Annotated in this window: 50 protein-coding genes and 2 pseudogenes (1 of these 52 only partly in view); 40 read left to right on the top strand and 12 right to left on the bottom strand. The window is 71.7% G+C overall.

Annotated features, from left to right (window positions below):
- The 3 genes in view from ACFTXQ_RS24455 to ACFTXQ_RS24445 are tightly spaced (at most 37 nt apart) and all read left to right on the top strand, a layout consistent with a single transcriptional unit that may run on beyond the window.
- Positions 1-388, top strand: partial view of a TauD/TfdA family dioxygenase gene (locus ACFTXQ_RS24455; protein WP_382644154.1) — the 3' portion only. 551 nt of this gene lie to the left of the window's left edge; the window shows 388 of its 939 coding nt (coding positions 552-939); its start codon lies off the left edge, out of view; the stop codon is at positions 386-388.
- A 37-nt stretch (positions 389-425) separates the two neighbouring features.
- The gene (locus ACFTXQ_RS24450; protein WP_382644152.1) at positions 426-1,217 is read left to right on the top strand and encodes a 4'-phosphopantetheinyl transferase family protein; all 792 of its coding nucleotides are present in this window, start codon (positions 426-428) and stop codon (positions 1,215-1,217) included.
- An 11-nt stretch (positions 1,218-1,228) separates the two neighbouring features.
- Complete coding sequence (locus ACFTXQ_RS24445; RefSeq protein WP_382644150.1) at positions 1,229-1,996, top strand: thioesterase II family protein; 768 nt, start codon at positions 1,229-1,231, stop codon at positions 1,994-1,996.
- Between the two features lie 106 nt (positions 1,997-2,102).
- On the opposite strand, the gene ACFTXQ_RS24440 is transcribed toward ACFTXQ_RS24445, so the two are convergent.
- The 3 genes and pseudogenes from ACFTXQ_RS24440 to ACFTXQ_RS24430 form a co-directional block, all read right to left on the bottom strand.
- A complete protein-coding gene (locus ACFTXQ_RS24440; RefSeq protein WP_382644148.1) occupies positions 2,103-3,932 on the bottom strand; it encodes a BTAD domain-containing putative transcriptional regulator in 1,830 nt (609 codons plus the stop codon).
- A gap of 222 nt (positions 3,933-4,154) precedes the next feature.
- On the bottom strand, positions 4,155-4,508 hold the full coding sequence (locus ACFTXQ_RS24435) for a chorismate mutase (RefSeq protein ID WP_382644146.1): 354 nt from the start codon (positions 4,506-4,508) through the stop codon (positions 4,155-4,157).
- Between the two features lie 2 nt (positions 4,509-4,510).
- Positions 4,511-5,488, bottom strand: a pseudogene (locus ACFTXQ_RS24430) (hydroxyacid dehydrogenase); the annotation flags it as partial.
- Positions 5,489-5,788: 300 nt separating this feature from the next.
- Here ACFTXQ_RS24430 and ACFTXQ_RS24425 point away from each other — a divergent pair.
- Positions 5,789-6,610: a BTAD domain-containing putative transcriptional regulator gene (locus ACFTXQ_RS24425; RefSeq protein ID WP_382644145.1), complete on the top strand. Its 822-nt coding sequence runs from the start codon at positions 5,789-5,791 to the stop codon at positions 6,608-6,610.
- Between the two features lie 134 nt (positions 6,611-6,744).
- Here the strand turns inward: ACFTXQ_RS24425 and ACFTXQ_RS24420 are convergent, their stop codons facing one another.
- From ACFTXQ_RS24420 to ACFTXQ_RS24405, 4 genes are all read right to left on the bottom strand, one after another.
- A complete protein-coding gene (locus ACFTXQ_RS24420) occupies positions 6,745-7,977 on the bottom strand; it encodes a class I adenylate-forming enzyme family protein (protein WP_382644143.1) in 1,233 nt (410 codons plus the stop codon).
- Positions 7,978-8,130: 153 nt separating this feature from the next.
- Positions 8,131-8,703, bottom strand: a complete 573-nt coding sequence (locus ACFTXQ_RS24415) for a methylated-DNA--[protein]-cysteine S-methyltransferase (RefSeq protein ID WP_382644141.1) — start codon at positions 8,701-8,703, stop codon at positions 8,131-8,133.
- 38 nt (positions 8,704-8,741) lie between these two features.
- Positions 8,742-9,563, bottom strand: coding sequence for an MGMT family protein (locus ACFTXQ_RS24410; protein WP_382644139.1), 822 nt, complete (start codon positions 9,561-9,563; stop codon positions 8,742-8,744).
- The gene (locus ACFTXQ_RS24405; protein WP_382644137.1) at positions 9,560-10,147 is read right to left on the bottom strand and encodes an RNA polymerase sigma factor; all 588 of its coding nucleotides are present in this window, start codon (positions 10,145-10,147) and stop codon (positions 9,560-9,562) included. Before ACFTXQ_RS24405 ends, ACFTXQ_RS24410 begins: the two co-directional genes overlap by 4 nt.
- 169 nt (positions 10,148-10,316) lie before the next feature.
- On the opposite strand from ACFTXQ_RS24405, the gene ACFTXQ_RS24400 reads away from it, so the two are divergent.
- From ACFTXQ_RS24400 to ACFTXQ_RS24275, 26 genes are all read left to right on the top strand, one after another.
- Positions 10,317-11,786 carry an MFS transporter gene (locus ACFTXQ_RS24400; protein ID WP_382644135.1) on the top strand — a complete coding sequence of 490 codons (1,470 nt, stop codon included), beginning with the start codon at positions 10,317-10,319 and terminating at the stop codon, positions 11,784-11,786.
- Positions 11,786-12,553 carry an SDR family oxidoreductase gene (locus ACFTXQ_RS24395; protein WP_382644133.1) on the top strand — a complete coding sequence of 256 codons (768 nt, stop codon included), beginning with the start codon at positions 11,786-11,788 and terminating at the stop codon, positions 12,551-12,553. The genes ACFTXQ_RS24400 and ACFTXQ_RS24395 overlap by 1 nt, the downstream gene beginning before the upstream one ends.
- 45 nt (positions 12,554-12,598) lie before the next feature.
- Complete coding sequence (locus ACFTXQ_RS24390; protein WP_382644131.1) at positions 12,599-13,225, top strand: cupin domain-containing protein; 627 nt, start codon at positions 12,599-12,601, stop codon at positions 13,223-13,225.
- Between the two features lie 155 nt (positions 13,226-13,380).
- The gene (locus tag ACFTXQ_RS24385) at positions 13,381-14,049 is read left to right on the top strand and encodes an O-methyltransferase (protein WP_382644129.1); all 669 of its coding nucleotides are present in this window, start codon (positions 13,381-13,383) and stop codon (positions 14,047-14,049) included.
- A 257-nt stretch (positions 14,050-14,306) separates the two neighbouring features.
- Positions 14,307-15,137, top strand: coding sequence for a 2-amino-3,7-dideoxy-D-threo-hept-6-ulosonate synthase (locus tag ACFTXQ_RS24380; RefSeq protein ID WP_382644173.1), 831 nt, complete (start codon positions 14,307-14,309; stop codon positions 15,135-15,137).
- Complete coding sequence (locus tag ACFTXQ_RS24375) at positions 15,134-16,237, top strand: 3-dehydroquinate synthase II family protein (RefSeq protein ID WP_382644127.1); 1,104 nt, start codon at positions 15,134-15,136, stop codon at positions 16,235-16,237. The genes ACFTXQ_RS24380 and ACFTXQ_RS24375 overlap by 4 nt, the downstream gene beginning before the upstream one ends.
- A gap of 85 nt (positions 16,238-16,322) precedes the next feature.
- Entirely contained in the window at positions 16,323-18,071 is a 1,749-nt protein-coding gene (locus ACFTXQ_RS24370) for a class I adenylate-forming enzyme family protein (RefSeq protein ID WP_382644126.1), read from the top strand.
- A gap of 100 nt (positions 18,072-18,171) precedes the next feature.
- A complete protein-coding gene (locus ACFTXQ_RS24365) occupies positions 18,172-19,188 on the top strand; it encodes a methyltransferase (protein WP_382644124.1) in 1,017 nt (338 codons plus the stop codon).
- On the top strand, positions 19,185-21,068 hold the full coding sequence (locus tag ACFTXQ_RS24360) for an FAD-dependent monooxygenase (RefSeq protein WP_382644122.1): 1,884 nt from the start codon (positions 19,185-19,187) through the stop codon (positions 21,066-21,068). The genes ACFTXQ_RS24365 and ACFTXQ_RS24360 overlap by 4 nt, the downstream gene beginning before the upstream one ends.
- A complete protein-coding gene (locus ACFTXQ_RS24355) occupies positions 21,069-22,754 on the top strand; it encodes an FAD-dependent monooxygenase (RefSeq protein WP_382644120.1) in 1,686 nt (561 codons plus the stop codon).
- On the top strand, positions 22,751-24,709 hold the full coding sequence (locus ACFTXQ_RS24350) for an FAD/NAD(P)-binding protein (RefSeq protein WP_382644119.1): 1,959 nt from the start codon (positions 22,751-22,753) through the stop codon (positions 24,707-24,709). The genes ACFTXQ_RS24355 and ACFTXQ_RS24350 overlap by 4 nt, the downstream gene beginning before the upstream one ends.
- A gap of 151 nt (positions 24,710-24,860) precedes the next feature.
- Positions 24,861-26,486, top strand: a complete 1,626-nt coding sequence (locus ACFTXQ_RS24345) for a lyase family protein (protein WP_382644117.1) — start codon at positions 24,861-24,863, stop codon at positions 26,484-26,486.
- A complete protein-coding gene (metK, locus tag ACFTXQ_RS24340) occupies positions 26,486-27,694 on the top strand; it encodes a methionine adenosyltransferase (protein WP_382644115.1) in 1,209 nt (402 codons plus the stop codon). Before ACFTXQ_RS24345 ends, metK begins: the two co-directional genes overlap by 1 nt.
- Positions 27,695-27,747: 53 nt before the next feature.
- Complete coding sequence (locus ACFTXQ_RS24335; RefSeq protein ID WP_382644113.1) at positions 27,748-28,743, top strand: carbohydrate kinase family protein; 996 nt, start codon at positions 27,748-27,750, stop codon at positions 28,741-28,743.
- A 35-nt stretch (positions 28,744-28,778) separates the two neighbouring features.
- Positions 28,779-29,648, top strand: coding sequence for a methylenetetrahydrofolate reductase [NAD(P)H] (metF, locus tag ACFTXQ_RS24330; RefSeq protein ID WP_382644171.1), 870 nt, complete (start codon positions 28,779-28,781; stop codon positions 29,646-29,648).
- Positions 29,649-29,678: 30 nt separating this feature from the next.
- Entirely contained in the window at positions 29,679-30,113 is a 435-nt protein-coding gene (locus ACFTXQ_RS24325; RefSeq protein WP_382644111.1) for a nuclear transport factor 2 family protein, read from the top strand.
- A gap of 91 nt (positions 30,114-30,204) precedes the next feature.
- A complete protein-coding gene (locus tag ACFTXQ_RS24320; RefSeq protein ID WP_382644109.1) occupies positions 30,205-30,912 on the top strand; it encodes a 2OG-Fe(II) oxygenase in 708 nt (235 codons plus the stop codon).
- A 15-nt stretch (positions 30,913-30,927) separates the two neighbouring features.
- Positions 30,928-31,434, top strand: coding sequence for a methylated-DNA--[protein]-cysteine S-methyltransferase (locus ACFTXQ_RS24315; protein ID WP_382644107.1), 507 nt, complete (start codon positions 30,928-30,930; stop codon positions 31,432-31,434).
- A 15-nt stretch (positions 31,435-31,449) separates the two neighbouring features.
- The gene (locus ACFTXQ_RS24310) at positions 31,450-32,157 is read left to right on the top strand and encodes a 2OG-Fe(II) oxygenase (protein WP_382644105.1); all 708 of its coding nucleotides are present in this window, start codon (positions 31,450-31,452) and stop codon (positions 32,155-32,157) included.
- A gap of 4 nt (positions 32,158-32,161) precedes the next feature.
- Positions 32,162-32,497: an Ada metal-binding domain-containing protein gene (locus ACFTXQ_RS24305; protein WP_382644103.1), complete on the top strand. Its 336-nt coding sequence runs from the start codon at positions 32,162-32,164 to the stop codon at positions 32,495-32,497.
- Positions 32,392-32,802: a hypothetical protein gene (locus ACFTXQ_RS24300; RefSeq protein WP_382644177.1), complete on the top strand. Its 411-nt coding sequence runs from the start codon at positions 32,392-32,394 to the stop codon at positions 32,800-32,802. The genes ACFTXQ_RS24305 and ACFTXQ_RS24300 overlap by 106 nt, the downstream gene beginning before the upstream one ends.
- 197 nt (positions 32,803-32,999) lie before the next feature.
- On the top strand, positions 33,000-33,668 hold the full coding sequence (locus tag ACFTXQ_RS24295) for a DUF4097 family beta strand repeat-containing protein (protein ID WP_382644101.1): 669 nt from the start codon (positions 33,000-33,002) through the stop codon (positions 33,666-33,668).
- A 37-nt stretch (positions 33,669-33,705) separates the two neighbouring features.
- Entirely contained in the window at positions 33,706-34,488 is a 783-nt protein-coding gene (locus ACFTXQ_RS24290) for an alpha/beta fold hydrolase (RefSeq protein ID WP_382644099.1), read from the top strand.
- Between the two features lie 105 nt (positions 34,489-34,593).
- A complete protein-coding gene (locus ACFTXQ_RS24285; protein WP_382644097.1) occupies positions 34,594-37,179 on the top strand; it encodes a PEP/pyruvate-binding domain-containing protein in 2,586 nt (861 codons plus the stop codon).
- Between the two features lie 8 nt (positions 37,180-37,187).
- A complete protein-coding gene (zapE, locus tag ACFTXQ_RS24280; protein WP_382644095.1) occupies positions 37,188-38,234 on the top strand; it encodes a cell division protein ZapE in 1,047 nt (348 codons plus the stop codon).
- Between the two features lie 183 nt (positions 38,235-38,417).
- A complete protein-coding gene (locus ACFTXQ_RS24275; protein WP_382644093.1) occupies positions 38,418-39,602 on the top strand; it encodes a lipase family protein in 1,185 nt (394 codons plus the stop codon).
- 234 nt (positions 39,603-39,836) lie between these two features.
- On the opposite strand, the gene ACFTXQ_RS24270 is transcribed toward ACFTXQ_RS24275, so the two are convergent.
- From ACFTXQ_RS24270 to ACFTXQ_RS24260, 3 genes are all read right to left on the bottom strand, one after another.
- On the bottom strand, positions 39,837-41,249 hold the full coding sequence (locus ACFTXQ_RS24270; RefSeq protein WP_382644091.1) for a GDSL-type esterase/lipase family protein: 1,413 nt from the start codon (positions 41,247-41,249) through the stop codon (positions 39,837-39,839).
- An 83-nt stretch (positions 41,250-41,332) separates the two neighbouring features.
- Positions 41,333-42,808: a CHAP domain-containing protein gene (locus ACFTXQ_RS24265; protein WP_382644089.1), complete on the bottom strand. Its 1,476-nt coding sequence runs from the start codon at positions 42,806-42,808 to the stop codon at positions 41,333-41,335.
- A gap of 147 nt (positions 42,809-42,955) precedes the next feature.
- Positions 42,956-43,954 carry a LuxR C-terminal-related transcriptional regulator gene (locus ACFTXQ_RS24260; protein ID WP_382644087.1) on the bottom strand — a complete coding sequence of 333 codons (999 nt, stop codon included), beginning with the start codon at positions 43,952-43,954 and terminating at the stop codon, positions 42,956-42,958.
- 248 nt (positions 43,955-44,202) lie between these two features.
- On the opposite strand from ACFTXQ_RS24260, the gene ACFTXQ_RS24255 reads away from it, so the two are divergent.
- The 3 genes from ACFTXQ_RS24255 to ACFTXQ_RS24245 all read left to right on the top strand — a co-directional run bounded on the left by ACFTXQ_RS24255 (position 44,203) and on the right by ACFTXQ_RS24245 (position 47,845).
- Complete coding sequence (locus tag ACFTXQ_RS24255) at positions 44,203-44,538, top strand: hypothetical protein (protein ID WP_382644085.1); 336 nt, start codon at positions 44,203-44,205, stop codon at positions 44,536-44,538.
- A 328-nt stretch (positions 44,539-44,866) separates the two neighbouring features.
- On the top strand, positions 44,867-46,120 hold the full coding sequence (locus ACFTXQ_RS24250; protein WP_382644083.1) for a transglycosylase family protein: 1,254 nt from the start codon (positions 44,867-44,869) through the stop codon (positions 46,118-46,120).
- 159 nt (positions 46,121-46,279) lie between these two features.
- On the top strand, positions 46,280-47,845 hold the full coding sequence (locus tag ACFTXQ_RS24245; protein WP_382644081.1) for an oleate hydratase: 1,566 nt from the start codon (positions 46,280-46,282) through the stop codon (positions 47,843-47,845).
- A gap of 177 nt (positions 47,846-48,022) precedes the next feature.
- Here the strand turns inward: ACFTXQ_RS24245 and ACFTXQ_RS24240 are convergent, their stop codons facing one another.
- Positions 48,023-48,259, bottom strand: a complete 237-nt coding sequence (locus tag ACFTXQ_RS24240; protein WP_382644175.1) for a hypothetical protein — start codon at positions 48,257-48,259, stop codon at positions 48,023-48,025.
- A gap of 329 nt (positions 48,260-48,588) precedes the next feature.
- Here ACFTXQ_RS24240 and ACFTXQ_RS24235 point away from each other — a divergent pair, with 329 nt between their 5' ends.
- From ACFTXQ_RS24235 to ACFTXQ_RS24205, 7 genes and pseudogenes are all read left to right on the top strand, one after another.
- Positions 48,589-49,047, top strand: coding sequence for an ester cyclase (locus ACFTXQ_RS24235; protein ID WP_382644079.1), 459 nt, complete (start codon positions 48,589-48,591; stop codon positions 49,045-49,047).
- Entirely contained in the window at positions 49,044-49,649 is a 606-nt protein-coding gene (locus ACFTXQ_RS24230; protein WP_382644078.1) for a TetR/AcrR family transcriptional regulator, read from the top strand. The genes ACFTXQ_RS24235 and ACFTXQ_RS24230 overlap by 4 nt, the downstream gene beginning before the upstream one ends.
- Positions 49,646-50,626 (top strand): oxidoreductase, encoded by a 981-nt coding sequence (locus tag ACFTXQ_RS24225; protein WP_382644076.1) that lies wholly within the window; start codon positions 49,646-49,648, stop codon positions 50,624-50,626. Before ACFTXQ_RS24230 ends, ACFTXQ_RS24225 begins: the two co-directional genes overlap by 4 nt.
- Positions 50,627-51,044: 418 nt before the next feature.
- Positions 51,045-51,659: an APC family permease gene (locus tag ACFTXQ_RS24220; protein ID WP_382644074.1), complete on the top strand. Its 615-nt coding sequence runs from the start codon at positions 51,045-51,047 to the stop codon at positions 51,657-51,659.
- Complete coding sequence (locus ACFTXQ_RS24215) at positions 51,638-51,925, top strand: hypothetical protein (protein ID WP_382644072.1); 288 nt, start codon at positions 51,638-51,640, stop codon at positions 51,923-51,925. The genes ACFTXQ_RS24220 and ACFTXQ_RS24215 overlap by 22 nt, the downstream gene beginning before the upstream one ends.
- Positions 51,926-52,975: 1,050 nt before the next feature.
- Complete coding sequence (locus tag ACFTXQ_RS24210) at positions 52,976-53,497, top strand: hypothetical protein (protein WP_382644070.1); 522 nt, start codon at positions 52,976-52,978, stop codon at positions 53,495-53,497.
- Positions 53,498-53,647: 150 nt separating this feature from the next.
- Positions 53,648-55,112 (top strand): annotated as a pseudogene (locus ACFTXQ_RS24205) (NF041680 family putative transposase).
- Between the two features lie 516 nt (positions 55,113-55,628).
- On the opposite strand, the gene ACFTXQ_RS24200 reads toward ACFTXQ_RS24205, so the two are convergent.
- Positions 55,629-56,021, bottom strand: a complete 393-nt coding sequence (locus ACFTXQ_RS24200) for a hypothetical protein (RefSeq protein WP_382644068.1) — start codon at positions 56,019-56,021, stop codon at positions 55,629-55,631.
- Between the last annotated feature and the right edge of the window lie 634 nt (positions 56,022-56,655).

The following is a 56,655-nucleotide window of genomic DNA, read 5'->3' as shown; positions in this document are numbered from 1 at the left end:
CGGCACCGGCGCCGAGTGGGAGTGGAAGGCCGACGGCGGCATCCACGTCACCATGACCCGCCCCGCCACCCTCAAGCACCCCGACACCGGCACCGAGGTCTGGTTCAACCAGGCCGACCAGTGGCACCCCGCCGGCCTCGGCGACGACACCGCGGCGGCCCTCGCCCAGATCCTCCCCGCCGACGAGCTCCCGCAGAACGTCACCTTCGCCGACGGCAGCCCCATCCCCGAGGAGTACGTCACCCAGATCCGCGACCGCGGCCTCCAGGAGGCCGTCGACGTCGACTGGGACCGGGGCGACCTGCTGCTCATCGACAACGTCCTGCTGGCCCACGGCCGCCGCCCCTTCACGGGCGACCGCCGCATCCTCGTGGCCATGTCGGACTGATGCCCCACCCCACCACCGACCCGTCAGGAAGTGGCCCATGAACGGTGCCTCCTACCGCACGCTCCGCGAGACGGACGCCGTGCACGTCTGGCAGGGCGAAGCCTCCGACCTGCCAGAACCCGGCGCCATGGAACTGCTCTCCGAGGACGAACGCGCCCTCGCCGCCCGCCGCTCCCAGCGCGCGGGCACCCGCTACGCCAACATCCACGCCGAGGTGCGCCGCATCCTCGCCCGGTACCTGGAGACAGAACCCCGCGAGATCCGGCTCGGACGCCAGCACTGCCCGCGCTGCCCCGACCCCAGCCACGGCCGCCCCCAGGTGGTCTGGCCGCCGACCGGCCTCGACTTCAACCTGTCCCGCTCCGGCCGGCACTGGCTCCTCGCCGTCGCCGCCGACCGGCAGATCGGCGTCGACATCGAGGACCCCAGGCTCCTCGACGACTTCACCGGCACCTCCCTCTTCGTCATGTCGGAGGAGGAACTGCGCTACCTGAGCGGCCTGCCCGGCGAGGAAGCCCGTACGGAGGCCTTCTTCCGCGGCTGGACCCGCAAGGAAGCCGTCGTCAAGGCCAGCGGCGTCGGCATCGTCGCCGACCTCAGCACCGTCGACGTACAGCCCCAGCGGACCTCGCCCGTCGTCGTCCGCCACGCCGAACCCCGCGGCCCCGACACCTGGGTCGTCCAGGACCTGCCCCTGGGCCCCGACCGGTACGCGGCCCTCGCCCGCGAGGCGGACAGCACCGGCCCGGTCATCCTCATCGGCACCGCCGCCCACCCCGGCAACTACCTCCGCCTCCCCTCCCCGCCCGCCCTCGAAGCCGCCCTGTAAGGAGGAGACCCATGGCACACGACGACAGCGCCGGAGCCCGCTGGCTCCGGCTCACACCCGTGGGGTACCGGCCCCGGCTACGCCTCGTCTGCTTCCCGCACGCGGGCGGCGCGGCGGGCTTCTACCGCGACTGGCCCGCCCTGCTGCCCGCCGGCGTCGAACTCGTGGCGGTCCAGTACCCCGGCCGCCAGGACCGGCTCGCCGAACCCCGCATCGAGTCCATGGAGGAGATGACAGCCGGGATCACCGGCGCCCTGCTCCCCCTCCTCGACACTCCGGTGGCCTTCTTCGGCCACAGCATGGGCTCGGCGATCGCCTACGAGACCGCCCTGCGCCTCGAACGCCGCCACGGCGTCGTCCCCGTCCGCCTCTTCGTCTCCGGCCGCGGCGCCCCGCACGCCGAACCCGCCGGAGTCACCCACCTCGGCACCGACGACCACCTCGTCGAGTCCGTACGGGCCCTCGGCGACCTGGACGCCGGCATCTACGACGAACCGGAACTGCGCGACCTGCTGCTGCCCGCGCTGCGCAGCGACTACAAGCTCATCGAGACGCACAGCCCGGACCGCCCCGTACCCGTGTCGGCGCCCGTCAGCGCCCTCGGCGGGGACGACGACCCGGGCTGCGCTCCCGATGAACTGCTCTCCTGGAAGGAGGTCACGACGGCCCGCTACGACCGCCGCGTCTTCCCGGGCGACCACTTCTACCTGGCCGCCCACCGGGCCGACGTGGTCGCCCACGTGACGTCCGTCCTGCGGCTCCATCCGCAACCGGTCTGATCTCACGGCCCCTCCTCCCGCACCATCCGAACAACCGGACATCTCTTCCGCTCCACCGACTCCGCCCTCCGCCGTACCGCCGGCGCGAGGGCGGTTCGGTGCGTCCTCACCCCATGACCAGCTCCGCGGCCGCCCGCGCCCGCGCCCGGGCGAACAGCCCGACCAGCTCGTGCAGTTCGTAGGTGGGCGGCACACCCGGCTCCCCGTCGTCCGACACGACGAGCAGCCCGTGGTCGACCAGGCCCTCCAGCCCGCGCTCCGCGACGGCCTCCGCGAGCCCCAGCTCGTCCGCGACCCGCGCGGCCGAGAACGACCGCGTACCGCCCGCGATCTCCGGCAGCCGGTGCAGCAGTTCCCGCCGCTCCGGCCGCAGCTGCCGCAGCGACAGCGCCAGGCTCTGCGGTACGGACAGCCCGCGCGCCTGGAGCTCCGCGAGCCGGCCCGCGGGATCGGCCAGCCGGTTCGCGAGCTGCGCCAGGGACCACTGGGGCCGGGCCGCGAGCCGGTTGCCGGCGATCCGTACGGCCAGCGGCAGCCCGGCGCAGAACCGGGCGATCTCCCGTGCGGCGGCCGGCTCGGCCGCGATCCGCGCCGGATCCACGGCGGCGCACAGCATCCGCAGCCCCTCCTCCGGGCCGAGCGGCGACAGCACGAGGGTGTGCACCCCGCCCACCGGGCCCAGCGCGGTCCGGCTGGTGATCAGCACGGCCGGCTCCGGCGCCCCCGGCAGCAGCGGCCCGAGCTGCAGCTCGCTGACCACGTTGTCCAGCAGGATCAGCAGCCGCTTGCGGGAGGTCCGGGTCCGGTAGAGCCGGATCAGCTCGTCCAGATCGGTTTCCCCCACGTCCGCCGACAGCGAGTCGCCGAGCGCCCGCAGCAGCCGTACGAGCACCTCGCGGGGGTCCCTCGGCGAGCCGTCGGAGTGGCTGAGGTTGACGTACAGCTGCCCGTCCGGGAACTGCTCCAGGCAGTCGTTGGCGGCCCGCACGGCGAGCGCCGTCTTCCCGCTGCCGGCCATGCCGGTGATGAGGAAGCGCCGCGCGTGCCAGGAACGGGCGCCCTCGGCCGCGGGCAGCAGCCGCCGCAGCTCGGCGAGCTCGGCCTCCCGCCCGGTGAAGTCGGCGATGTCGGGCGGCAGCATGGCCGGCGGCGCGCTGTGCACCGCCACCGCCCGCCCGGAGACGCGCGCCCCCTCCCCGGCGCCCTCCAGCTCGCCGGTCAGCACGCCCTGGTAGGTGGCGGAGAGGGCCTCGCCCGGGTCGACCCCCAGCTCCTCGGCCAGCGCCTTGCGCCCGTCGTGGTAGGTCGTCAGGGCGTCGGCCTGCCGCCCGCACCGGTACAGCGCGGTCATCAGCTGGGCCCGCATCCGCTCCCGTACGGGGAACCGGGACACCAGCCCGGTCAGTTCGGGAACGATCTGCTGGTGCCGGCCGAGGGCCAGGTCCGCCTCGATCCGGTTCTCGGTGGCGGCGGCCCGCGCCTCCTCGAGCTGCGGCAGTTCGGCGTCGGTCAGGAACTCGGTGACGTTCGACAGGGCGGGCCCCCGCCACAGCTCCAGGGCCCCGCGCAGGAAGCCGTCGGCCTCCTCGTGCCGCCCGAGCTCCAGGGCTTCGCGCCCGAGCCGCGCGAGGCGCTCGAACTCCACGAAGTCGATGGTCGCGTCCCCGGTGTACATGGCGTAGCCGGGCTGCTGCCGCACGATGCTGATGCCGTCGCCGAGCTGCATCCGCAGCCGCGAGACGTACGTGTAGATCTGCGCGTTCATGGTGGCGGGCGGATTCCACCCCCACAGCAGATAACTCAGCCGTGCGTCGGAAACCACCCGGCCGCGGGCCAGGAGCAGGGTCGCCAGGACGGTATTGACCTTCGTTCCGGAAAGGGCGACCCGTTTCCCGTCCCGCCGGGCTTCCACCGGACCAAGAATCTGGAGTTCCATGCTTTTCCCCGTTCGGTATTCCTTCCGACAGGGACAAGTCTTGGCCCAGGAGAACCCCCTTGGCAGCATCCGCGACTGTCAGGACATTGCGGTGGCAACACCCTGCCAGCTCTTGATGAGGAATATAGAATTCACATGCGATACGGGTGGGGCTGAACAGCACGGAGCCCGGGGGCGCGCGGTGTTCGCGCACCCCCGGGCTCCGGGCGGACGGTCCGTGGGTCAGGCGGCCGCGCCGCCGGAGCGCACCGCCGTCGAGCCCCGGCAGAACTCCAGCAGCGCCAGGGCCATGGTCCCGCCGGGCCGCCCCAGGCGGTCGGCGTAGCGCTTGATGATCACGTTCTCGCGGCCGAGCTCGGTCCGGCGCCCGCCCGAGGAGATCCGGGCGTGCTGGACGGACTCCGAGAGCCCCTGGCGCCGTTCGAGGAGCTCCAGGATCTGCGCGTCGAGCACGTCGATGGAGCTCCGCAGGCCGGCGATGACGCTCTCGGCGTCCGTCGGCGCGGCGGGGGACAGCCTCCGCTGGGTCATGTGCATCTCCTTGTCGGGGGGAGGGGGATCGTCGTCCGTCGTCATCCGTTGACGGCGTCGGGGACCGGTTCGCCCGCCAGGGCCAGCAGGACCGAGGCGGCCACCGAAGTGCCCGCCTTCTCCTGCGCCTCGGCGGTACCGGCCCCCAGGTGCGGGGTGGCCACCACGTTCTCCAGCGCGAACAGCGGGGAGTCGGTGCAGGGTTCGGTGGCGAAGACGTCCAGACCGGCTCCGGCGACCCGGCCCTCGACGAGCGCCTCGTACAGCGCCTGCTCGTCGACGATGCCGCCGCGCGCGGCGTTGACCAGCCGCACCTGCGGCTTCATCCGCGCGATGGCCCGGGCGTCGATCAGGCCGAGGGTCTCGGGGGTCCTGGGCAGGTGCACGGTGATGAAGTCGCCGAGCGCGAGCAGCTCGTCGAGGGGCAGGAGCCGTACCCCGGCGAGGGCCGCCGACTCACGGTCCGCGTAGGGGTCGTACGCGACCACCTCCATGCCGAAGGCGGCCATCCGGGTGGCCACCAGCGACCCGATCCGGCCCAGGCCGACGATGCCGAGGACCTTGCCCGACAGCTCCACGCCGGTGAACCGGGCCCGCTGCCAACGGCCCGCGCGCAGCGCGGCGTCGGCGGGGGCCACGTTGCGGGCGACCGCGAGGAGCAGGGCGATGGCGTGCTCGGCGGCGCTGACGATGTTGGAGGTGGGCGCGTTGACGACCAGCACGCCCGCGGCGGTGGCCGCGGCCACGTCCACGTTGTCCAGGCCGATGCCGGCCCGGGCGATCACCTTCAGCCGCGGGGCGGCGGCGACGGCCTCGGCGTCCATCGTGGTGGCGGAGCGGACGATCACCGCGTCGGCGTCGGCGAGCGCGGCCAGCAGCGCGCGCCGGTCGGTGCCGTCGCACCGGCGTACGTCGACCTCCGTCCCGAGGGCCGCGACCGTGGCCGGGGAGAGCTCCTCGGCCAGCAGGACGGTCGCTCGGCGCACGGCGGGATCACGGAAGGGGGCAAGCGTGGCGGAGCTCATCGTCGGTCCCTCTCTCGTCTCGAGTGGCGCCGCCACCTTCGCCGCCGGACCTATAGCGGTCCTGTAGCTCCGCCCCGTGCGAATGTTCCGGGTGCATCCGGTGAAGAAAAAATAAGTGTTTCTTTTACGCATGGACGCTTATTGGCCAATGGTTGACAGTGTGCACTTGGCCTGATGTAGGATGTTTTGGCGTGCCGCAAGTCGCACATGCGCAACTTTGTCCGCACATTCATCCACCTCCCCCCACAAATGGCCCTGGCTCATATTCGGCGACTTGCGACGGCCTATTTTGGAGTCTGAATGGACATCGGAATATTAGGTCCTCTTCACATATCGAACCACGAGCCGCCGAGATACATCGAACTCGCCCCCAAGCCTCGCACCGTACTCGCCCTTCTGCTGGCAAATTCAGGTGGGATAATCCCCGTCTCCTCCCTGGTGCGCGAGGTGTGGGGCGACGCCCCGCCGGCGAGCGCGCTGCGCAACATCCAGACGTACGTGCTCCAGTCGCGCAAGGTGTTGTCCAAGGTCACAGCGGTGCCGGTGCGCGTGGTGGCCGGCGAGCTGCTCCTCACGCGGCCGGGCGGCTACACCTTCAGCGACGCCGCCGGGCAATTCGACTACCGGCGTTATACGGAGCTCGCCGAAGCCGGTCGCAGAGTCATACGCGAGGGTGATCTGGCCGAGGGGATCGACTTACTGTCGCGGGCCCTCGCAACCTGGCGCGGGCCCGCATTCGTGGACACCCTGACCGGGCCCGCACTCGAATCCCAGAGGCTCCAGCTGGAGGAATCCAGGCTGGGCGTCATAGAGATCCTCTCGGAGGCCAGAATCCGTGTGGGCCACTATCACGAGGCCCTGTCCGACCTGGCGGTCTCGGTCTCCGAATACCCTCTGCACGAGGGGTTGCATTACCAGTACATGCGTGTTCTGGACATCGTCGGATCCAGAGCGCGAGCCCTGGAGGTCTTCAGCCGGCTGCGGCTGAACCTGGTCTCCGAACTGGGCATCGAGCCCGGCGCCCCGGTGCAGCAGCTCCAGCACCGGATCCTCAACGCCTGGGACCTCGACGACGCCGCCCCGTACGCGGCGTCGGCGGGCCGGGTGATCCCGGCGGTCTAGGCGGCCCCGGAACCCCCGCCAGAAGAAACACCGTCCGCAGCGCACCGGTTGCGCCGGTGCTGGCGCAGCCGTCCGGGCCGGTTTGGACAACGGTGTAGTCAACCGCGCCGCGCCGGGCCCGCCCACGGCCCGGCTCACGCCCGGGGCCGCCCTCCGCGGGTCAGGACCCGCTCGGCGGTCCGGTCCAGCAGCAGGGCGCGGTCCGGCCCGCGGGTCAGACTGCCCCGGTCCGCGAAGGGGTCGATCCTGCCGAGGATCCGCAGCGCCCCGCCCGCCGGGTCGAACACCGCCCGGTCGCGGGTGCTGAGCCAGCCGGGCCCGCCGTGCGGCCCGTCGGCGAGGAAGCGCGCGGGCGGCTCCTCCTCGCCGAGATAGGGGGTACGAGCCAGCCGCACCTGCAACTCGCCGCCCTCCAGCCGTACGCGCGCCCCCGGCACGACCAGCCCCACCGTGCCCGGGCCGTACCAGCCCGTCGGGTCGGCGGCCACGATGCCGGTCTCGGTCGTCCCGTACGCCTGCCCGATGCGGACGCCGTAGCGCTCGGTGAACCGCGCGTGCACCCGGTCGTCGAGCCGGTCGCCGCCGGAGATCGCGCGCCGCAGCCCCGGCACCCGTACGGGCCGCGCGGCCAGCGCCAGTTCCGTGAAGTGCCCGGTCGTGCCCAGGACGGTGTCGGTGCGCGAGCGGATCGCGGCGCGCAGCGCGGCCGGGCGGCCCGCACGGGTCGGGAAGACGGTGGTGGCGCCGACGTCCATGTTGTGCAGCAGACCGCCGACCAGGTTGAAGGAGTGCGCGACCGAGCCCAGGACGAGCACGCGCGAGCCGGCCTCCGGCATGCCGCCGACCCGGCGGAAGACGTCGAGTTCGGCGAGCAGCGACGAGGCGGTGCGCCCGACGGCCTTGGCGAAACCGGTGCTGCCGGAGGTGAAGTGGACCAGGCAGTGGTCGGTGGCGGCCCGGGCGCCCCCGCGCATCCGGCGCACGAGGATCTCGCACTCGTCGTGGAAGGCGAGCAGGGGGTGCCCGGCCGCGTCGAAGGAGACGTGGAACTGGGGCCGGCAGCGGTCGAGGAGCCGGCCGAGCTCGCGGCCGCGGATCTCCTGCCCCATCAGCATGACCTGGGCGCCGATCGACCACAGCGCGAACACCGACCACAGCTGGGAGAAGCTGGGGGTGCCCTGGAGGGCGACGGTCGTGCCGGGCCGGATCCCGTGCGCCCGGAACAGCCCTTCGAGGCGGCCCGCCTGGGCGCGCAGCTCCCCGTAGGTCACCTCCCGGCCGGCCCGCGCCCAGACACCGTCCGCGGGGTGCCGCGCGAGCAGCTCCTCCCCCCACCAGCCGGGCGTGCCCTCGGGTAAGTCGCGCATGCGCAATGCTCACTCCCCACTCGTGTCAGGACCGTGTCACACAGAACCGAACACCGGAGCGGGGCAGCGGGTTGCACAGGCGGGGAATTGGAGGGGCCGGCGGCGCGGGGGAATTGGCCGCCGGCCCCCCGTTCAGGGGTGGCCGTCAGGCCGTCAGGCCGCCGGCGCCGCGGGCCGGCCGGCCTCCAGGCCCAGGAGGTACTCCTTGGCGGCGGCGCCGCCCGCGTACCCGGTGAACCGGCCGGAGACACCGACGATCCGGTGGCAGGGGAGCACCACGCACAGCGGGTTGGCGCCGAGCGCCGTCCCCACCGCCCTGGCCGCCCGGGGCCGCCCGAGGTGCTCGGCGAGGGCGCCGTAGGTGCCGGTCGTGCCGTACGGGACGAAGCCGGGCAGCGCCGAGACCGTCTCGCGGGAGAAGGGCGTGGCCAGGCGCAGGTCCAGCGGCAGCGAGAACCCGCGCAGCCGGCCGCCGAGGTACGCGTCGAGCTGGGCGCGCGCCTCGTCGAGGACGGCCTCGTCGGACCGGCCCGTCCCGCCGCCCGGCCCCGCCGCGGAGGCAGGCCCCGCCGGGAGCGCGGCCAGGCGCCGGCGGACCTCCCCGGGCGCGCCGAAGGCGCAGTACACGAGCGCGCCGCCGGTCGCCGCCAGGGTCAGCGTGCCGAGCGGTGTCGGATGCTCGGCGAAGGCGGCGCCGTCCGTACGGGGCGAGTCGGCGGTGGGCATGGCAGTGGTCCTTCCGGTGGTGCAGGGCACGTGCGGGGTCAGACGGTCAGGGGCCGGCAGCTGCGGCAGGCGCGGTAGCCCGCCCGCCGGGCCTCGGAGGCGTTGCGGAACGGCCGCTGGTGGGGCGGGGTGATGCGGCGGGCGTGGGCGCAGGTCGGATGGCAGTAGATGTTGGTGGTGTCGCTGCCCAGCAGGACCATGCCCCGTCCCGCCAGCGCGGCCACCCGTTCCATGTCGATGCCCTCGGCGGCGCGCAGCGCCCGGCCCGTGCCGGGCAGGTACGCGGCGTCGCAGGGCGAGCCGTCCTCGTAGGTGACCCGGTGGCAGGGCACCAGCAGGGTCACCGGGTTGGCGGCGAGGGCGGCGACCACGGCGGCCTCCGCGGCGGACGGGACCCCGGCCTCCCGGGCGATCCAGCCGACGGGCCGCAGCTGGCCGCGCGGAACGGTCCGTACGGCCTCCAGCACGGCGCGCTGCAGCCCGTCCAGGGCGCCCAGGTCGATCGGCAGGGTTTTCGCCCGGCCGGTGCGCAGCGCGGGGCGCAGGCCCGGGAAGGGGGTGGTGGCGCGGATCGCGGTGCGCCGGGTGCGGGACCAGTGGACCTCCTCGAACATCTCGGCGCTGACGACCATCGCCTCCAGCGTCGCGCCGGTGACGGCGAGGGGGCTGAAGGCCACGTAGAGGCCGCCGGCGTCCGTCGGCAGGTGCACGTACCGGTCGTAGCGGTTCCGGGAGATGCCCACGTGCTGCAGCACCCGCAGCCCGAAGTCCACCGGGGCGGGGGTGGTGAGACCGGCCAGCGCGCTCTCCAGATCGGGCTGCGGGGAGGCGGGGGCGGTGCCCTCGTCGTCCGTACTCACTTCAACACCTCCCTCGTCGGCGGGTCCTTGGCCTCCATCAGCTGACGAAGGCTACCGATACCCCGCGAGACCTGCGCTTTGACCGTTCCGACCGGGCATCCCTGCGCCTCGGCTATCTCCACGTAACTCAGACCGACGACGTGCCGGAGCACGACGGCGACCCGGGGGTTCTCCGGTAACTCCGTCAGCGCCGACACCAGCCGGCGCCGGTCCTCGGCCGTCGCGGCCCGTTCCTCCGGGCCGGGACTCGTGTCGGGCCAGGCCTGGCACACGTCCTCGACGGTGGTGGCGGACACCGGGCGGCGCACGCCGGTACGGACGTGGTTGCGCCAGACGTTCGCCGCGATGGTCATCAGCCAGGCCCGCGGGCGCAGCTCGCGCCTGCGCTGGGGCGAGTAGCCCTGCAACGCCGTATAGGCGCGCAGGAAGGTGTCCTGCCCCAGGTCGTCCGCCTCGGCGGCGGATCCGGTGACCCGGAGCAGGAACCCACGGACCGCCGTGGCGTGGACCCGCACCAGCTCCGTGAAGCCGTCGTCGAGGTCCGCTGCCAGGCGTTCGCTCACCTGCTCGGCCATGTCGTCCATCACCCAACAGAACACCACGGCCTGCCGGGGGGTTGCAGACGCCGGCCGCAGGGGCCGTACGGGAGGCGACGTACCGGAGGGGCCGCGGCCGTCGTGCAACCCGTTCGCGGCAACCGGTGTTCCACCTTCCGCACGCCGGGAAACCGGCTTACGAGGTGAAGGGGAAGCAATGTCCGACCTGGAGGAGATGACCGGCACGCGGGCCGCGCCCGCAGCCGCGCAGCAGCGCATGACAGGTCAGCAGAAACTGGCCCTGGCCGTTCTGCTCGGCGCCCAGTTCATGCTCGCCGCCGATTTCTCCATTTTGACCGTCTCCCTGCCGGTGATCGGCGACTCGCTGGGCTTCTCCCTGGACAGTCTTCAGTGGATCACCACGGGCTTCGCCCTGCCCGCGGCGGGCTTCACCCTGCTGTTCGGCCGCATCGGCGACCTGTTCGGGCGGCGCAGGATGTTCCTGCTGGGTATCGTGCTGCTGGCCGCGGCCTCGCTCGTCGGCGGGCTGGCGCAGTCCTCCACGATGCTCGTGGCCGCGCGCGTCGCGCAGGGCGTGGCGACGGCCATCTCGGTGCCGTCCGCGCTCTCCCTGCTGACCACGACGTTCCCCGAGGGGCCGCTCAGGCAGCGGGCGCTGGGGCTCAACGGCGCCCTGCTCGGCGGCGGGTTCAGCGCCGGCGCCCTGCTGGGCGGCGCGCTGACCGAACTGTTCAGCTGGCGCTGGTCCTTCCTGATCAACGTCCCGGTGGCCCTGCTGGTGCTGGTCGGCACCCTGGCCGTCATCCCCGAGAACCGGTCGGGCGGGCACACCAAGCTCGACGTGCCCGGCGCCGTCACCGTCTCCGCCGGTCTGCTCGCGCTGGTCTTCGGCATCACCACCGCCGGTCACCAGGGCTGGGGCGAGCCGGGCGTGTACCTGTGGCTGGCGGCGGCCGTCGTGCTGCTGGTGGCGTTCTGGTTCATCGAGCTGAAGAGCCCCAACCCGCTCGCCCCCGTGCGGGTGCTGAAGCGGCGCACCGTCCGGTGGGGCAACTTCGGCGGCTTCGCCTCGATCGCCATGGCGACCGCGATCTCCTTCACCACCACGCTGTACATGCAGAAGGTGCTGGGCTTCTCCGCCTTCACCACCGGTGTGGTGATCGGCCTGCCCGGCGTCCTGACCATCATCGGCGGCACGATCGCGCCGAAGCTGCTGGCCCGGATCGGGGCGCCCGCCGTACTGGCCCTGTCGCTCGTGGTCCAGTCCGTCGGGTACGCGGTCCTGCTGTGGCTGAACGACGGGAACTCGGGCGTCGTCCTGGTCCTCGTCGCGCTGGCCGTCGGCTTCTTCGGCCACGCCTACAGCCTGGTCTCGTACATGGTGACCGCCACCTCGGGGCTGCCGGACGAGGAGCAGGGGCTCGCGACCGGTCTGACCACGATGAGCATGCAGATCGCGATCACCCTGGGCATCCCGGTGGTGAGCGCCGTGATCGCGGCGAGGTCCTCCGCACTGGAGAAGACCGAATCGGCGACCGACGCCGTACTGGGCGGCCTGCACGCGGGCGTGCTCGTCAACGCCCTGTTCCTGCTGGCCTCCGCGCTGATCGTGTGGCTGTTCCTGGGCCGCGGCCGCGCCGGCGCCGACAGCAAGGGCGGTGCGTGATGAAGCGGCTGGACGGGAAGGCGGCGCTGGTCACCGGCGCCAGCAGGGGAGTGGGGCGGGCGACCGCCGAGCGGCTGGCGGCGGAGGGGGCCGTGGTCGCGGTCCACTACGCGTCGGCCGCCGCCGCCGCGGAGGAAGTGGTCGGCGGGATCCTCGCCGCGGGCGGGGCGGCCTTCGCCGTCCGGGCCGAATTCTCCGAGCCCGACGCCGCCGACCGGCTGTGGGCCGCATTCGACGAGGGAATCGCCGAATTCCGGGCCGATCCGGGAGTCGACATCCTGGTGAATAACGCCGCGACTTCGGTCCAGGCCACCCTCGCCGATACGACACCGGAAGACTACGACCGGATGTTCACGGTCAACATCAGAACCCCGTTCTTCCTCATCCAGCAGGGCCTGACCCGATTGCGCGACGGGGCCCGCGTCATTAATGTGTCGTCAGCCGTCACGCGCATGGCATTTCCTCAGGTCGTGGCCTACGGCCTGACCAAGGGCGCGATGGACACGCTCACGCTCACCGTCGCACAGGAACTCGGCGGCCGCGGCATCACGGTGAACGCGGTATCGCCGGGAACGCTCGACACGGACGTCAACGCGGGCTGGCTGCGCGACAACCCCGAAGCCGGGCGGCTCGTCTCCGAACAGGCCGCCCTGGGCAGGGTGGGGCAGCCGGACGACGTGGCCGACGTCGTCGTCTTCCTGGCGTCCGACGAGGCGCGCTGGATCACCGGCCAGGTCATCGACGTGAGTGGCGGTGCACGACTCTGAACTGCCGAAGGCGACCCGCTCGTCGCGATGAAGGGGAGGATCCGCATGGCCGTCAGCCAGGGAGAGGTCTACGAGAACCCGCGGTGCCGGGAGCGCGTCGTGATCAGAACGCCAGCCGCGGAGACCGGCGGCGAACGGACCGTGATGGACGTGTATGTGCAACCGGGCGGAGCCGTCTCCGGATCCCACGTCCATCCCCTCAGTGAGGAGCGGTTCACGCTGGTCCGCGGGCGGATCGCCTTCTCCATCGACGGGCGCGAGGTGGTGCTGGACCGGGCCGGGCAGAGCATCCTGATCCCGCCCGGCGTCAAGCACCGCTGGTGGAACGCCGGCGGGGACGAGTCCCGTCACATATGCGAGCTGAAGGGCGGAGCCGACCGCTTCGAACAGCTCGTGCTGCGCCAGCTCTTCGGCCTCGCCCAGGACGGCAAGACCTCCCCGGAGGGCATGCCGCACCTGCTCCAGCAGGCCGTCACCACCCTGGAGTTCGAGGACGTCCTGCGCTTCACCTCGCCGGCCTGGCCGGTGCAGCGGCTGCTGTTCGGGGCGCTCGCCCCGGTGGCCCGGCTGCTCGGCTACCAGGGCTGCAATCCGGAGTACATGGACCGCAAACCGAGCGAGATCGCGGAACTGGAGCCGCTGCCCGACGAGGTGGCCGCCTGGCACTACTGAGGTCCGGCGGGGCCGCGCACAAGGGCAGGTGAAAAGGAGGGGGCGGATTTTGCCGACCCCTCCTTTTCTTGCACCTTACGCGCGGAAGGTATGATTCCAATTCTCTGTAGAATTTCTGTGACGGTTCTGGTGCGGACGCTGCGACGCTCGTCTGCATGAGGCCAAAACTGGTATCCGAGGCGCTGTACGAATACATCGTCGAAAACAGCCTTCCGGTTGACGGGGCACAACGCAGCCTGATGAACAGAACGGCTGCCGTCGGGGAACGCGCCCGGATGCAGATCGGAACTCCGCAGGGCACGTTCTTCACGCTGCTCACCCGGCTGATGTCCGCCCGCAAGGCCGTTGAAATCGGCACGTTCACCGGCTATTCGGCGCTCAGCATCGCCAAGGGCCTGCCCGAGGACGGCCACCTCCTCACCTGTGACGTGAACGAGGAGTGGACGGCCATCGCGCAGGAGGCCTGGAAGGAGGCGGGCGTCGCGGACCGCATCGAGCTGCGCCTCGGCCCGGCCCTGGACACGCTGCGCTCCCTGCCGGCGGACGCCGACTGGGACCTGGCGTTCATCGACGCGGACAAGCAGGGCTACCTCGCGTACTACGAGGAGCTCGTCCCGCGCATGCGTCCCGGCGGCGCGATCCTCGTGGACAACGTGCTGTGGTTCTCGACGGTGGTCGACGACCCCGAGGGCGAGGGCGCCCCGATGCGCGAGTTCAACGCCCACGTCGCCGCGGACCCCCGCGTGGAGGCGGTCATCCTCTCGATCGGCGACGGCGTGACCCTCATCCGCAAGAAGACCGAATCCAGCCCCGCCGGCGTTTGAGGCGCGGGGTCGGGGGCGGAGCCCCGATCCTGTGCCCGCACCAGCGCACTCAGGCGGGCCGAATCCAGCCCCGCCGGCGTTTGAGGCGCGGGGTCCGGGGCGGAGCCCCGGTCTTGAAGCCGCACCCGTGCACTCAGGCGGGCCAATGCAGCCCCGCCGGCGTTTGAGGCGCGGAGCCCCAGCAGCCGGCCCGCACGGCCGACCCACCCGCCCGCCCCGTCGTAGGAATCCGCACAAGGGAGTGCCCCATGACGAGAATGTCCTCCTCCGGAAAATCACTGCGCCTGGCCCGGCTGTCCGGCCACGGAGACGGCCGCTACCTCTTCGTGCCGCTGGACCACTCGGTCTCCGACGGCCCGATCACCACCGCCGGCGCCTTCGACACCCTGATCCGGAACGTGGTCGACGGCGGCGCCGACGGCATCGTCGTCCACAAGGGCCGGGCACGGGTGATCGACCCCGAAGCCCTCGCGGACTGCTCGCTGCTGGTCCACCTGAGCGCCAGCACCCCCCACGGCCCGGACGTCAACGCGAAGGTTCTGGTCGGGGACGTGGAGGACGCCATCCGGCTCGGCGCGGACGCGGTGAGCGTGCACGTCAACATCGGCTCGGACACCGAGGCCGAACAGCTCACGGACCTCGGCGCGGTCGCCGCGGCCTGCGACCGCTGGGGCATGCCGCTGCTCGCCATGATCTACCCGCGCGGCCCCCGGGTCGCCGACCCCTACGACCCCGTCCTCCTCTCCCACGTCGTCAACATCGCCGCCGACCTCGGCGTGGACATCGTCAAGACCGTCCTCGCCTCGCCGGCCGATCGCATGGCCGAGGTCGTCGCCAGCTCCCCGATCCCGATCATCGTGGCGGGCGGCGGCGACGACACCGCGAGCCTCGCCGACTTCGCCGCCTCGGCCCTCTCCGTCGGATGCCGCGGACTGGCCGTGGGACGCCGGGTGTTCGGCTCTCCCGACCCCCGCGCGACCGTCCGCGAACTCGCCGGGATCCTGCACGGCCCGGCCGGCCCCGTCGGCCCCGTCGGCCCCGATTCCCTCGTTTCCACCCCTTCCCCGCGAATGGCAGGTGCCCTGTGAAGCTCAGCTGGATCGACATCCGATCGGTCGGATCGGCGAAGGCCGCGGTCGTCGAGGAGGCGGTCCACGCTCGCGTGGACGGCATCCTCACCGACGACCCCGCCGACCTGGCCGGCCTGCCGCCCACCGTCCGCAAGGTCCTCTTCCCGCAGGGCCAGACCCTCCCCGAGGACTTCGGCGCCGCCGACGTCGTCATCGTCGAGGCGGCCAAGCACGGCGACCCCGCCGAACTGGCCCTGCGCCACCCCGAGGTGGAGTTCGGCCGGTACGTCGAGATCATCGACGCGGACACCCTGGAGGACGCCTGCCAGTCGGCGCGCACCGACCGCTGGAGCCTGCTCTGGTTCCGCGACCCCACCAAGATCCCCCTGGAGATCGTGATCGCCGCCGGAGCCAAGGCCGGGGGCAGCCTGGTCACCCTCGCCCAGGACGTGGAGGAGGCCGAGATCATCTTCGGCGTCCTGGAACTCGGCTCGGACGGCGTGCTGATGGCGCCCGCGGCCGTCGGCGACGCCACCGCCCTGCGGCGGGCCGCCGAGGCGGGCGTTGCGGACGTGGAGCTCGTCGAGCTCGAGGTCACCGCCACCGCCCACGTCGGCATGGGCGACCGGGCGTGCGTGGACACCGCCACGTACTTCCGCGAGGACGAGGGCATCCTGGTCGGCTCGACCTCCAAGGGCATGATCCTCTGCGTCAGCGAGACGCACCCCCTGCCCTACATGCCCACCCGCCCCTTCCGGGTCAACGCCGGCGCCATCCACTCGTACACGCTCGGACAGAACGAGCGGACCAACTACCTGAGCGAGCTGAAGGCCGGCATCAAGATCACCGCCGTGGACATCCACGGCCGGACCCGCCTGGTCACCGTCGGCCGCGTCAAGATCGAGAGCCGCCCGCTCATCTCCATCGACGCCGTGGGCCCCGGCGGCCGCACCGCCAACCTGATCCTCCAGGACGACTGGCACGTACGGGTCCTGGGCCCCGGCGGCAAGGTGCTCAACAGCACCGAGCTCAAGCCCGGCGACAAGGTGCTCGGCTACCTGCCCGTCGAGGACCGGCACGTGGGCTACCCGATCAACGAGTTCTGCCTGGAGAAGTGAGCCGCCCGCGGGAGCGGGCCCCGGCGCCCGCTCCCGCCGCGTCCGCCGGCACGCCGGCACGCCGATGGATGAGAAAGGCACGCCCATGAACATCTTCGGGACCCAGCGGTCCGCCGTACAGCGCCTGCGTCTGACCCTCGACCGACGGCTGGGCGCCGGCAACTTCTTCTGGCACGCCTGGGAGGTCGCCGCCGACCGCGACCGGCCGCTGCTCTTCCACCCCGACGTCACCTCCGACACCTGGGACGAGGGCGAACTGCCCGGGTACTCCCTCAACGACATGCGGGTCATCGTGATCCGCTACGCCCACTGGTACCGCACCCACGGAGTGCTGCCGCACACGCACGTCGGCGTCCACACCCGCAACGGCATGTACGGCCTGCTGCACCACATCGCCATCACCAGCCTCGGCGCGGTCGCCGTGCACTGCAATCCCAACATGGCCACGCAGACGGCCGCCGAGTACTTCCGGCGCACCCGCACGACGGTCCTCGTCGGCGACGCCGACCTGCTGGCCGGCGTCACCGGCATCTGGGACAAGTCCGGCCCCGCCGCGCACAAGAAGATCCTGACCGAGGACATCCGCCGCCTCGACGAGACCGCGCCGCGCCCCTCGGCCGCGATGCCCGGATTCCCGTACGCGCACCGGGGCGACGACCTGGTGATGATCTCGCACTCCTCGGGGACCACCGGCCGGCCCAAGGCCCCCGTCTTCACGCACAGTTCCTTCTTCGACGGCAAGCGCGAACGCCTGTGGACCTTCCCCTCGCTGCGCTCCGACCGGATGCTCACCGCCCTGCCGCACAGCCACTCGGCGGGCATCAGCTACCTCACCATGGCCCTCCTGCTGGGCATCCCCACCCTCGTCCTCGACGGGGCGGACGGGCCCGGGGCGGCCCGCGCGATCAACCGCTTCCGGCCCACCTTCGTCCTGGGCTTCCCGCTGACCCTCGCCGAGATCGACGTCGCGCAGGTGACCCCGTACGCCGCCCAGTCCATCCACACCTGGAACGGCATGGGCGACGCCTCGCACGAGCGGCACATCCGCCCCCTGACCTCGCTCGGCATCCGCCGCGAAGGCCGCCGCCGGCTGTCCGGCTCGCGGTACGTCGACGGGCTGGGCTCCTCCGAGATGGGCATGGTCCTCTTCCGCACCGTCTACACCCCGCAGACCACCGAGTACGGCCGGCTCATCGGACGCCCCGTCAAGGCCGTGCTCGACGCGGCCGTCCTCGACGAACAGGGCAACCCGGTGCCCGACGGCGAGCCCGGCCTCCTCGGCGTCCGCACCCCCAGCGTCACGCCGGGCTACTGGGACGACCCGACCCTGGGGCGGGAATCCCTGGTCGACGGCTACTTCCTGACCGGCGACGTGGTCCGGCGCGACGCCCAGGGCAACTGGTACCACCTGGACCGCACCCCGGACGTGATCGCCACCGCCGCCGGACCCGTCCACAGCCTCCCGCTGGAGGAATCGGTCCTGCTGACGACGCAGGCCCTCGACGCTGCCGTCGTGGCCGTCGAGGACCCCGACCACCCCGGCTCCGCACTGCCCGCCGCCGTCGTCCTGTTCCGCGACGACGTGGCCCGCTCGCCGCGCTGCCTGCTCGACCAGTGCAACGTGGCACTGGCCCGCAAGGGGCTCGCCCCGCTCGCCGCGCTCGTCGTCGCGCCGGACCGCGCCGCGCTGCCCGTCGGGCCGACCGGCAAGGTCCTCAAGCGCACCCTGCGCGAACGGCACGGCGAGGTCCTGCACCACCCGGCCGGGCCGGACACGGCACACGACCACGAGCCGGCGCTGCGACCGCCGCTCGCGGCCGCGCACTCCGAGTAGCCGCACCGGCTCCCACGGCCCGGCCCCACGAACCCCCGGGCACGAACCCCCGGGCACGAACCCCGAGCACGAACGAACCGACACCGAAAGGCTCCGACACATGGCCGACGGGCAGCCCGCGCGTCGCGTGGTGGACCTCCTCACCGGCGCCTGGCAGGCACAGGCGCTCCACGCGGCCGCCGTACTCGACCTCCCCGACCACATCCACGCCGGCCGCACCACCACCGCCGAACTCGCCGACGCGACCGGCTCCGGGACGGACGGGATCGAACGCCTGATGCGCCTGCTGACCGCCATGGGCGTCTTCACGGGCGACGGCGCCGAAGGCTACCGGCTCACCGGCGTCAGCGACCTGCTGCGCACCGACCACGAACGCTCCATGCGGGACATGGCGGTGATCTACGGCGAGGAGTTCCACCGCGCCTGGGGCGCCGTCGTGCCCGCCGTCCGCACCGGGATCTCCGGCTTCGAGCACACCTTCGGCACCACCCTGCGCGGGCACCTGGCGGCGGACGCGGGGGCCGCCGCCAAGTTCCAGCGGGCCATGAACGCCGGGAACGTCTTCTTCCAGGACGTCCTGGACTCCTACGACTTCGGCTCCGCCCGCACCGTCGTCGACGTCGCGGGCGGCGGCGGCATGCTGCTCTCCACCGTCCTCGGCGCCCACCCCGACCTGCACGGCGTCCTGTTCGACCTGCCGCACGTCGTGCCCGTCGCCGAGGCCCACCTGACGCGCACGCTCGGCCCCGGCCGGCACCGCACGGTCGGCGGCGACGTCTTCGAGGCGGTCCCCGGCGACGGCGACGTCTACCTCCTGTCACGGGTCCTGCAGGACTGGGACGACGCCCACGCCGTGCGCCTCCTCGCCTCGATCCGCGCGGCCATGCCCGACCGGGCCCGGCTGCTGATCGTCGAACGCGTCATCCCCACCGACGGCACCGCGCTGCTGCCGCTGCTGTGGGACCTGCACCTGCTGATGGCGGCCGGCGGCCGCGAGCGCACCCTCGACGGCTACCGCGCCCTCCTGGACGCGGCCGGGCTCCGCCTGGAATCCGTACGGGAACTGGCCCTGGAGACCAGCCTGCTGGTCGTGGCATTGGCAAAGGACGAACGATGACCACACCCCCCCGGCCCGCCGAGGCCCCCGACCGCCACGTCCCCGTCCTGATCGTCGGCGGCGGCGGCTCCGGACTGACCTCCTCGCTGGCCCTGTCCGACCTCGGCATCGCCTCGCTCCTCGTGGAACGCCACCCCTCGACCTCCGTCCAGCCGAAGGCGCACATCCTCAACGCCCGCACGATGGAGATCTTCGAGCACCTGGGCGTCGCCGCCGACATCTACCGCGAGGGCTCGCCCCCCGAGAACTGCGGGGCGATGGTGTGGCTGTCCAGCCTCGGCGGGGACGAACCGTACGACCGCAAGGTGCTGCACCGCACCAGCGCCTTCGGCGGCGGCGAACTCGCCGCGCGCTACGCGAAGGCCTCCGCGCAGCCGCACGCCAACCTCGGCCAGCGCTGGCTGGAACCGCTGCTGCGCCGGCACGCCGAGGAACGCGCCCCCGACGGCCTGCTCTTCCACCACGAGCTCCTGGACCTCACGGAGGACGAGGAGGGGGTCACCGCCACCGTCCTCGACCGCGACACCGAGAAGACCTTCCGCGTGCGCTGCTCGTACGTGATCGCCGCGGACGGCGGCAAGACGATCGGACGGCTGCGCGACGACGTCGAGATGGAGGGCACCCCGACCTTCCTCGAGTGGATCAACCTCCACGTCCGGGCGGACTTCTCGCCGTTCATCCCGTACGACGACGCCGTCGTCAACCGCGTCTCCAGCCTCTCCGAGGACGGCACCCTGGAGCACTGCGGGGTCGTGCCCATGGGACCGCGCCGCTGGGGCCGCCACTCGGAGGAGTGGACGCTGATGTTCTCGCGGCCGCCGGGAGACCGGGGCGCCGCCGAACTCGACGACGAGACCATCGTCAAGATGGTCCGCGGCACCCTCAAACTGCCCGACGACCACCCCATGGAGGTCGAGAGCATCAGCCGCTGGCCCGTGGAGGGCACCGTCGCCCGCCGCTTCCGCTCGGGCCGGGTCTTCCTCGTCGGCGACGCCGCACACCGCCACCCGCCGTCGGGCGCGCTGGGCCTGAACACCGCCGTCCAGGACGCCCACAACCTGGCGTGGAAGCTCGCCCTGGTCCTGAACGGCCCGGCCGACGAGGCCCTGCTCGACGGCTACGACGCCGAACGCCGCCCGGTCGCCGCCCGCGTCGTGGAACGCGCCCTGTTCTCCCTCTTCAACCAGATCGCGTTCACCGCCGGCACCGGAGTCGTCCAGGGGGCCCGCCCCGAATGGAACCGCGCCCAGATGACCGCCCTCTTCTCCGACACACCCGACGGGGAGACCCGCCGCGCCGTCCTGCGCGAGTACTTCGACACCAACCGCATCACCACCGCGCACCTCGGCCTGGAGATGGGCTACGACTACGCCGACGCCGGCCGCGTCACCCCCGACGGAACCCCCCGCCCCCAGGCGGACCCGCTGGGCCTGCAGTACCCCCAGACCGCCCGCCCCGGATCCCGGCTGCCGCACGCCTGGCTGTACCGGGACGGCCGCCGCGTCTCCACCCACCAGCTGCACACCGCCCCCGGATCCTTCCTGCTGCTCGCCGGCTCCCACGGCCAGGCCTGGCTGGAGGCCGCAGGCCGCCTGGCCCGCCGGCACGGCGTCCGGATCGACGCGTACGCCGTCACCACCGCCGCCGGCACCGACAGCGGGCTCGCCGACGCCGACGGCGAGTGGAGCCGGCTGCGCGGCCACGACGAGGACGGCGCCGTCCTGGTCCGCCCCGACGGCTTCGTGACGATGCGCCTGCTCTCCGCCTGCGCCAAGCCCGCCCAGGCGCTGGAGGAAGCCCTGCGCACCGCCCTCGGGCACACCCCGCCCGCCTCCGCCGCCAAGACCGCGGAGCCCAAGCCGGCAAGGGGGCGGTGCTAGATGGACACCCCCGCCTCCCACACCCCCGTCGCGATCGTCGGCGGCGGACCGGTCGGCCTGATGCTGGCGCTCTTCCTCGACCGCCACGGCGTACCCTCCACCGTGTTCGACGCCGCCCCCCGCCCGTACGGCGAGCCGCGCGGCAACACCCACAACGCGCGGACCATGGAGCACTACCGCCGCCTGGGCATCTCCGCACCCATCCGCCGCCTCGGCCTGCCCGCCGAACACCCCGCCGACATCGCATGGTTCACCCGCTACGACGGCCGTGAACTGGCCCGGCTTCCCCTGGCCTCCCGCAGCCTGCGCATGCGCCAGAGCGCCGCCGCACCCGCCACCGACCAGACACCCGAGCCCGTACACCGCGCCAACCAGATGTACGTCGAGCGGTTCCTGTACGAGCACGTCCGCACCCGCCCCCGCATCACCCTGCACCTCGGCCGCACGGTCACCGCCCTGCGCCAGGACCGCACCCAGGTCGTCCTGCGCACCGAGGACGCCGACGGCCGCGCCGAACACACCCGGGCCCGCTACGCCGTCGGCTGCGACGGCGGCCGCAGCTTCGTCCGCCGCTCCCTCGGCGTCCACTACGAGGGCCCCGGCTCCCTCGACCAGGAAGTGCTGGGCCGCCGCGCCACCGCCGCCCACCTGCGGCTGCCCACCTTCCACACGGACGTCATGACCGGCCCGCGCGCCTGGAGCTACTGGGCGCTCAACAGCGAGCTCGTCATGAACCTCATCTCCCTCGACGGCGCCGACGAGTTCTTCCTGCTCACCAGCTCCGTCGACCCCGACACCGCCGGCCCCGGACCGATCGGCGACCTGGTGCGCCGCGCCGCCGGCACCCCACTGCCCGTCGAGGTCCTCGGCCACCGGCCCTGGACCCCGGGCGCCGCCCTCGTCGCCCAGCGCTTCACCATCGGCCGGGTCCTGCTCGCCGGGGACGCCGCCCACCTGTTCACCCCCAACGGCGGCTTCGGAATGAACACCGGCGTCGACGACGCCGCCAACCTGGCCTGGAAGCTCGCCGCCGTCCTCCAGGGCTGGGGCGGCCCCGGCCTGCTCGCCACGTACGAGAGCGAACGCCGGCCCGTGGCCCTGCGCAACACCGCCGCCGCCCGCGAACTCAACGCCGGGCTCGGCTCCATCGCCCGCCCGCCCGCCCTGGAGGAGGACGGCCCGGCCGGCGACGAGGCCCGCGCCAGGGCGGGCGACCTCCTGCGCGACTACGGGGAACGCACCCACTCCCTCGGCGTCCAGCTCGGAGCCCGCTACGACGGATCGCCCATCGTCGCCGGAGACGGCGAACCACCGGCCGACTCCTGGGGCACGTACACCCCCTCCGGCGTCCCCGGCGGCCGGGCCCCGCACCTGTGGCTCGACGACTGGCACGGCCAGGGCAGCTCCCTCCACGACCGGTTCGGCACCGGCTGGACCCTGCTGCGCCTCGGCGGCGGCGCCCCCGACAGCAAACCGCTGGAGGCGGCCGCCCAGGGCCTCGGCATGCCGCTGACCGTCCTCGACGTCGACGTCCCCGAAGCCCGCGACCTCTACGAACGGGACCTCGTGCTGGTCCGCCCCGACCAGCACGTCGCCTGGCGCGGCAACGCGCTGCCCACCCACCCCGGCGAACTCGTCGCCCAACTGACCGGCTCGGGGCGGGCCGGGGCCGGGGAGGCGGCATGAGCACCACCACCACGCTGGAGATCTGCATCGTCGGCGCCGGCCCGCGCGGCCTGTCGGTGCTGGAACGCATCTGCGCCAACGAACGCAAGTCCGCCGCGCACGGCTCGGTCGTCATCCACCTCGTCGACCCCTATCCGCCGGGCGCCGGCCGGGTCTGGCGCACCGACCAGTCGCGGCTCCTGCTGATGAACACCGTCGCCTCCCAGGTGACGGTCTTCACCGACGGGACGGTGGAGATGGACGGGCCCGTGGAACCGGGACCGAGCCTCTACGAATGGGCCCGCACCGTCGTGCCCGCCGACGACACCGGCGCGTACGACGACGCCACCCGCGCGGAGGCCCTGCGCCTGGGCCCCGACGCGTACCCGACCCGCGCCTTCTACGGCCGCTACCTGGAGTACGCCCACCGCCTCGTGAAGCAGGAGGCCCCCGCCCACTGCGCCGTGATCGAACACCGCACCCGCGCGATCGCACTGGAGGACGACGGGCCCGTCCCCGGCGGCCCGCAGACCCTCACCCTCGCCGACGGCACCCGCCTGTCCGGCCTGGACGCGGTCGTCCTCGCGCAGGGCCACGTACGGGGACGGCCCTCGGAGAAGGAGGCCGAGTGGTCGCGCACGGCCGCCGCGCACGGCCTGGCCCACTTCCTGCCCGCCAACCCGGCCGACCTGGACCTCTCCGTGGTCAAGCCGGGCCGGCCCGTCCTCATCCGCGGCCTGGGCCTGAACTTCTTCGACCAGATGGCGCTGCTCACCCACGGCCGCGGCGGAACCTTCACCCGCCGCGCCGGCCGGCTCGTCTACCTGCCGTCCGGGCAGGAGCCGCTCATCTACGCCGGCTCGCGGCGCGGCATCCCGTACCACGCGCGCGGCGAGAACGAGAAGGGCGCGCACGGCCGCCACGAGCCCAGGCTGCTGGACCAGGACGCGATCCGCGCGCTGCGCCGCCGCACCCTCGAAGGCGAGCGGGTCCACTTCTCCACCCACCTGTGGCCGCTCATCGCCAAGGAAGTGGAGAGCGTCTACTACGAAACCCTGCTGGTCTCCCGCGGCGAGGCCGCCCGCGCCCCGGCCCTCGCCGAGGCCTACCTCGCGGCGCCCGCCGGGGCCGCCGAACGCGCACTCCTCGACGCCCACGGCATCGAGGAGACCGCCCGCTGGGACTGGGAGGCGCTCGCCCGCCCCGCGGGCTCCACCCGCTTCACCGACCGCGCGCACTTCCGCCGCTGGCTCCTCGACTACCTGGCACGGGACATGCGCGAGGCCGCGGCCGGCAACGTCAGCGGACCGCTCAAGGCGGCCCTGGACGTCCTGCGCGACCTGCGCAACGAGATACGGCTGGCCGTCGACCACGGCGGCCTGGAGGGCAACTCGTACCGCGACGACCTCCAGGGCTGGTACACGCCCCTGAACGCCTTCCTGTCGATCGGCCCTCCCGTGTCCCGCATCGAGGAACTGCACGCGCTGATCGAGGCCGGAGTCGTCGAGGTCCTCGGCCCCGGCCTGGAGATCACCATCGACGCCGGCGGCCCCGCCCCCGCCTTCACGGCCCGCTCCCGGAGCGTGGACGCCGAACCCGTACGGGCGAGCGTGCTCATCGAGGCCCGGCTGCCGGAGCCCGACCTGCGCCGCACCGGAGACGCCCTGCTCCAGTACCTGCTGCACACCGGCCAGGCCACCCCGTACCGGCTGGAGGGCAGCTGCGGCACCGCGTACGAGTCCGGCGGCCTGGCCGTCACCCAGCGCCCGTACCGCACGGTGGACGCCCGCGCGCGCACCCACCCCCGCCGCTTCGCCTACGGCGTCCCCACCGAGGCCGTCCACTGGGTGACCGCCGCCGGCATCAGACCGGGCGTCAACTCGGTGACCCTCGGCGACTCCGACTCCATAGCCAGAGCCCTCCTGGACCTCTCCCCTTCCCACCGCCCGGCCCCCATGGCGGAGGCCCGCAGGTGAGCCCACGACGACGCCGCACCCCTGCCGCAGGCCCCCGCACGAGCACCTCCGCCCCTTTGCGAGGGTGGCTCCTGCGGTCTGCCGCAGGCCCGCGCAGGGCCGGCTCCGCCGCTTCGTCACGGCGGCTCCCCGACCGGCTGGAGGCCCGCACATGACCGCCTTCGACGGCTTCGACGGGGGCCCCGACACGGGCCTGCTCTCCCCCGTACGGGCGGCCACCCCCGTCGAGGAGGCCGTGGGGGACCGGGCCTGGCTCCAGGCCATGCTCGACGCCGAGGCGGCCCTGGCCCGGGCCCAGGCCCGGCTGGGCACCGTCCCGGCCTCCGCCGCGGAAGCCATCACCGCCGCCGCCCGGGCCGACCGGTTCGACATCCGCGCCCTGGCCGTCTCCGCCCGCGAAACCGCCAACCCGGTGGTGGGCCTCGTCCAGGCCCTGACCGCCCGGGTGGCGGCCGAGGACCCGACGGCCGCCGAATACGTCCACCGCGGCTCGACCAGCCAGGACGTCCTGGACACCGGCGCGATGCTCGTCTGCGCCGGCGCCCTCGACCTGATCGCCGCCGACCTGCTGCGCACCGCCGAGGCCCTGGCCGCACTCGCGGAGCAACACGCGACCACCGTCATGGCGGCCCGCACCCTGGCCCTCCACGCGGTCCCCACCACCTTCGGCCTCAAGGCGGCCGGCTGGCGCCAGCTGGTCCTGGAGGCCGAGACCCGCATCACCACGGTCCGCGCCTCCCTCCCCGTCTCCCTGGGCGGCGCAGCCGGCACCCTGGCGGGCTACCTCGAACACGCCACCCCACCCCCCACCGAAGCCCCCGCCAGGCGATCGGCGGAGCCACATCCAGCCCCGCCGGCGTTTGAGGCGCGGGGTCCGGGGCGGAGCCCCGGGGCGGCCGACAGGCCGCTACCGCACCCGCGAGCCCGACAGGGGACCGTGGCGGCCCCGCCACCCCCCGACGCCCCGGGGGCGTACCCGAACCCGCCCCAGCCGTCCGCCAAGGACTACGCCGACCGCCTGGCCGACGCCTTCGCCGCCGAGACCGGCCTGGCCCGCCCCACCCTCCCCTGGCACGCCCTGCGCGCACCGATCGCCGACCTCGCCGCCGCCCTCGCCTTCACCACCGGCGCGCTCGGCAAACTCGCCGTCGACGTACAGGTACTGGTCCGTACGGAGATCGCCGAGGCCACCGAACCCGCCGTGGCCGGCCGGGGCGGCTCGTCCGCGATGCCCCACAAACGCAACCCGGTGCTCTCCACCCTGATCCGCAGCGCCGCCCTCCAAGTCCCCGCACTGGCAGCCGGGCTGACCCAGTGCCTGGTCACGGAGGACGAGCGCTCCGCAGGAGTCTGGCACGCCGAGTGGCTGCTGCTCCGCGAGTGCATGCGCCTGGCGGGCGGCGCCGCCTGGACGGCCGCCGAGCTCGCCGAGGGCCTGACCCCCCACCCGGAGCGGATGCTCCGCAACCTCGCCCTCACCGGCAGCCAGGTGGCCACCGAGCGCCTGGCCGCCGCCCTCGCCCCACGACTGGGCAAGGCCCACGCCAAGGACCTGCTGTCCGAGGCATCCGCCACCGCCGACCGGGAAAACCGCCCGCTGCCCCACGTCCTGCGCGAACTCCCGGACATATCGCGGCACTTCACAGACAGGGAACTGACCGACCTCCTGGACCCCACCACCTACACCGGCGCCGCCGAAGCCCTGGTCTCCCGCGCACTCGCCCCCCGCACCCCGCCGCAGGCCACCCCACGTCCCGCCAAGCCGAAGGATTCCTGATGTCCCGCCGCCTCTTCACCTCGGAGTCCGTCACCGAGGGCCACCCCGACAAGATCGCCGACCAGATCAGCGACACGATCCTCGACGCCCTGCTGCGCGAGGACCCCACCTCCCGCGTAGCCGTCGAGACCCTGATCACCACCGGCCTCGTACACATCGCCGGCGAGGTCACCACCCAGACCTACGCCCCGATCGCGCAGCTCGTCCGCGAGAAGATCCTGGAGATCGGCTACGACTCCTCCGCCAAGGGCTTCGACGGCGCCTCCTGCGGCGTCTCCGTCTCCATCGGCGCCCAGTCCCCGGACATCGCCCAGGGCGTCGACACCGCCTACGAGAACCGCGTCGAAGGCGATGAGGACGAGCTCGACAAGCAGGGCGCCGGCGACCAGGGCCTGATGTTCGGCTACGCCACCGACGAGACGCCGAACCTGATGCCCCTGCCCATCGAGGTGGCCCACCGCCTCTCCCGCCGCCTGTCCGCCGCGCGCCGCGACGGCTCGATCCCCTACCTGCGCCCCGACGGCAAGACCCAGGTCACCATCGAGTACCAGGGCAGCCGCCCCGTCCGCCTCGACACCGTCGTCGTCTCCTCCCAGCACGCCGCCGGCATCGACCTGGAGAAGCTGCTCACCCCCGACATCCGCGAGTTCGTCGTCGAACACGTCCTGCGGGACCTCGCCGAAGACGGCATCAAGCTCGACACCGAGGGCTACCGCCTCCTGGTCAACCCGACCGGCCGCTTCGAGATCGGCGGCCCGATGGGCGACGCCGGCCTCACCGGCCGCAAGATCATCATCGACACGTACGGCGGCATGGCCCGCCACGGCGGCGGCGCCTTCTCCGGCAAGGACCCCTCCAAGGTCGACCGTTCCGCCGCCTACGCCATGCGCTGGGTCGCCAAGAACGTCGTCGCCGCCGGCCTGGCCTCCCGCTGCGAGGTCCAGGTCGCGTACGCCATCGGCAAGGCCGAGCCCGTCGGTCTCTTCGTCGAAACCTTCGGCACCGCCCTGGTGGCGACCGACCGCATCGAACGCGCCATCACCGACGTCTTCGACCTCCGCCCCGCCGCGATCATCCGCGACCTGGACCTGCTGCGGCCCATCTACGCCCAGACCGCCGCCTACGGCCACTTCGGCCGCGAACTCCCGTCCTTCACCTGGGAACGCACCGACCGCACGGACGCCCTGCGCAAAGCCGCAGGCCTCTGACGAACCACCCACCCCGTCCCACGCGCCCCACCCACACCACAGGAGCCCCCGACGTGCGCATCGCAGTCACCGGTTCGATCGCCACCGACCACCTGACGGTCTTCCCCGGCCGGTTCCGCGACCAGCTGATCCCCGATCAGCTCGACCACGTCTCGCTGTCCTTCCTCGCCGACACCCTCGAAGTCCGCCGCGGCGGCGTGGCGGCCAACATCGCCGTGGGCCTGGCCCGCCTCGGCCTCGCCCCCGTCCTCGTCGCCGCGGCCGGCCAGGACTTCGCCGACTACGCCGCCTGGCTCGAGAACAACGGCGTGGACACCGCCTCCGTGCGCGTCAGCGCCACCCTCCACACCGCCCGCTTCATGTGCACGACCGACGCCGACCACAACCAGATCGCCACCTTCTACGCCGGCGCCATGGCCGAGGCCCGCCACATCTCCCTGGCCACCGTCGCCGAACGCACCGGAACCCCGGACCTGGTCGTCATCGCGCCCAACGACCCCGGGGCGATGCTGCGCCACACCGACGAGTGCCGCCGCCTCGGCATCCCCTTCGCCGCCGACCCCTCCCAGCAGCTCGCCCGCCTCGACCGCGACGAGACCCGCCGGCTGATCACGGGCGCCCGCTACCTCTTCACCAACGACTACGAGGCCGCCCTGCTGCTCCAGCGCACCGGCTGGACCCGCGAGGAGGTCCTCGCCCGCACCGGCACCTGGATCACCACCCTCGGCGCCGACGGCGCCCGCCTCGAAACCCGCGACGGACAACCGGCCCAGGCCCAGGCCCACGTCCCGGCACTCCCCTCACCCACCCCCACCGACCCCACCGGTGTCGGCGACGCCTTCCGCTCCGGCTTCCTCGCCGCCGTCGCCCGCGGCCTGCCGGCCCCGACGGCCGCCCGGCTGGGCTGCGCCCTGGCCACCCTGGTCCTCGAATCGGTCGGCACCCAGGAGTACAAGATCGTGCCGGCGGACCTGCTCCGCCGCATCGCCGACGCCTACGGCCCCGACGAAACCGCCGCCCTGGCACCGCTCCTGACGGACCTCCCGTGACACCGCCGGCCCCCGCCCCCGTCGCCGCCAAGACCCTGCGCGAGCACCTGCAAGCGGGCCTGCGCTCCTTCTCCTTCGAGTTCTTCCCGCCGAAAACCGCGGCGGGCCACCGCACGCTCTGGGAGGCCGTCCGCCGGGTCGAGGCCCTGACCCCCACCTTCGTCTCGGTCACCTACGGCGCCGGCGGCTCCTCCCGCGACCGCACCGTGGAGGTCACCCGGCGCATCGCCGCGGAGACCACCCTGCGTCCGGTCGCGCACCTGACGGCCGTAGGGCATTCCGTCGCCGAACTGCGCCGCATCATCGGCCAGTACGCCGACGCCGGCATCCGCGACGTCCTCGCCCTGCGCGGGGACCCGCCCGGCGACCCGAAGGGCCGGTGGACCCCCCACCCCGACGGCCTGAACCACGCCCACGAGCTGGTCACCCTGGTCCGTGAACTGGGCGCCTTCACCGTAGGGGTGGCGGCCTTCCCCGAGCGGCACCCCCGCTCGCCCTCATGGACCGAGGACATCCGCCACTTCGTGGCCAAATGCCGGGCCGGCGCCGACTACGCCATCACCCAGATGTTCTTCGACGCCGAGGACTACCTCCGTCTGCGCGACCGCGTCGCCGCGGCCGGCTGCGACACCCCGATCATCCCCGAGATCATGCCGGCGACCGACTTCCGCCAGATCCGCCGCTTCGCCGAGCTCAGCGACGCCCGCTTCCCGACCGCCCTCACCCGGCAGCTCGAAGCCGCGCAGGACAACCCGGCGGACGGGCACCGCATAGGCGTCGAGCACGCCACCGTCATGTCCGAACGCCTCCTCGACGAAGGCGCGCCGGGCCTGCACTACATCACCCTCAACAAATCCACGGCGACCCTGGAGATCCACCAGAACCTGGGCACCGCCCACCGGTGACCCCCACCCGTCCCCTTCGTTAGGGGACGCGTGACCACCACCCACCCCACCACCTCGGAAACCCTCACCCGCTTCTACGCCGCCGAAACGGCCTACGTCGCCGCGGGCGGCCCGGGCCGCGCCGCCTTCGACGACATCGCCGCCTGCCTCGACCCGCAGGTGGTGCTGCACCAGGCCCCCGGGCTGCCCTACGCGGGGGACTGGCGCGGCCCCGAAGGCATCGAACGCTTCATGGCGGTCATGGGCGAGGCCTGGCGATCCATCGAATTCCTCGACCAGCACCGGATGATCGACGGCCCCGACGTCGTGGTCACCAGCCGCGTCCGCTTCGTGGCCCGCGCGACAGGCCGCTCCCTGGAGACCAGGATCGTCCAGCTGATGACCGTACGGGACGGAAAGATCACCGAGATCCGCCCCTTCTACTGGGACCCCCCGGCGGTCGCCGCCGCCCTGCAGGGCCCCTGACACCCGGCCCCCGCCCCCACCCCGGCCCCCGAACTCGACGTCGGAAAACTGCCAGCACCCCGGCCCCCCGACGCCGACGATGGAAGCCACCATGAACCTTTCCGCACCACACACCACACTCGACCGGGACGAACTGTTCCGGCAGCTGAACACGGACGGCGTGGCCCTCACCCCGCCCCTCCTGACCCGGGAGCAGTGCCGGGAGACCGCCGCCCTCTTCGACGAGCCGCAGCTGTTCCGCTCCACCGTGGTGATGCAGAGATACGGGTTCGGCCGGGGCACCTACAAGTACTTCGCCGACCCCACCGCCACCCCCCTCGTGGGCCGGCTGCGCGAGGAGCTGTATCCCCTCGTCGCCTGGATGGCCAACCAGTGGGCCCCGCAGCTCAAGGAGCGGAGCTTCCCCGCGACCCTCGACGAACTCCTCGCCGAGTGCGCGGCCGGCGGCCAGTCCCGGCCCACCCCGCTCCTCCTGCGCTACGACAAGGGCGACTACGCCTGCCTCCACCAGGACGTCTACGGAGACCTGGTCTTCCCCCTGCAGATCGCCATCATGCTCAACGAGCCCGACGAGGACTTCACGGGAGGCGAGAACGTCTTCGTCGAACAGCGCCCCCGCTCCCAGTCCCGCGCGCTGGTCGTCAAACCGTCCCTGGGCCAGGGAATGATCTTCCCGGTCCGGCACCGCCCCGTCCGCGGCGTGCACGGCTTCCGCCGCCACCCCATGAAGCACGGCACCAACGCCGTCGACTCGGGCCGGCGCACGGTACTGGGCCTGATCTTCCACAACGCCCGCTGAATCCGAGGCAGAGCCATGATCTACACGACAACGGAAAGCCCCCTGGGCACCCTCCGCCTGGTCGCGGAGGAAGCACCCGACACGCCCCCCGCCCTCGTGTCCCTCTCGATGCCCGGCAGCCGCGGCGCCACCCCGCCCCGCGAAGACTGGCGGGCCGACCCCGAGGCCTTCACCGAAGCGGTGGCCCAACTGCGGCAGTACTTTGAAGGCCGCCGCACCCGCTTCGATCTGAATTGGCGCGCACACGGCACCGAGTTCCAGCAGCGCGTGTGGGACGCGATCGACGAGATCCCGTACGGCACGACCACCACCTACGGCGCCCTCGCCGACCGCCTGGACGTCCCCCGCGCCCAGGTCCGCGCCCTGGGCGCGGCGATCGGAGCCAACCCCCTGCTGCTGCTCCGCCCCTGCCACCGCGTCATCGGCGCGGACGGCACCCTGCGCGGCTACGCCGGCGGCATCGAGGCCAAGGTCGCCCTCCTCACCCACGAGGGCGCCCTCCAGCCGATGCTCACGACCTGACCGAAAGAGCCTCCCATGAACGCACCGGACCGCACCGAAACGGCCGACTGGAAGGCCATCGCCGAGGAACTGGACACATACGGCTGCGCCCTCACCCCCCAACTCCTCACCCCGGCCGAGTGCCGCGCCGTGACCTCCCTCTACGAGGACACCGAACGCTTCCGCACCACCATCGACATGGCCCGCTACCGCTTCGGATCGGGCGAGTACCGCTACTTCACCCACGACCTCCCCGACCCCGTGGCCGCCCTCCGCGCCGCGCTCTACCCCCGCCTCCTCCCCATCGCCCGCGACTGGGCCGCCCGCCTGGGCCGCCCCGCCCCCTGGCCGGACTCCCTCGACGAATGGATCGGGATGTGCCACGCCGCGGGCCAGGACCGCTCGGCACAGATCCTGCTGCGCTACGAGGAGGGCGACTGGAACGCCCTGCACCGCGACCTGTTCGGCGACCTGGTCTTCCCGATGCAGGTGGTCATCGGCCTGGACTCCTACGGCACCGACTACACCGGCGGCGAGTTCCTCCTCGTGGAACAACGCCCCCGCGCCCAGTCCCGGGGCACGACGACCCCCCTCCCGCAGGGCCACGGCCTGATCTTCACCACCAGCGAACGCCCGGTACAGACCAAGCGGGGCTGGTCGGCCGGGGCCGTACGCCACGGCGTCAGCACGGTCCGCTCCGGCCGCCGCCACGCCCTGGGCCTGGTCTTCCACGACGCGTCCTGACGGGGTGTACGTCCTGACCGGCCCGGACGGCCGCCCGTACAGGTCGTGCACCCCGGGGAAGTTCGGCGGCCACCGGGGCGCACGCCTCTACGGCCGCCTGGACTGCCCGTCGGCGCTCCGCGCCATCGCCCGCGGCGGGTACGTCCCCCACCGCGTCTTCTTCGCCGACGAACCCACCGCCCGGGCGGCGGGCTACCGCCCGTGCGCCCGCTGCCTACCGCAGGAGTACACGGAATGGAAAGCCGGCCGACCAGCGGCAGGTCCCCCCTCCTCACCCCCGCCGAGCGGGCCGCCTGCGCCGCACTCCCACCCCCCGCCCCCCACACGGAGTCCGAACTGACCGCGCTGATCGCCCGCGTGGCCCGATCCGGAGCCCGTACGGTGGTCGTGGGCCACAGCCGCGACGCCGCGTCGGCAGCGGCGGCGGCGGCCTTCGCATCGGCGTGGCGCTCCCGGGGCGGCGAGGTCCTGGACACGGTCGACTGGCCCGAACACGCCGCCTCCTGGCTGCGCCCGGCCCGCCGCCTGACGGCCCCCACCCCCGACGCCTGGGTGATCGCGGCGGCCCCCCTCGGCTGGGCCCAAATGACCCGCCGCCTCCTCCACAGCACCCCCTGGACCCCGACACGCACCTTCACGTTCTAGCGTTCACTTCCATGTCATTGCAACGCAACGATGATCTCCGTTGCGTTAATCGCGAGAACCATTGCAATGATTTTACGGCTCTGGCCTGCATAAATACCATCTGCATGCAACGAAGTCGTTGATGGATCCTTGAAGGCAACGTAGCGTTTCTCTTGTCGGAAACGCCCCGGCAGTAAGCCGAATCAAGGAGAGCCGTCATGCAGAAGTTCGAGACCCCCGCCCCGATCGCCGCCGTCCTCGACATCCCGGCCGGCCGTATCCGCTTCATCGCCGCCGACCGCGCCGACACCACCGTCGAGGTCCTGCCCGCGGACGCCTCCAAGAGCCGCGACGTCAAGGCCGCCGAGCAGATCCAGATCGCCTACACCGACGGGGTCCTGCGGATCGAGGCCGCGCCCGCGAAGAACCGGATCCTCGGCAACTCCGGATCGGTCGAGGTCACCGTCCAGCTGCCGGCCGGCTCCCGCGTCCAGGCCAAGGCCGCCAGCAGCGAGCTCCGCGGCGTCGGCCGACTCGGCGACGTCACCTTCGAAGGTGCGCACGCCACCGTGAAGCTCGACGAGACCGCCGCCGCCACCCTCACCCTCCAGGCCGGCGACGTCAGCCTCGGCCGCCTTGGTGGGTCCGCCCTGATCACCACCCAGAAGGGCGACCTCCACATCACCGAGGCCACGGCCGGGACCGTCGAACTGCGTACCGAACACGGTGAGATCACCATCGGCGCCGCCCGCGGCAGCTCCGCCTCCCTCGACGCCGGCACCGGATACGGCCGCATCCACAACGCACTCCAGAACACCAACGGCACCCCCGACCTCGCCATCCAGGCCACCACCGCCTACGGCAACATCACCGCCCGCACCCTCTGAGCCGGCCTTCCACCCCGAAGCTGAAAGAAGCCACACCATGACCGCCACAAGGCCGGCCTGGACCGGCATGGTCCCGATCGACGACACCGCCCTGGCCGTAACCGACACCGGCGGCCCCGGCCGCCCCGTCGTCTACCTCAACGGCTCCTACGCCGACCAGTCGCACTGGCGGCGCGTCATCACCGACCTCGGCGGCGACTACCGCCACATCACCTACGACGAGCGCGCCCGCGGCAAGTCGAAGCGCGCCACGGACTATTCGTTCGAGGCGTGCCTGCGCGACCTGGACGCCGTCCTCACCGCCAGGGACGTGGACCGGCCGATCCTGGTCGGCTGGTCCTACGGCGCCCTGCTCGCCACGCACTGGGCCGCCCGCAACCCGGACCGCACCCTGGCGGCGGTATCCGTGGACGGCGCCCTGCCGCACGAGTGGCTCGACGACGCCGCCCGCGAACAGATCCACAAGCTGTTCCGCAAGATGAGCCCGCTGTTCCCGATCGCCCGCCCGCTCGGCCTGGCCGCACGCATGAGCGCCGCCCAACACGCCGAGATCAACATCGAGGCCAACGAACTGTGTGCGCCCGCCGCCCTCAACCCGGTCCTCGACCGTCTGACGGTACCGACCCGGTACGTGCTCGCCACCGGCGGCAACCTGGGCGGCGACCCGAAACTGATGGAACAGATCCGCGCCAACCTCGACCCGGTATGCGCCCGCAACCCCAACATCCGAGTCGCCGCGAAGGTGGCGAGCAACCACTCCAAAATCCTCCGCAAGGACTCCCGGGCCGTAGCCGACGCGATCCGCGAACTGGCCGGCTGAGCGCCTTCGTCGCGGACGGAGCGCGTCCGGCCGTAATCTCGGAACGATCAACATGTGGATCAAACAATAGGCATGTATGAACGCGCCGAGTCGGGGGATCAGAGCATGGACTTCTTGCTGCCGTTGGACGCCACCACCGCGACGCTGGAGACGGCGGGCGGCAAGGGAGCGGCTCTGTCAGAGCTCGCGCGCGCCGGGCTGCCGGTACCGGGCGGATTCCACGTGACGACCGCCGCGTACCAGGAGTTCGTCACCTCGACCGGCATGGCCGACCGCATCCGTGCGGAGCTCGCGGCCGCATCCGGACCGGACGGGGACCCGGACGGGGCGGGCGCCCGCATCCGGGCACTGTTCGAGGAGAACCCCCTGCCCCCCGCCGTGGAACAGGCCGTCTCGAAGGCGTACGCCCAACTCGGCGACGGCGCACGCACCGTCGCCGTGCGGTCGTCGGCCACTGCGGAGGACCTGCCCGATCTGTCCTTCGCCGGCCAGCAGGACACGTACCTGAACATCTCCGGCGAGCCCGCCCTCCTGGCCGCCGTCCGGCGCTGCTGGGCGTCCCTGTGGACCGACCGCGCCCTCGCCTACCGGGCCAGGGCCGGCATCGCACACGAGGACGTCTCGCTGGCCGTGGTGGTGCAGGAGCTGGTGGCCGCCGATGCCGCCGGGGTGATGTTCACCGTCGACCCGCTCGGCGGACGCGCCGACCGGCTCGTGATCAACGCGGCCTGGGGCCTGGGCGAAGCCGTCGTCAGCGGGCTGGTCACCCCGGACACCCTGCTCGTCGACCGGGCGAGCCTGGCCGTCGTGGAGGAACGCATCGCCGTGAAGGAGGCGATGACCGTACCGACCGCCGACGGCACCGCGGAGCGGCCGGTCCCCGCCGACCTGCGCGAAACCCCGGTCCTCGGCGCTGCCGAAGCCCGTGAACTGGCCCGGCTCGGACTCGCGATCGAGGAGCTGTACGGAGAGCCGCGCGACGTCGAGTGGGCCCGCGAGGCGGGTTCCTTCCGCATTCTCCAGGCACGGCCGATCACCACGGTCGCGGCGCCCCGGCCGGAGGTGTGGAACGACAGCACCGGCACCGACTCCCTGTGGACGAGCGCCAACCTGGGGGAGGCCGTCCCGGACGTGATGACGCCCGCGACCTGGTCGTTCGTCAAGGCCTTCATGGGCGACGTCATGGTCGGCGCCAGCCTGGAGGGACGCCCGATGTACGGGAACATCGGCGGCCGCTTCTACATGAACCTCAGCGTCACGGCCACCCTCGCGGCCGCGTTCGGGCAGGGCCGGAAGTTCGCCCGGGCCAACGAGCTGGTGTTCGGGCGCCTTCCGGAGGGCATGGCCATTCCGCTGCTGCCCGCATCCAGGCTGCGTGTCTGGCGGGACACCATCGGCGAGGCGTTCGCGGTGATGAGCCGCATCCGCGCGAACGGCAAGCAGCTGCCGGCGTTCCTGGAGGAGGCGCCCGCGCACTGCGAGGAACTGCGGGCCCGTGTCGCCGCCGCGGAGAGCGCGGGGGACCTGTCGGCCCTGTGGGAGTCGCAGGTGGCGCCGTACTTCCGCCGCTGCTGCCACATGCTCCAGGCCGCCACCCGCCAAGGCGGCGACGCCCTCGTCAAGGTACGCGGCACCCTGGAGTCCCTCGTGGGCGAAGCGGACGCCGACCTGATGACCACCGGCCTGGGCAACGACGGCCGGCTGGCCAGCATGGGACCGCTTCTCGGCCTGGAACGGCTCGCCCGCGGCGAGACCGACCGCGACACCTACACCCGCGCCTACGGCCACCGCAGCCCGCACGAGTTCGAGGTGTCCCTCCCGCGGCCCGCCGAGGACGCGCAGTGGATCGACCGGCAGATGGCCGCACTCGGCACGGTCGAGGAGGACGCGGCGCTGCGGCTCGCACGGCAGACCACCGCCCGCGAGGCGGCATGGGGCCGCCTGGCCGCCGAACACCCCCGGCGGGTGGCGGGGATACGTGCGGCGGTGGACAGCTGGGCGGCCTCCGCACGCCTGAGGGAGGCCGCCCGCACCGAGATCGCCCGAGTGTTCTGGCTGCTGCGGACGTTCGTACTGCGCGCCGGCGAGATCAGCGGCGCGGGGGACGACCTCTTCTTCCTGTCCCGCGAGGAGATCCTCGCCGTACTCGGCGGCGACCGGACCGCGCTCGCCACCGTGCCGGCCCGCCGCGCCGCGTACGAGGGCTACCGCGCGCTCCCCACGTACCCCACGCTGATCCGGGGCGAGTTCGACCCGGCGACGTGGGCCGCCGACCCGAACCGGCGGGCGGACCTGTTCGACCCGCAGGACACGACGCCCCCCACGGACACGGTCGCGGGCTCGCCCGCGTCCGCCGGCGTGGTGGAGGGCATCGCCCGGGTCATCGCCACCGTCGAGGAGGGCGAGACCGTCCGGCCCGGCGAAATCCTGGTCACCACGGTCACGAACATCGGCTGGACCCCCCTCTTCACGCGGATCTCGGCGATCGTGACGGACGTCGGCGCGAACCTCTCCCACGCCTCGATCGTGGCGCGCGAGCTCGGCATCCCGGCGGTGGTCGGATGCGGCAACGCCACGACGCGGATCCGGACGGGGGACAGGATCCGGGTGGACGGCGGCCGCGGAACGGTGGACGTCCTGCGCGCGGCAACCACCGCCCTGGAACCCACCTCCCAGCACACGAACGGATGATCCACCCGGTGCACAAACACGACCAGGCCATGCGCCACCACTTCCACCAGGCCGCCGCCCGGCGCGGATTCTCGGTCGCCCCGGAGCAGGAAGCCGCCGTCGAGCGGCTGGCCCACCTGGCGGCCGAACTCGCCCGGCCGGCCTGGACGTTCCCCAGGCCACCCCGCGACCTCTACGTCTGGGGCCCGGTGGGCCGGGGCAAGAGCTGGCTGGTGGACACCTTCTACGAAGGGCTGCCCACCGGGCGCAAACGCCGCCTGCACTTCCACGACTTCTTCCGGCAGCTGCACGACGGCGTGACGGCACCGGGCTCCCGCCGCGACGGGCAGAGCGCCGTCGACCGGGCTCTCGACGAGCTGATCGGGGACAGCCGGGTCCTGGTCTTCGACGAGTTCCACGCACACGACGCGGGCGACGCCATGCTGATCGCACGCCTCTTCCGCACGCTGCTGGACCGCCGGATCACCCTGGTCACCACCTCCAACTACCCGCCCACCGGACTGATGCCGGACCCGCTCTACCACCACCTGTTCGAGCCGACGATCAAGCTCATAGAAGAGCGGATGGACGTCCTGGACGTCACGGGCCCGGTGGACTTCCGCCGTCTCCCGGTGCCGGCGGACGGCGACCGCCGGTTCTCGACGGGCCTGTGCCTGCCCCCGGAGGACGCCGCCCTGGCGGCACACGGCCTCACCGCCCCACCCCCCGCGGAAGCCGCCACCGTCCGGGCCCACCTGCGGGAACTGCCGGCCCGCGCGGTACGGGCCGACCTCGTCTGGTTCGACTACGACGCCCTGTGCGAGACCGCCACGGCAGTACCCGACTACCTGGCCCTCGCCGAACGGTTCACCACCCTGGTCCTGGAGGGCGTGCCCCCGCTGCCCGAGACCTCCGCGAACGGCCTGCAACGCTTCGCGAACCTCGTGGACGTCGCCAGCGACCGCGACCTCCGGCTGATCCTCATAGGCTCCGACCCCCTGACCACCGACCAGCCCCTCCCCCGCGACCTGAACCGCACGGCAAGCCGCCTCGCGATGCTCCACCGCCCCCGGTGAGGACACGCCGCAGCAGGCCCTCTTTCGGGTGACGTGGCCCCGGCGCGCCCGGCGCCGGGCGGGACGGGACGGGGATCGAGGGGCCGGGTCCGCAAAGCTGAGCTGCCCGGCCGAGGGCCTTCCCACCGGTCGGTCACCCCGGTCTCCTCGCACCCCCCCCGCGGACCCCTTGGGAGAGCCCCCATGCGTATCCGAACGCGTATCCGATGCGCCGCGCCGGCCGCCGTGGCCGCGCTGGCCCTGGTGGGCGGGACCCCCGCGACCACCACCCACGCCTCGCCCGGCGCGCCGGAAGCCGCCGCCCGCCCCGGCGACCTGGTCGCCAGCGCCCCCTCGTCGTTTCACCCGCGGCCTGGCCGGCCCACCAACACCAAGGCCTGGAAGATCCACTACCGTTCCACCACCGCCGACGGCGCCCCGAACACCGTCTCCGGCACCGTCATCGTCCCGCAGGACGGCCGCACCGGCCCCCGCCCCCTGGTCAGCTACGCCGTCGGCACGGTCGGCCTCGACGACTCCTGCGCGCCCAGCGACCACTTCCCCGACGGCACCTCCTCGGAGGGCAACCTCGTCCATCAGCTCACCCAGCGCGGCTGGGCCGTGGTCGTCACCGACTACGAGGGCCTCGGCACCCCGGGCCCGCACACCTACTCTGTCGGCCCGTCGGAGGGGCACGCCGTCCTCGACGCGGCGCGCGCCGCCCAGCAGCTGCCCGAGGCCGGGCTGCCGGCCTCCGGCCCGGTCGGCATCATGGGGTACTCGCAGGGCGGCCAGGCAGCCGGCTGGGCGGCCGAGCTGCAGGGCTCGTACGCCCCCGAACTCCAGGTCAAGGGGGCGGCGGCCGGCGGGGTCCCGGCGGACCTGCTCAAGGTCATGGACTTCAACAACGGCTCCATCGGCTCCGGCCTCGTCTTCATGGCGGCCGCGGGCCATGACGCGGCCTTCCCGGAACTGAATCTGGACTCCTACCTCAACCCGGCGGGCAGACTGCTGGTCTCCGGCCTCAGGACCCACTGCGCCGCGATCGACACGCTCGGCGGTTCCTTCAAGCGGATCTCCGACATGACCACGAAGGACCCGCTGGCCCAGCCCGACTGGCAGGCCCGGATGAACCAGTCCAAGCTCGGCCGGACCGCACCGGCCACGCCGGTGTACCAGTACCACGCGGTCAGCGACGAGTTCATCCCGTACGCCGTCGCCCAGCAGCTGCGCGCCGACTGGTGCGCGAAGGGCGCGGACGTCCACTGGCATGCGATCGCGGGCCGCGGCCACATCACCGGAGGAATCAGCGAGGCAGCCGCGGCGGCCACCTGGCTCGCCGATCGCTTCGCGGGGCGCCCGGCGGACGGCAACTGCCCCGTCGGGTAGCCGTGGTGGTCAGCCGGTGAAGCCGGCGGTGGCGGAGGTGGCGTATCTCGGAGCGATCGGCCTGGCCGGCCAGTACTTCAACACCGACGGCGACTTCGACCGGGGTGGAGCCTGGAACGGCTGGAGCAACATGGGCGGCGACAACCTCACACGCGTCAGCAGCGCCGCAGCGAACGGCGTCAACCACGTCTTCGCGACCACCGGCGACAACCGCCTCATCGAACGCGACGGCAACTACAACACCGGCACCTGGAACGAGTGGGCCGACGCCGCGGGCTGGACGGTGTTCCCACTCACGGAGGCGGTGACATCGAGCGCCTTGAACCCGCCGGCGGGGCCGGCGACGCTCCAGCTGCCCCACGCACCGGCGGCGTAGTCGGCGTCGAGCTGGAGGATCTGCCCCGTCGTGTCGGTGGCGAAGATGTGGTTGACCTGGTCGGCGGTGGTGGCGCTGGTGACGTGCTTGAGGTGGGTGCCGCCCTGGTCGCTCCAGCCGTTCCACTTTCCGGCCGTGTAGTCGCCGTCGGTGTTGTAGAGGTGTCCGTCCGAGCCGATGGCCACGAGGTGGACGGTGTTGCCGTAGGAGGACGCGGACAGTGCGGTGTAGGTGGTGGAGTTGTTGATGGCGGGTGTGAACCAGCCTGACCATGTTCCGGCTGCGTAGTCGCCGTCGTTCTCGTAGATCCTGTTGTCGCTGCCGATCGCGAAGACCCGGTTCACCGATCCCGTGCCGGCACTGGTGACCTCCTTCAGCTGCGAGGCGCCCTGGGCGCTCCAGCCGCTCCACCTGCCTGCCGCGAAGTCGCCCTCGGCGTTGAACAGGCCCCCGTCGGGCGTGATCCGCTGCACGTGCACCGTGTTCTTGAGCCGGGGCTGATCCGGCCGGGCGGGGCCGCCGGTGAACCAGTGTGCCGCGTACGCCTCGTCCAGAGGGGCGAAGAAGGCCTGGGCCATGGGGGCGTATCCGGCGTCGTTGGGGTGCAGGCCGTCGGCCATCTGCGCGGGATGGGTGGCGTCCGCCCGGTCGGTCGACGTCAGTGCGGGTGCGTCGACGAACCGGAAACGCTTTCCGGCCTGCTGCTTGGCCTGTTCCAGCTGCTTCAGCCGCTGGTTGTACCGCGCCACGGGCTGGGACAGGTCCTGGTGGTTCCATCCGGGGGTGGTCGGGATGAGACCTTCCATGATGACGGTGACTCCGGGCCGGGCCGCGAAGATCTGGTCGACGAGGGCGGAGGCCTGGTCCGCGGCCTGCCCCGGGTCCGCGCCCTGATTGAGATCGTTGATGCCGATGTGGAGCAGTACGACGTCGGGCTGGGCTGCCGCCAGCCAGCGGTTCGCGCCGGCACGTATGCGCTCGATGGTGTAGCCCGCGTGCCCCTCGTGCGCGGAGTCCGGCATCGCACCGTGCTCGAGGGACCCGACGAAGTCGAGCGCGTAACGGGACTGCTTGACGGCGAGTCCGTGCAGCGGCAAGCGGTAGCCCGATCCGCTGGAACTGCCCTGCCCGTAGGTGATCGAATCACCGAGGGGCATGACGCGGACCACGGGTGCCGACGGTGCGGCGGAGGCGGGGACCGCCCCCAGGACCGGGGCCGTGGCCGCCACCAGGAAGGCTGTGGCGCTGGTCAGGATGGCGAGGCGGTGCACGGTTCTCCTTGGGAAAGCCGTCCTGCCCGGCACGTGGTCGTGCCGGGCAGGACGGGACGGGACGCGGGAGCGGTGCCTTGGGGTCAGGCGCCGGGGGTGGCGCTGATCTGCTTGAAGCCTGCCGCGTCGCCGACGAGGGCGAAGGGGCTCCAGGACCCGGCGGCGTAGTCACCGTTCGCGTTGTAGACCCGGTCGTCCGAACCGATCGCGTACAGGTGCACGGTCTTGCCCGCGGGGCTGGCCGCGAGCTGCTTGAACCCGGCCGTGCCGCTGATCACGTTGTAGCCGCTCCACGTACCGGTGGAGTAGTTGCCGTTGTTGTTGTAGATCCGGTCATCGGCGCCGATCGCGTACAGCCGGACCGTGTTGTCTTCCGGCGCTGCGGCGATCTGCTTGAAGCCGGCTGCGTTGCCGACCAGGTTGTAGCCGCTCCACGTGCCGGTGGAGTAGTTGCCGTTGTTGTTGTAGATCCGGTCGTCGGAGCCGATGGCGTACAGCCGGACGGTGTTGCCGGTCGCGGCGGCGGTGATCTTCTTGAATCCCGCGGTGCCGTCCACCAGCTGGAAGCCGCTCCAGTTGCTCTGCCCGTAGTCCCCGTCGTTGCTGTATACGCGGCCGTCCGCGCCGAGGGCGAAGAGGCGGACCGTGTTGCCGGTCGCCGCGACCGAGATCTGCTGGAAGCCCTGCGTGTTGTCGACGAGCTGGAAGCCGGTCCAGGTGCCCGTCTTGAAGTTGCCGCGGTCCTCGTAGATACGGTCGTCCGCGCCGATCGCGTAGACGTGCACCTCGTCGCCCACCCGGATCGAGGTGGTCTGCCTGAAGCCCTGCGTGCCGTCGACGGTCTTGTACCCGTCCCACGTACCCGCCGAGTAGTTCGCGTTGTTGCCGTACACCCGGCCGTCCGAGCCGATCCCGTACAGGTGGACCGTCGGGGACACCGCGGCGGTCGCCGGGGTCTGCGGAGTGCCTTCCTCGCCGCTGCCCAGCGGGGAGATGTAGGCGGTGATGACCTGGCCGAACGGGGACTGCCCCACACGCCAGTTGGTGGTCGTGTTCGTGTGGACCGCGTTGCTCTCGTTGCCGCCGGTGATGGTGACGCTGTCGCCGGAAATGGCGGTCACGATGGCGACGTGGTCGTTGATGTAGGTGCCGTCGTTCATGTTGTAGACGACCGCGTCGCCGACGTGCGGCGTGTTCGACCGGGTGCCGTACTTGTTCCCGTAGTCGAGGAAGCTGTTGGCCATGTCGGTCAGCGTGCCCCGGCCGGCGACCCCGGCCTGGGCCCACGCCCAGCCGGCGAAGTCCGCGCACCAGGCGTGGGTGCGCTGGCCGTTGCTGCAGCTGCTGTTCTGGTTCGGGCCGCCGACGTATCCACCGTGCGCGCAGGGCCCGTTCCCGGTCTCGCCCCTGGCCGCGGAGGCGATGGTCTCGCCGATCGTGGCGGCGCTGGCCGGGGCCGCTCCGAGGACGCCCAGCGCCGCGACCGAGAGCGCGGAGGTGACCGCGAAGGAGACGGAGCGGCGCAGCGAAGACGCGGAGACACGGACGGACTGGGACATGGTGGTTCCCCCCACAGAATCGATCGGTAGCGCTCGAACTTCCGTCCGGCGCTTCGAGATCAACTCTGTCCCGGGTCCCTGACCTGCGGAAGTGCAATCCGCTGGACGTAAAGGGCCTTGGCCCAAAGGGGCCCGGGCGGGCCGCTGTCAGACGGGGTCCGAGGGCAGCCAGCCCTGCTGGACCGCACGGACACCCGCCTCGAAGCGGCTGCGCGCATCGAGCCGGCCCATCAGGTCCGTCGCGATCCGCCGTGCCGTGCGCTGGGAAATGCCGAGCCGTTTGGCGATCGCCTCGTCCGTGTGTCCCTGGGCGAGGAGGCCGATGGTGGCCGCCTCCTGAGGGCTCAGACCGTGCCCGTCCCGCACCACTGCCTCACCCAGTACCTGCGCCCCCGCCCAGACCGTCTCGAAGAGCGCGCACAGCGCGGTGAGAGTGCCCTGGCCGGTCAGGACGACCGCAGCGGCCCCCGAATCCTCACTGTTGACCGGGATGACAGCGGTCGCACGGTCAGTGATGATCATCCGGGTGGGCAGGGACGCAACCGTCCGCACCTGCCCGCCGAGCCGGGACAGCCAGTTCGCGTAGTCGACCGTGTTCTGGTCATTGCGGACGCTGCTCAAAAAGACACTGCGCATCCGCACCCCCCGGCCCAGCAGCTCCTCGTCCAGCGGACGCGATGCGTCGAGCTGTGCCGGCGGCTGTGCGCCGCCCGGAAGGAACGCCATGACGTCCGTGGCGACATCACGCGTCAGCCGGGCGAGCGTGTCGCGGATCGCGTCTATACCGATGAGGTGTTCGACCCCGGGGCTGGCGGCCGCGGGCCGCAGGTCGGCGTACTCGGCGATCAGCTGAGCGGCCGCACTCCGCGAGGACTCCAGACGCAGCTGCTGCGCCGCCAGCTCGGCCTGCTGGCGGGCCATCAGGGCCTCCATCCCGACATCCGGGGAGACGGCCCGCAGGCCCCCCTCCCGTTCTGCCGACGGCCGCACGAGAGCAAGTTCGCTCAACGTGTCGAGAGCGTCCCGCACCTCCTCCTCGCTCCTGCCCACCCGCGCGACGAGTTCGGCGACGCCGCCCGCCGGATCGGCCAGCATCGCGCGGTAGACCGCCTCCGCCACCGTGTCGAGTCCCAATGCCGTCAGCACCCTGATCCCCCTGAAAAGCCGGCCGGTAGTTCACGTGCCGTCAAGCACCTGCTCTCTGCGACCGCTTGATTGAATCCCGCCCAGCCGCAGCAACGCTGTGCGAGGCGCCCAGAAGTCCTGGATGATCCGCACACGGCCCGAAGGCGAGATCCGTGAACGGACCACGATGTGGCCGCAATAGGCCATGGCCCGAACGGGCCACATCGCAACGCCTGACAAGGAAGTCGACCGTTGGAAGAGTCGACTCCATGTATCTCGTCCACGCCGGCCTGCGCGCACCGCGCGACGCCCCCGCTGTCTTGGACCTGCGCTCGCTGATCCGTTCCCGTCTCGGCCCGGACGACGGGGCCGAGCACATCAGTGTCCATCCGCACGCCCGGCCGGATCCCGTGATCGGCCTGTACCTGCGTGCGGGCAGCCTCGCGGCGGCGGAGGAGCGCGCGGCCATCCTGATCCGCCTGCTGCTCTCGCGCTGCCCCGAGCTCGCGGACTGGACGCCACTGGGGGCGGAAGTGCCGCTCATGGCAGCCGCGTTCGAAGACCGACCGCCCGCCTCGGAGGCTTCCGAGCCTTCGCTGGACTGATTGGTCCAATGCCGCTTCGGGCCACCCCGATCCCCTTCCACCCCTTCTGACCAGCGACGAAAGTGGTTCTCGCCGGCAGGGAGCAGCTCCCGGCGGGCCAGGACCGGACAGCGCCACCGCGGGACGCAGGCCGGTTGAGGACACCAATCCGTCGCTCGAACCGTCAGAAGAGGACACCACCATGCTCCGCACCCGTATCGCCCAGGCCGCCGCGGTCGCCGCCGAGCAGGCCGCAGCCTCCACGGACTCCATGGGCTGGTCATAGGACCGCAGCGCCCGTCAGCCGGCCCTCCGCACACACGCCGAACCACCGAACCGAGGTATCCCCATGTCTGCAACCGTCCGTCCCCGCACGAAGATCGCCGCACTGGCCGGCCTGACCCTGGCCGGTCTCGCCCTCTCCCTGGTGCCCGCCGGTACGGCGAGCGCCGCCTCCGTCGCCACCTGGGACAAGGTCGCCCACTGCGAGTCGACGGACAACTGGAGCATCAACACGGGCAACGGCTACTACGGCGGACTCCAGATATACAAGCCGACGTGGGACTCCTACGGAGGCCAGCAGTACGCCGCGTACCCGCACCAGGCCACCAAGCAGCAGCAGATCCTGATAGCCGAGAAGATCCTCGCGGGCCAGGGCGCCGGAGCCTGGGGCACCTGCGGAGCGGCCGCGGGTCTCGCCGACGACCACGCCGACCCCTACCCGGAAGTCCCGCCCACCGCCGCGGTGTCTGCGACGGTCCACCTGTACGGGATCGGTGCGGACGGCCGGGTGTACGGCAACAACGGGAACTACTCGGCGGGTACGTGGGACGGGTACAAGACCGTCGACGGCACGCAGGGCTTCAGGCAGACCACCTCGATCCGGGTGGGCGACGAGGTGCACGTCTACGCGATCGGCGCGGACGACCGTATCTACGAGGACCGCGGCAACTTCAAGACGGGCACCTGGACCGGCTTCCAGCTCGTCGACAACACGCAGGGCTTCCAGCAGATCTCGGTCGCGGCGACCGGCAACACGGTCCGCCTCTTCGCCCTCGGCGCGGACGGCCGCGTGTACGGAAAGAGCGCCGACTACGCCCAGGGCAGCTGGACCACCCTGCAGCTGGTGGACGGCACCGCGGGATTCAAGAAGATCACCGCCACCGCGACCGGCAACACCGTCCGCCTCTACACCATCGGCTCCGACGACCGGATCTACAACGCGAACGGCAACTACTCCACCGGCACGTGGAGCCCCTTCGCCCTGGTCGGCAACAACGCCGGCTTCAAGCAGGTCGCCGCCACGACGACGAGCGAGGGCACGGTCCGGCTGTACGCGATCGGCTCCGACGACCGGATCTACAACACCAACGGCAACTACTCCACCGGTACGTGGAGCGGCTACGACGTGGTCGGCAACGCAGCCGGCTTCAAGCAGCTCGCGGCCACCCCCGCGGACAAGACCGTACAGCTCTACGCCATCGGCTCGGACGACCGGATCTACAACACCAACGGCAACTACTCGACCGGTTCCTGGAGCCCCTTCGCCCTCGTCGGCGACGCCGCAGGCTTCAAGCAGATCAGCGCCACCCCCGGCGCCTGACCCGCCGGCAGGACGTGCGCTGGGCTGAACCAGGGACCCGGAGCCTGCTCCTGTATACCGCCGGGCGCGCCAGGGAACCCATGGAGGGCTCTCCCGCCCGAGGCGGCCGCATGCCCGCGGCCCTGGCAAGGCGGCGCGTATCGGATAGAGGGAACGGCAGTGGCGAAGGCATATCTGGTGGGCAGTGGGATCGCGTCGCTCGCGGCGGCGGCGTTCCTGATCCGCGAGGGCGGCTTCTCGGGGCACGACATCGTGATCCTGGAGGAACAGGACCGCGAGGGCGGGAGCCTGGATGCGGAGGGATCCCCCGAGACCGGGTACACCATGCGCGGCGGCCGTATGTTCGAGATCCACTTCGGCTGCACGTACGACCTGCTGGCTTCCATCCCGTCGCTGGACGACCCGGCCAAGTCGGTCACGGAGGACACGTTCGCGTTCCACGAGGACTTCGCCTGGGACGACCACGCCCGCCTCGTCGACGCCGACGGGAGCATCATCGACGCGCACGCGATGACGTTCTCGGAACGGGACCGCCTCGAACTCGTGAAGTGCGTGGCCACGCCCGAGAGGCTCCTGGACGGCAAGCGGATCTCGGACCTGTTCCACGAGGAGTTCTTCACCACCAACTTCTGGGCGATGTGGTGCACCACGTTCGCGTTCGAGCCCTGGCACAGCGCGATCGAGTTCCGTCGCTACCTCAACCGCTTCGTCCACCTGTTCAAGTCTTTCGACACCATGTCGGGCATCTACCGCACCCGGTTCAATCAATTCGACTCGATCGTGCGGCCCCTCCTGGCGTGGCTGACCGCTCAGGGTGTCACCGTCCGGCTCGGCACCCGCGTCACCGACCTGAGCCTGGCCGACGGCGACGCGCTGACCGTCGAGGCGATCGTCTGGGAGCGCGGCGGGAAGGCCGGCCGGACGGCCATCGGCCCGGACGACCTGGTGATGGTGACGAACGGCTCCATGACCGCGAATTCCACCCTGGGCTCCACCGATACCGTCCCCGCCCTGGACACCACGTCCTCCAGCGGGGCTTGGCAGCTGTGGGAGACCCTGGCCGCCAAGCGCCCCGGACTGGGCGACCCGAAGGTGTTCGACTCCCACATCAAGGACTCCACCTGGGAGTCGTTCACGGTCACCACCAAGGACCCGCTCTTCTTCAAGCTGATGGAGGAGTTCAGCGGAAGCGAGGCGGGCAAGGGCGGCCTGATCACGTTCAAGGAGTCCAGCTGGCTGCTGACCATCGTGCTCAACCACCAGCCGCATTTCCGGGACCAGCCCGAGGACACGTTCGTGTGGTGGGGATACGCGCTGTTCCCCGACAGGCGGGGCGACTTCGTGGGCAAGCCCATGTCCGAGTGCACTGGCAGGGAGATCCTTGACGAGGTACTGCGGCATCTGCCGTTCTCCGAGCGTCAGCGGATCCTGGACGGCTCCCTCGTGATCCCGGCGAAGATGCCCTACATCACCAGCCAGTTCCTGGTCCGCAAGGCCGGCGACCGCCCCCAGGTCGTGCCCGCCGGCTCCACCAACCTGGCCTTCATCGGCCAGTACGCCGAGGTCCCCGACGACGTGGTCTTCACCGTCGAGTACTCCGTACGCACCGCCTGGACCGCCGTCGCCCAATTGCTGGGGCTCGACAGGCAGCCCCCACCGGTCTACAAGGGCCAGTACGAGCCGAAGATCCTCATCGACGCACTGCAGACCCTGCACCGACGCTGACCGGGCAGCCCGAGAGCGAATGGGCCGCTGGTCGAGAAGACGGCAGCGCGCCACTCGCACCGGGCACCCGGGGGAGATGCCCCTGCTCTTTCGACGCACGAGACCCCGAGGCCGTCACCGCCTCGGGGTCTCGCCTTCTCAAGGCCGAATCGGGCCAAGCCCAGTCGACGCCGAGCTTCACGAGACCGGCTCCGCCCCACCCTCGACTGCAACCTCCTCCCCGTGGGCCCCCGGGACTGGAACTGCCCCCGGCCACTCGACTGGCAACGGCACTACCGCGTCCTGGCCGACCTGGTCGACGCTGACGGGCAGCTGCCCGACATCGCCCCGGGCGTGCTGATGGACGGCGACGGCATCGGGCGGGGGCTCCAGCTCGCCCCACATGGCGTCCTGGACGACGTCCCTGAAGAACACGTGCGGGAGCACTCCGTTCTCGTTGGAGACGTGGCACTCGTAGGCGTCCTCGAACCCGGGCCCCGAGCAACCAGGTCCTCCACGAGCCGTACGCCGGCAGCAGCCTTGTCGGCAGCGCCATGTGCCGGACGCTATCCCATTGCGTCAGCACTCCCCGCTGTCATGGAGCGACCGGGCAGCGCTGGCGGCTATGAGCGTGGAGGCCGTTCCGCAGGGTGCTTCGAGGCGGCCGGCCGATCCAACTCGTCGTCCGGTAGGGCCGATCCACTATTGGTTACACCGTACACAACGTGTACGGTGTAACCAGAGACCAGCGACCGGAGGTTCTGATGTCCCACCCGACTGTTGCGCACGCGTTCGCCGCTTTGATGAACGGCCACGACCCCGACGCCGTGGACGGCTTCGTGGCCGAGGACTACGTCAACCACAACCCCTACGTCGAGGACGGCCGCGAGGCCAACCGGGCGTTCTGGGGCCGCTGGTTCGCCGCCTTCCCCGACACCCGGGTCACCCTCGAGGACGTCATGGCCGACGGGGACCGGGTGGCCGGCAGGTTCACCTACCACGCGACTCACCTGGGGTCGCTCCTCGGAGAGGAGCCCACCGGCCGCCCGGTGGAGATGCGGTCGCTCGACATCTGGCGGGTACGGGACGACGGCATGGCGGTCGAGCACTGGGACGAGCTCAACACCGTCGAGTTCTTCACCCAGCTGGGCCTGCTGGCCCCGATGAGCATGCCCGGTGAGCCCGCCGGACTGCGGAGCCGGGAAGAGGGCGACGCGGCATGACACCTTCCGCGCAGGGATCCAAGCCCTCCCCTTCCCGGGAGCGCCGGGAGCGGGAACGGGCCGAAGCACGGGCCGAGATCCTGCAGGCCGCCCGCGAGATGGCCCGCGCCGACGGCTGGGATTCGGTGAGCATGCGCCGCCTGGCCGACCGGATCGGCTATTCCGCCAACTACGCCTACCGCTACTTCAAGGGCCGCGACGACATCCTGCTGGCCTTCGTCAGGGACGGTTTCGTCCGGCTCGCCGGCATCATGCGCTCGCGCGGTACGTCCGTCCAGACGGCGGCGGCCGCCTACCTGGACTTCGCACTCGACGAGCCGGACCTCTACCAGGTGATGTACGGCCTCGGCGGCGTCCACGTGCCCGCCGCCGAAACCGTCACCGAAGGTGCCGAGGTCGGCGCCGTGATCGCGGACGCCCTGGGGATCACGGACCCCTACGAGGACCGCATCGCCCGCATCTGGGCCACCGCGCACGGCCTCGCCGCCCTGCACGCCATCCGCAAACTCCCCGTCGACCGCGCCCACCTGCACCGGCTGCTGGCGGCCAGCGTCGACGACCTGCTCCGCACTCCGCAGCAACCAGATGGAGACGCCCGATGACCACAGCCCTCACCGTCCCCGGGTGGACGGCCGACCACATCCCCGACCAGAGCGGCCGCACGGTCGTGGTGACCGGTGCCAACAGCGGCCTGGGCTACATCACCGCCCGTGAACTCGCCCGCCACGGCGCCCACGTCATCCTCACCGCGCGAAACAAGGACAAGGGCCGAGCCGCGCTGGACGGACTCCGCGCAGAGCTCCCCGAAGCCACCGCGGAACTGCGCGCCCTGGACCTGGCCGACCTGGACTCGGTCCACGCGTTCGCCGACGCCCTCGACACACCCCTGGACCTGCTCGTCAACAACGCGGGCATCATGATGCCGCCGCGCGCCCTCACCAAGCAGGGGTTCGAGTCCCAGTTCGGCACCAATCACCTCGGGCACTTCGCGCTGACCGGCCTGCTCCTGGAGCGGCTGCGGGCCGGAACCGACCCGCGCGTGGTGACGGTCTCCTCGACCCTGCACAAGAACGGAGCCATCCACTTCGACGACCTCGACGGCTCACGCTCCTACACACCGCGCGGGTTCTACGCCCAGTCCAAGTACGCCAACGTGCTGTTCGGCCTGGAACTGGACCGGCGACTGCGCGCGAACGCCGTCCCGGTCCGCAGCGTGCTGGCCCACCCCGGCTACTCGGCGACGAACCTCCAGTCGTCCGGACCGACGGGGCTGCTCAAGGCGATCCTCAAGGTCACCAACCGGCTCGTCGCCCAGGACATGGAGACGGGCGCACTCAACCAGCTCTACGCGGCCGCTGCCCCGAACGCCCAGGGCGGCCAGTTCATCGGACCGGACGGACGCAACGAGGCCAAGGGCCACCCCACCCTCGTACAGCCGGTCGAATCAGCCACCGACCCCGCGACCGCCCGCCGCCTGTGGGACCTGTCGGAACAGCTCACAGGAGTCCACTACGACTTCAGCCCCCGCCGCACCGCCCCGCACGCCACCGCCGGCGCCACACCGACAACGTCACGATGAACTCACCCGCATGCCCACCGGCGCCCACGAACACTCCGTCCGTGGACGTCGCCGCCAGGGTCCGGTCCGCGGGGGAAATGGTCATCGGAGGAGCGCCCATTAGGGAAGACACCGAGTGGGGCTCTGCCGCTGCCTGCGGAAGCCGAGGTGGCCGACGTGGCGGAGGGTCCGAGGGACGGTCGCAACGGTGCCGGCGGCGCGGACGGCAGCGATTTGGTCTCGGTGGCGGTCGGCATCTTCGGGACGTACGACGACGTGCTGAGGACGGCCGGGCCGGTCGGGATCTGGCTGCGTCCGGTCGCGGGTGCGGGGCTGATCCTGGTGGCTCTGTGGTTGCGCAGTTCGCGGCTCGCGGCTGGCCAACCCGAAGGTCGGCTGGAGGTTCGGCTGGCTCTCCTTCTGCTTTCTGGCGGTCGCCGTGGTGGCCAAGGACGCGCACCGCACCGTTCCGCGCGCGATCGTGGCGGCCGCGGTCCTTGGCATGTTGTTCCTGATCGCGCTCACCGTCGTGATCAAGGACAACCCGCGGATCTCCGCCAGCGGCTCACCGGTCGCGGCGATCATGCGGGATCAGCTCGGTCCGGTCATGGAGCGGGTGCTGCTGGTCGCCGTCACGTTCGCGTTCTTCGGCGCCGGGGTCGTGACTCTGACGGCGTGCGCTCGCCTTGTCTTCGCGATGGCCCGCGATGGGCGTTTCCCGGCCCATCGGCTGATGCGGCTCGTCAGTCCGCGGACGCAGACCCCCATCCCGGCGACCGTCCTGATCTTCGCCCTCGGGGTCGTCCTCATGGTCGCGCTGCCGGGCGCCGCGCTGCTGGAGCTGATCACGGCATCGACGATCCTCCCGGCACTCATCTTCTTCCTCGTCATGCTGACGGTCGACCGCGAGGTGCTGGAGACCGAGCCCGGAGACATGAGCGGGGCCCTTCCGCCCCTGAGAGGGAGAGCCCGTCCCCCGTCGCGTGGCTGCTCGCCCACGAGAAGGCCGGTTCCGGCTGGTTGCCCCGTGGCTTGGGCCTTGCCGACGACGTAGAGGGCACCGACCACCTGTCGGGCTGGGTCGCCGACGCCACGGACACCGACGCCCTGGCCGCCTTGGCCGCGGGTGCGGTCGGAGCCACGCTGACCCGCCTCACCGCACCGGGTGCGGGCCCGCTGGCGGTGCTCGGCGAGGTCCGGCTGACCGACCGGTTCCGGTCCGGATCCGGGGCCTTGCGCATCACGCTGGAGTGGCACGCAGGCGGCGGGATCGGCTGCGAGGCCCTGGCTCGTGGCAGGGCGGTGCCGCATTGGCGGTAGGACATTACGACTGCCCGAACTGTGACGCGCCCGCCGGTAGCCCCTGCCGGACCCGGAGCGGGAAGACCGCCGCGAAGTACCACACCCCGCGCTTCGTCCTCGTCCCCGCCGACCGGCACCCGGGCCGCGCGTGGAAGGAGGGCCCGGCGTTCGCCATCGTGCCCGCGCCCCGTACCGAGCGGCCGGTCCGGATCGGGTACGCAAGGACATCGACCGCCCGGCAGGAGCTGGCGAGCCAGCTCGAAGCTCTCCACCGGGCGGAGTGCCACAAAGTACTGCTTCCCGCCGGTGATGCCTGACCTCACCGAGACGGAGGTCGCCTGGCGGCTTCCCGTGCCACCGCGCATCCGTACTTCGCGGCGCACCTCGCCACGGGGTGTTCACCGCGGCCTCGACTACCCAGCTCGATACCGTCCACGTCCGCTGGAGGCTCAAGGCTGGCACCAACGGTGCGCTCTTCACCGATCCGATGGGCAGTACCGGCCTACCGTCCCTGACCGCCTTCGCCGAGAGCTGCAAGCCGCACCCACCGCAGCCGCCGCGCCCCAAATGCCGTCGGCCGCGGAAAAGGAACGGCACCGGCTCCGAAACCGGCTGAGAAGACCATCTGGCCTGTGTGTACGGTCCACTACCGGCGTCCTTGGGCTGCGCCGGGACCTGAGCGGACGTATGGGTGCCTATACCAGCCTCCCCACACCCAGAAGACCATGGACAGAAGGAAGAAGAGGTGGCTGCCACCTGACTACGGTCTGCGCGAACTTCAGCCTCCACGCTGGCTATTGGAGGCGTCTCGATAGCAGGTGACCGGAACAGGAACAAGGTTGGGACTTGAGGCCTGCTCAGGTTCACCCGGCACCGAGCAACTTCAATAATCGGCGACAGCTGTCGCTGGTCAGCTTGTCGTTTAACGTTCCGGCCCGAAGTTGAACCTCGGGCATGCTCGCGAGTTCTGGCCCCTGCAACGGTAATCGTTACGCGCACTGTGTGATGAACCGGCGACGGTGCCATGCCGGGCATACGAACGTGAGCCTGGAGTGCTGTACTGACCCGGTGGACGCAGCCCTAGCCACTCTGTTCGTCGGTATCGCCGGTGTCGGTGGAACCGTGGCATCGGGTTATCTGGCTCAACGCGCATCCCTTCGGACGCTGAGCCGGGAGAGTGAGCGTCAGCGCCTTGACAACCTTCGTAACTGTTACGTCGGTGTCAACAGCCATGCACGCAACTGTCGTTACGCGCTGGCCGACTATGTCCAGGCCATCGTGACCAATACCTTGACAGACGAGATTCGCCAGACTGCCGCCACAGCAATGACTGCCCACCGGGTCCAGTACGACGAAGCACAGATGCTTGTCTCGGACGAAGTGCTGGACGAGGTCCGCAGTGTGAACGACCTGATCAGCATCCTCTACGGGGTGGTGCGACGTATCGATTGCGGCGTTCCCCAGCCGGACGACACGATTGAGCGGGCCAAGCGCCTGCTGAGGGACTTGTGGCCGCCCCTGAAGACCATGCGGGAGGCCATGCGCCTAGACCTCGGCGTGGGAGGGACGCACAAACCGAGCAGCCGTTGACGATGGAGTACAGGCACTCACCTTGATGCTTTTGGCCCGCCGTCGAACGGGGATCGAACTTGTTCGGGGTGTTTCCTGTTCACGGCGCGTCCGTGGGGCCGGAGCCTGATCCTGCGGGAAGAGGTCGGCGCGGCGGGTGGAGGGCGGATCGTGGAACGGGTCGAGCACGGGGTTCAACGAGACGCGTTCGCGGCGGTGACGGCGTTCCGGACCGAGGTGTACGCCTGCCTGCTCTCGCGAAGTGATGCCCTGTTCGAGCTGTGCGACGCGTTGTTGTGCACGGACTGTCCGGTGCGCACGCTCGTGGACCTGGCCCTCGCCCCCGAGCACCGCCGAGGGCACGGCGCCCTCTACGCCGGGTTGAACCAGGGCCGCATCGACGTCGCCCGGCTGCGCCGGGCGCTGGCCGGAGTGCCGTTGCCCCGGGCGGCCGACGGGCGTCTCGTGCTCGCGGTGGACGTCTCGCCGTGGCTGCGACCGGACGCGGACACGTGCTCGGACCGGTCGTTCTGCCACACCTTCGGCCGGGGCCTGGGCAAGCCACCAGATGGTGCCCGGCTGGCTGTACTCGATCGTCGCCGCCCTGGAGACCGGCCGAACGTCGTGGACCGCACTGCTGGACGCGATCCGGCTGGAACCCGGCGCGGACCTGGCCGGCGTCACCGCCGCCCAGGTCCGCGAGGTCGTTGAACGCCTCGTCGCGGCCAGACAGTGGCGGCGGGGTGATCCCGAAGTCCTGGTCGTCCTCGACGCCGGCTACGACGCGCCTCGTATCGCGCATCTCCTGGCCGACATACCGATCGAGATCCTGGGGCGACTCCGCTCGGACCGGGTCATGCGAAAGCCGGTCCCCGTTCCGTGGATCTGCCCGCCGCACGGCGGGCGCCCCCCGAAGCACGGTGGCGAGTTCGTCTTCGGCGATCCGGAGACCTGGGGCGAGGTGGCGGCGGTCACCTCGACCGACACAAAGCGGTACGGGACCGCGATCGAGCAGGCGTGGGACCGGCTCCACCCCCGGCTGACCCGCAGAGCCGCGTGGGGGGATCATGAAGGGCCGCTGCCGATCATCGAGGGCACCTTGATCCGGTTGACCGTGGCGAAACTGCCCAACGGCGGGGTCAACAAGCCCGTCTGGTTGTGGTGGTCGGGCACCAGCGCCCGTCCCGAAGACGTCGACAGGTGTTGGCAGGCGTTCCTCCGCAGGTTCGACGTCGAGCACACCTTCCGCCTGCTCAAGCAGACCCTCGGCTGGACCCGCCCCAAGCTCCGCGACTCAGCCGCGGCCGACCGCTGGACCTGGCTCCTCGCCGCACACGCGCAGCTCCGCCTCGCCCGCCCTCTCACGGCCGATCTCCGCCGACCGTGGGAACGGCCGGCGGAACCGGACAGGCTCACCCCCGCCCGGGTACGCCGAGGGTTCAGGAACCTACGCGCGAAGACGGGCACACCAGCTCGTGCACCGAAACCCACCCGACCCGGCCCCGGCCGCCCGCTCGGCTCGAAGAACCGGCGACCCGCCACCCGCCACGACGTCGGACGCGTCCTCGCCACCGGCGAGTCCTACACCCGACCCGCACGCCACAAGGTCGCCACCAAGCCCCGGCGAACTGGATAAACGTCAAGCTCAGTGTCTCTGAGCAGTCGTCATGCTTCTGGCCTGGGGTTGTGCAGGTTGGTTGAGCGTTGCGCAGTTTCACTGATCCCCGACAGCAGCGGCCCCGGCCCTGCAGTCGGATCGCCACAGTGACCACGTTCCCGTTTCTATCCGGGCTCTATAGTGAAGCACGCGGGGGAGGTGAACGAAGCCCTGGCCTTGGACGGCCTCTCGAGAAGGGGAAGGACCTCGAACGCACTCCTGCGCGGGTGTATCCGCCAGTAGGTTCTCGTTCGGCTACTGGTAACGCAATACGAGGCTTCATCGGCCGTCTGTGGGCCCGACGGGCGGCGGCCCGCAGCTTCCGGTCCGGCTGTGAGGTGAGGGCCGAGAGTAGCCGTGGTTGCCTTGGCTGCAACCCTTGTCCGCCTGCGGGCCCTTTGGCCCGCAGGCGGACTCCGCCTTGGCCGTCGGAGATCGTTTGGCGGACTTTGGACTATTCCTTGTCTGCCATGGATTCGCTGCCGGAGAGGGGGGCTACTTTGCCTGGACTTCGATGTCGTGGAGACTGAACGTGCAGTCGACGGCGTAGAAGCGCTGGTAGGTGTTGGTGTTCAGGTCCGTCCACGCGCTGTACTTATCCGTGTCCGGACCGCCGCATATGGACTTGAGTCGCATTTTGGCGTGGCCCTTGCAGTCGATGTGGCCGCCGGTGTTGCCGATGCTCTTGTTCCGGCAGTCGATGTCGTAGAGGGCTCCGGACTCGTCAGCGACCTTGACGATGGATACCGGAGATCCGTTTGCTACTGGGGCTGCGTGGGCGTAGGTGCCGACTCCGGCCCAGGCGATCCATACGGCGCTCAGGGCTGCTCCGGTTCGTGCGAGTCCCCGCCTCGCGGGAAACGAGCGGGCCCACTGAAGTGTCTTCATCGTGGCTTCCTTTAAGTTCTGTTCCCCATGGTCGGGATCCACGGGGATGAGAGTGCTGCTGAGTGGACCTGGGTGCTTTGGCTCAGATCTTGTTGAAGATCAGCGGCGTGGAGTCAGGATGCCTGACCTTGATCATTTTCTATGGGGGAGCTGAATGAAACTTCAGGAATAGGAGAGGAAGGCGACGCAGCCAGCTCCGCTGTTGCCAGCCGGGCCCGCGAAGCGGCGGCCCATCCTGGAGGCGGAGCCGGAAGGATCCGGGTGGGGAGCGGAGTGGAACCCGCCAACGGGGATAGGGACCGGACCCCGTGAAACGGGATCACTCAGGCCTGCGGACCAGGCCGTTCGGGTGGAGCGAAGCGGAATCCCGAACCACTCCGGAGCGAAGCGCAGGACGCCGGCCCTTCGGGCCGGCTTTGGCGCGGCGAAGCCGCGCCTCGCGTCGAGCCTCCGGCCGAAGGCCGGCGCGGGTCCGCGAAGCGGGCCCCCGCCGAGCGCAGCGAGGCGGTTCCAATAACGCCCAAGCGAAGCGGGGCGGGCGGCCTTCGCCCGAAGGGCGACCCTGGCCCGCGAAGCGGGCCCCCCGAGCGCAGCGAGGGGGGCTCTCCCCAGGCCCAAGCGAAGCGCGGGCCCC

This window comes from Streptomyces sp. NPDC057010 (assembly GCF_042673805.1).
Taxonomy (GTDB): domain Bacteria; phylum Actinomycetota; class Actinomycetes; order Streptomycetales; family Streptomycetaceae; genus Streptomyces.
The sequence above is the reverse complement of the archived record's forward strand: the minus strand, read 5'-3'. Positions and strand labels throughout refer to the sequence as shown.

What these genes read in the sequence shown, in the direction of transcription:
- ACFTXQ_RS24450 (WP_382644152.1), top strand. Translation starts at nt 426, where the DNA reads ATGAACGGTGCCTCCTACCGCACGCTCCGCGAGACGGACGCCGTGCAC.
- ACFTXQ_RS24445 (WP_382644150.1), top strand. Translation starts at nt 1,229, where the DNA reads ATGGCACACGACGACAGCGCCGGAGCCCGCTGGCTCCGGCTCACACCC.
- ACFTXQ_RS24440 (WP_382644148.1), bottom strand. Translation starts at nt 3,932, where the DNA reads ATGGAACTCCAGATTCTTGGTCCGGTGGAAGCCCGGCGGGACGGGAAA.
- ACFTXQ_RS24435 (WP_382644146.1), bottom strand. Translation starts at nt 4,508, where the DNA reads ATGACGACGGACGACGATCCCCCTCCCCCCGACAAGGAGATGCACATG.
- ACFTXQ_RS24425 (WP_382644145.1), top strand. Translation starts at nt 5,789, where the DNA reads ATGGACATCGGAATATTAGGTCCTCTTCACATATCGAACCACGAGCCG.
- ACFTXQ_RS24420 (WP_382644143.1), bottom strand. Translation starts at nt 7,977, where the DNA reads ATGCGCGACTTACCCGAGGGCACGCCCGGCTGGTGGGGGGAGGAGCTG.
- ACFTXQ_RS24415 (WP_382644141.1), bottom strand. Translation starts at nt 8,703, where the DNA reads ATGCCCACCGCCGACTCGCCCCGTACGGACGGCGCCGCCTTCGCCGAG.
- ACFTXQ_RS24405 (WP_382644137.1), bottom strand. Translation starts at nt 10,147, where the DNA reads ATGGACGACATGGCCGAGCAGGTGAGCGAACGCCTGGCAGCGGACCTC.
- ACFTXQ_RS24400 (WP_382644135.1), top strand. Translation starts at nt 10,317, where the DNA reads ATGTCCGACCTGGAGGAGATGACCGGCACGCGGGCCGCGCCCGCAGCC.
- ACFTXQ_RS24395 (WP_382644133.1), top strand. Translation starts at nt 11,786, where the DNA reads ATGAAGCGGCTGGACGGGAAGGCGGCGCTGGTCACCGGCGCCAGCAGG.
- ACFTXQ_RS24390 (WP_382644131.1), top strand. Translation starts at nt 12,599, where the DNA reads ATGGCCGTCAGCCAGGGAGAGGTCTACGAGAACCCGCGGTGCCGGGAG.
- ACFTXQ_RS24385 (WP_382644129.1), top strand. Translation starts at nt 13,381, where the DNA reads ATGAGGCCAAAACTGGTATCCGAGGCGCTGTACGAATACATCGTCGAA.
- ACFTXQ_RS24380 (WP_382644173.1), top strand. Translation starts at nt 14,307, where the DNA reads ATGTCCTCCTCCGGAAAATCACTGCGCCTGGCCCGGCTGTCCGGCCAC.
- ACFTXQ_RS24370 (WP_382644126.1), top strand. Translation starts at nt 16,323, where the DNA reads ATGAACATCTTCGGGACCCAGCGGTCCGCCGTACAGCGCCTGCGTCTG.
- ACFTXQ_RS24365 (WP_382644124.1), top strand. Translation starts at nt 18,172, where the DNA reads ATGGCCGACGGGCAGCCCGCGCGTCGCGTGGTGGACCTCCTCACCGGC.
- ACFTXQ_RS24360 (WP_382644122.1), top strand. Translation starts at nt 19,185, where the DNA reads ATGACCACACCCCCCCGGCCCGCCGAGGCCCCCGACCGCCACGTCCCC.
- ACFTXQ_RS24355 (WP_382644120.1), top strand. Translation starts at nt 21,069, where the DNA reads ATGGACACCCCCGCCTCCCACACCCCCGTCGCGATCGTCGGCGGCGGA.
- ACFTXQ_RS24350 (WP_382644119.1), top strand. Translation starts at nt 22,751, where the DNA reads ATGAGCACCACCACCACGCTGGAGATCTGCATCGTCGGCGCCGGCCCG.
- ACFTXQ_RS24345 (WP_382644117.1), top strand. Translation starts at nt 24,861, where the DNA reads ATGACCGCCTTCGACGGCTTCGACGGGGGCCCCGACACGGGCCTGCTC.
- metK (WP_382644115.1), top strand. Translation starts at nt 26,486, where the DNA reads ATGTCCCGCCGCCTCTTCACCTCGGAGTCCGTCACCGAGGGCCACCCC.
- ACFTXQ_RS24320 (WP_382644109.1), top strand. Translation starts at nt 30,205, where the DNA reads ATGAACCTTTCCGCACCACACACCACACTCGACCGGGACGAACTGTTC.
- ACFTXQ_RS24315 (WP_382644107.1), top strand. Translation starts at nt 30,928, where the DNA reads ATGATCTACACGACAACGGAAAGCCCCCTGGGCACCCTCCGCCTGGTC.
- ACFTXQ_RS24310 (WP_382644105.1), top strand. Translation starts at nt 31,450, where the DNA reads ATGAACGCACCGGACCGCACCGAAACGGCCGACTGGAAGGCCATCGCC.
- ACFTXQ_RS24300 (WP_382644177.1), top strand. Translation starts at nt 32,392, where the DNA reads ATGGAAAGCCGGCCGACCAGCGGCAGGTCCCCCCTCCTCACCCCCGCC.
- ACFTXQ_RS24295 (WP_382644101.1), top strand. Translation starts at nt 33,000, where the DNA reads ATGCAGAAGTTCGAGACCCCCGCCCCGATCGCCGCCGTCCTCGACATC.
- ACFTXQ_RS24290 (WP_382644099.1), top strand. Translation starts at nt 33,706, where the DNA reads ATGACCGCCACAAGGCCGGCCTGGACCGGCATGGTCCCGATCGACGAC.
- ACFTXQ_RS24285 (WP_382644097.1), top strand. Translation starts at nt 34,594, where the DNA reads ATGGACTTCTTGCTGCCGTTGGACGCCACCACCGCGACGCTGGAGACG.
- ACFTXQ_RS24275 (WP_382644093.1), top strand. Translation starts at nt 38,418, where the DNA reads ATGCGTATCCGAACGCGTATCCGATGCGCCGCGCCGGCCGCCGTGGCC.
- ACFTXQ_RS24265 (WP_382644089.1), bottom strand. Translation starts at nt 42,808, where the DNA reads ATGTCCCAGTCCGTCCGTGTCTCCGCGTCTTCGCTGCGCCGCTCCGTC.
- ACFTXQ_RS24255 (WP_382644085.1), top strand. Translation starts at nt 44,203, where the DNA reads ATGTATCTCGTCCACGCCGGCCTGCGCGCACCGCGCGACGCCCCCGCT.
- ACFTXQ_RS24250 (WP_382644083.1), top strand. Translation starts at nt 44,867, where the DNA reads ATGTCTGCAACCGTCCGTCCCCGCACGAAGATCGCCGCACTGGCCGGC.
- ACFTXQ_RS24235 (WP_382644079.1), top strand. Translation starts at nt 48,589, where the DNA reads ATGTCCCACCCGACTGTTGCGCACGCGTTCGCCGCTTTGATGAACGGC.
- ACFTXQ_RS24230 (WP_382644078.1), top strand. Translation starts at nt 49,044, where the DNA reads ATGACACCTTCCGCGCAGGGATCCAAGCCCTCCCCTTCCCGGGAGCGC.
- ACFTXQ_RS24225 (WP_382644076.1), top strand. Translation starts at nt 49,646, where the DNA reads ATGACCACAGCCCTCACCGTCCCCGGGTGGACGGCCGACCACATCCCC.
- ACFTXQ_RS24200 (WP_382644068.1), bottom strand. Translation starts at nt 56,021, where the DNA reads ATGAAGACACTTCAGTGGGCCCGCTCGTTTCCCGCGAGGCGGGGACTC.